At 53.1% G+C, this 57,671-nt stretch carries 47 protein-coding genes, 1 tRNA gene and 1 pseudogene (1 of these 49 running past the window's edge); 18 read left to right on the forward strand and 31 right to left on the reverse strand.

Going from position 1 to position 57,671, the window contains the following annotated elements; translation table 11 throughout:
* Together CFLAV_RS20845 and CFLAV_RS20850 are read right to left on the reverse strand one after the other, a co-directional pair.
* On the reverse strand, positions 1-247 hold a 247-nt coding region (locus tag CFLAV_RS20845; protein WP_007416809.1), incomplete at its 3' end, for a GH25 family lysozyme.
* Positions 248-758: 511 nt separating this feature from the next.
* Positions 759-1,832, reverse strand: coding sequence for a serine hydrolase (locus CFLAV_RS20850; protein WP_007416810.1), 1,074 nt, complete (start codon positions 1,830-1,832; stop codon positions 759-761).
* A gap of 31 nt (positions 1,833-1,863) precedes the next feature.
* On the opposite strand from CFLAV_RS20850, the gene CFLAV_RS20855 reads away from it, so the two are divergent.
* From CFLAV_RS20855 to CFLAV_RS20865, 3 genes are all read left to right on the forward strand, one after another.
* Positions 1,864-3,114, forward strand: coding sequence for an RCC1 domain-containing protein (locus tag CFLAV_RS20855; protein WP_007416811.1), 1,251 nt, complete (start codon positions 1,864-1,866; stop codon positions 3,112-3,114).
* Between the two features lie 108 nt (positions 3,115-3,222).
* The gene (locus CFLAV_RS20860) at positions 3,223-3,984 is read left to right on the forward strand and encodes a hypothetical protein (RefSeq protein WP_040549667.1); all 762 of its coding nucleotides are present in this window, start codon (positions 3,223-3,225) and stop codon (positions 3,982-3,984) included.
* A gap of 157 nt (positions 3,985-4,141) precedes the next feature.
* Complete coding sequence (locus CFLAV_RS20865; RefSeq protein ID WP_007416813.1) at positions 4,142-5,230, forward strand: pyridoxal-phosphate-dependent aminotransferase family protein; 1,089 nt, start codon at positions 4,142-4,144, stop codon at positions 5,228-5,230.
* Between the two features lie 52 nt (positions 5,231-5,282).
* On the opposite strand, the gene CFLAV_RS32805 is transcribed toward CFLAV_RS20865, so the two are convergent.
* A complete protein-coding gene (locus tag CFLAV_RS32805; RefSeq protein WP_007416814.1) occupies positions 5,283-5,747 on the reverse strand; it encodes a MauE/DoxX family redox-associated membrane protein in 465 nt (154 codons plus the stop codon).
* A 114-nt stretch (positions 5,748-5,861) separates the two neighbouring features.
* Between CFLAV_RS32805 and CFLAV_RS32810 the strand changes: the two genes are divergently transcribed.
* The 3 genes from CFLAV_RS32810 (at position 5,862) to CFLAV_RS20885 (ending at position 8,631) form a co-directional block, all read left to right on the forward strand.
* A complete protein-coding gene (locus CFLAV_RS32810; protein WP_160164629.1) occupies positions 5,862-6,731 on the forward strand; it encodes an MnmC family methyltransferase in 870 nt (289 codons plus the stop codon).
* Between the two features lie 6 nt (positions 6,732-6,737).
* Entirely contained in the window at positions 6,738-7,790 is a 1,053-nt protein-coding gene (locus tag CFLAV_RS20880) for a tRNA-dihydrouridine synthase family protein (RefSeq protein ID WP_237712433.1), read from the forward strand.
* Between the two features lie 253 nt (positions 7,791-8,043).
* Positions 8,044-8,631 (forward strand): hypothetical protein, encoded by a 588-nt coding sequence (locus tag CFLAV_RS20885; protein WP_007416817.1) that lies wholly within the window; start codon positions 8,044-8,046, stop codon positions 8,629-8,631.
* 19 nt (positions 8,632-8,650) lie between these two features.
* On the opposite strand, the gene CFLAV_RS20890 is transcribed toward CFLAV_RS20885, so the two are convergent.
* The 10 genes from CFLAV_RS20890 to CFLAV_RS20935 all read right to left on the reverse strand — a co-directional run bounded on the left by CFLAV_RS20890 (position 8,651) and on the right by CFLAV_RS20935 (position 15,812).
* A complete protein-coding gene (locus CFLAV_RS20890) occupies positions 8,651-9,070 on the reverse strand; it encodes a YraN family protein (protein ID WP_063816449.1) in 420 nt (139 codons plus the stop codon).
* 64 nt (positions 9,071-9,134) lie between these two features.
* Positions 9,135-10,628, reverse strand: coding sequence for an MFS transporter (locus CFLAV_RS20895; protein WP_007416819.1), 1,494 nt, complete (start codon positions 10,626-10,628; stop codon positions 9,135-9,137).
* Positions 10,629-10,934: a YraN family protein gene (locus CFLAV_RS20900; RefSeq protein WP_007416820.1), complete on the reverse strand. Its 306-nt coding sequence runs from the start codon at positions 10,932-10,934 to the stop codon at positions 10,629-10,631. It abuts the gene before it with no gap.
* Positions 10,935-10,946: 12 nt separating this feature from the next.
* On the reverse strand, positions 10,947-11,480 hold the full coding sequence (locus CFLAV_RS20905; protein WP_007416821.1) for a DUF4240 domain-containing protein: 534 nt from the start codon (positions 11,478-11,480) through the stop codon (positions 10,947-10,949).
* A 15-nt stretch (positions 11,481-11,495) separates the two neighbouring features.
* Entirely contained in the window at positions 11,496-12,233 is a 738-nt protein-coding gene (gene rnhB / locus CFLAV_RS20910; protein WP_007416822.1) for a ribonuclease HII, read from the reverse strand.
* Positions 12,234-12,291: 58 nt separating this feature from the next.
* A complete protein-coding gene (locus tag CFLAV_RS20915; protein WP_007416823.1) occupies positions 12,292-13,221 on the reverse strand; it encodes a sugar phosphate isomerase family in 930 nt (309 codons plus the stop codon).
* A gap of 54 nt (positions 13,222-13,275) precedes the next feature.
* A complete protein-coding gene (locus CFLAV_RS20920) occupies positions 13,276-13,755 on the reverse strand; it encodes a hypothetical protein (protein ID WP_007416824.1) in 480 nt (159 codons plus the stop codon).
* Entirely contained in the window at positions 13,742-13,954 is a 213-nt protein-coding gene (locus CFLAV_RS20925; protein ID WP_007416825.1) for a hypothetical protein, read from the reverse strand. The genes CFLAV_RS20920 and CFLAV_RS20925 overlap by 14 nt, the downstream gene beginning before the upstream one ends.
* Positions 13,951-14,760, reverse strand: coding sequence for a PIG-L deacetylase family protein (locus CFLAV_RS20930; protein WP_007416826.1), 810 nt, complete (start codon positions 14,758-14,760; stop codon positions 13,951-13,953). Before CFLAV_RS20930 ends, CFLAV_RS20925 begins: the two co-directional genes overlap by 4 nt.
* 26 nt (positions 14,761-14,786) lie before the next feature.
* The gene (locus CFLAV_RS20935) at positions 14,787-15,812 is read right to left on the reverse strand and encodes a Gfo/Idh/MocA family protein (RefSeq protein WP_007416827.1); all 1,026 of its coding nucleotides are present in this window, start codon (positions 15,810-15,812) and stop codon (positions 14,787-14,789) included.
* A 283-nt stretch (positions 15,813-16,095) separates the two neighbouring features.
* Here CFLAV_RS20935 and CFLAV_RS20940 point away from each other — a divergent pair, with 283 nt between their 5' ends.
* Both CFLAV_RS20940 and CFLAV_RS32815 read left to right on the forward strand, forming a co-directional pair.
* Positions 16,096-16,635 carry a DUF8685 domain-containing protein gene (locus tag CFLAV_RS20940; RefSeq protein ID WP_007416828.1) on the forward strand — a complete coding sequence of 180 codons (540 nt, stop codon included), beginning with the start codon at positions 16,096-16,098 and terminating at the stop codon, positions 16,633-16,635.
* A 248-nt stretch (positions 16,636-16,883) separates the two neighbouring features.
* Positions 16,884-18,635 carry a sensor histidine kinase gene (locus tag CFLAV_RS32815; protein WP_007416829.1) on the forward strand — a complete coding sequence of 584 codons (1,752 nt, stop codon included), beginning with the start codon at positions 16,884-16,886 and terminating at the stop codon, positions 18,633-18,635.
* Positions 18,636-18,667: 32 nt separating this feature from the next.
* On the opposite strand, the gene CFLAV_RS20950 is transcribed toward CFLAV_RS32815, so the two are convergent.
* The 11 genes from CFLAV_RS20950 to CFLAV_RS20995 form a co-directional block, all read right to left on the reverse strand.
* Entirely contained in the window at positions 18,668-20,683 is a 2,016-nt protein-coding gene (locus CFLAV_RS20950; protein ID WP_007416830.1) for a prolyl oligopeptidase family serine peptidase, read from the reverse strand.
* A 210-nt stretch (positions 20,684-20,893) separates the two neighbouring features.
* On the reverse strand, positions 20,894-21,190 hold the full coding sequence (locus CFLAV_RS35665; RefSeq protein ID WP_160164630.1) for a protease inhibitor I42 family protein: 297 nt from the start codon (positions 21,188-21,190) through the stop codon (positions 20,894-20,896).
* 151 nt (positions 21,191-21,341) lie between these two features.
* Complete coding sequence (locus CFLAV_RS35670) at positions 21,342-21,557, reverse strand: hypothetical protein (RefSeq protein ID WP_160164631.1); 216 nt, start codon at positions 21,555-21,557, stop codon at positions 21,342-21,344.
* Positions 21,558-21,641: 84 nt separating this feature from the next.
* Positions 21,642-22,190 (reverse strand): hypothetical protein, encoded by a 549-nt coding sequence (locus tag CFLAV_RS20960; RefSeq protein WP_007416832.1) that lies wholly within the window; start codon positions 22,188-22,190, stop codon positions 21,642-21,644.
* A gap of 374 nt (positions 22,191-22,564) precedes the next feature.
* Positions 22,565-23,071 (reverse strand): hypothetical protein, encoded by a 507-nt coding sequence (locus CFLAV_RS20965; RefSeq protein ID WP_007416833.1) that lies wholly within the window; start codon positions 23,069-23,071, stop codon positions 22,565-22,567.
* A gap of 158 nt (positions 23,072-23,229) precedes the next feature.
* On the reverse strand, positions 23,230-24,150 hold the full coding sequence (locus tag CFLAV_RS20970; protein ID WP_007416834.1) for a hypothetical protein: 921 nt from the start codon (positions 24,148-24,150) through the stop codon (positions 23,230-23,232).
* A 359-nt stretch (positions 24,151-24,509) separates the two neighbouring features.
* Positions 24,510-24,938: a hypothetical protein gene (locus CFLAV_RS20975; RefSeq protein ID WP_150107522.1), complete on the reverse strand. Its 429-nt coding sequence runs from the start codon at positions 24,936-24,938 to the stop codon at positions 24,510-24,512.
* Between the two features lie 68 nt (positions 24,939-25,006).
* Entirely contained in the window at positions 25,007-25,312 is a 306-nt protein-coding gene (locus CFLAV_RS20980; RefSeq protein WP_007416836.1) for a hypothetical protein, read from the reverse strand.
* A gap of 111 nt (positions 25,313-25,423) precedes the next feature.
* Complete coding sequence (locus CFLAV_RS20985) at positions 25,424-25,738, reverse strand: hypothetical protein (protein WP_150107523.1); 315 nt, start codon at positions 25,736-25,738, stop codon at positions 25,424-25,426.
* Positions 25,739-25,971: 233 nt separating this feature from the next.
* Entirely contained in the window at positions 25,972-28,275 is a 2,304-nt protein-coding gene (locus tag CFLAV_RS32820) for an outer membrane protein assembly factor BamB family protein (RefSeq protein ID WP_007416838.1), read from the reverse strand.
* A gap of 963 nt (positions 28,276-29,238) precedes the next feature.
* The gene (locus tag CFLAV_RS20995) at positions 29,239-33,105 is read right to left on the reverse strand and encodes a beta strand repeat-containing protein (RefSeq protein WP_007416840.1); all 3,867 of its coding nucleotides are present in this window, start codon (positions 33,103-33,105) and stop codon (positions 29,239-29,241) included.
* 845 nt (positions 33,106-33,950) lie between these two features.
* Here CFLAV_RS20995 and CFLAV_RS21000 point away from each other — a divergent pair.
* Positions 33,951-43,319, forward strand: a complete 9,369-nt coding sequence (locus CFLAV_RS21000) for a carboxypeptidase regulatory-like domain-containing protein (RefSeq protein WP_040549672.1) — start codon at positions 33,951-33,953, stop codon at positions 43,317-43,319.
* 15 nt (positions 43,320-43,334) lie between these two features.
* Entirely contained in the window at positions 43,335-44,393 is a 1,059-nt protein-coding gene (locus tag CFLAV_RS21005; protein WP_007416842.1) for a hypothetical protein, read from the forward strand.
* Positions 44,394-44,411: 18 nt separating this feature from the next.
* On the opposite strand, the gene CFLAV_RS21010 is transcribed toward CFLAV_RS21005, so the two are convergent.
* The 3 genes from CFLAV_RS21010 to panC all read right to left on the reverse strand — a co-directional run bounded on the left by CFLAV_RS21010 (position 44,412) and on the right by panC (position 46,983).
* Positions 44,412-44,486: transfer RNA gene (locus CFLAV_RS21010), tRNA-Val, on the reverse strand.
* A 33-nt stretch (positions 44,487-44,519) separates the two neighbouring features.
* A complete protein-coding gene (nadB, locus tag CFLAV_RS21015; protein ID WP_007416843.1) occupies positions 44,520-46,118 on the reverse strand; it encodes an L-aspartate oxidase in 1,599 nt (532 codons plus the stop codon).
* Position 46,119: 1 nt separating this feature from the next.
* Positions 46,120-46,983 (reverse strand): pantoate--beta-alanine ligase, encoded by an 864-nt coding sequence (gene panC / locus CFLAV_RS21020; protein WP_040549688.1) that lies wholly within the window; start codon positions 46,981-46,983, stop codon positions 46,120-46,122.
* Positions 46,984-47,074: 91 nt separating this feature from the next.
* Between panC and CFLAV_RS21025 the strand changes: the two genes are divergently transcribed.
* Positions 47,075-47,818: a 3-keto-disaccharide hydrolase gene (locus CFLAV_RS21025; RefSeq protein ID WP_007416845.1), complete on the forward strand. Its 744-nt coding sequence runs from the start codon at positions 47,075-47,077 to the stop codon at positions 47,816-47,818.
* Positions 47,819-47,892: 74 nt separating this feature from the next.
* On the opposite strand, the gene CFLAV_RS21030 is transcribed toward CFLAV_RS21025, so the two are convergent.
* Both CFLAV_RS21030 and CFLAV_RS21035 read right to left on the reverse strand, forming a co-directional pair.
* Entirely contained in the window at positions 47,893-48,231 is a 339-nt protein-coding gene (locus CFLAV_RS21030) for a glutaredoxin family protein (RefSeq protein WP_007416846.1), read from the reverse strand.
* Between the two features lie 67 nt (positions 48,232-48,298).
* Positions 48,299-49,801, reverse strand: coding sequence for a glycoside hydrolase family 10-like protein (locus CFLAV_RS21035; RefSeq protein WP_040549673.1), 1,503 nt, complete (start codon positions 49,799-49,801; stop codon positions 48,299-48,301).
* 150 nt (positions 49,802-49,951) lie between these two features.
* On the opposite strand from CFLAV_RS21035, the gene CFLAV_RS21040 reads away from it, so the two are divergent.
* Both CFLAV_RS21040 and CFLAV_RS21045 read left to right on the forward strand, forming a co-directional pair.
* On the forward strand, positions 49,952-51,067 hold the full coding sequence (locus tag CFLAV_RS21040; RefSeq protein WP_007416848.1) for a glycerate kinase: 1,116 nt from the start codon (positions 49,952-49,954) through the stop codon (positions 51,065-51,067).
* 55 nt (positions 51,068-51,122) lie between these two features.
* Positions 51,123-51,947 carry an MBL fold metallo-hydrolase gene (locus CFLAV_RS21045; RefSeq protein WP_007416849.1) on the forward strand — a complete coding sequence of 275 codons (825 nt, stop codon included), beginning with the start codon at positions 51,123-51,125 and terminating at the stop codon, positions 51,945-51,947.
* A 16-nt stretch (positions 51,948-51,963) separates the two neighbouring features.
* Here the strand turns inward: CFLAV_RS21045 and CFLAV_RS21050 are convergent, their stop codons facing one another.
* Positions 51,964-53,211 carry a WD40/YVTN/BNR-like repeat-containing protein gene (locus tag CFLAV_RS21050; RefSeq protein ID WP_007416850.1) on the reverse strand — a complete coding sequence of 416 codons (1,248 nt, stop codon included), beginning with the start codon at positions 53,209-53,211 and terminating at the stop codon, positions 51,964-51,966.
* Positions 53,212-53,409: 198 nt separating this feature from the next.
* On the opposite strand from CFLAV_RS21050, the gene ilvN reads away from it, so the two are divergent.
* The 5 genes and pseudogenes from ilvN (at position 53,410) to CFLAV_RS21070 (ending at position 56,825) form a co-directional block, all read left to right on the forward strand.
* On the forward strand, positions 53,410-53,883 hold the full coding sequence (gene ilvN / locus CFLAV_RS21055) for an acetolactate synthase small subunit (RefSeq protein WP_007416851.1): 474 nt from the start codon (positions 53,410-53,412) through the stop codon (positions 53,881-53,883).
* Positions 53,884-53,914: 31 nt separating this feature from the next.
* Positions 53,915-54,939 (forward strand): annotated as a pseudogene (gene ilvC, locus CFLAV_RS21060) (ketol-acid reductoisomerase).
* A gap of 95 nt (positions 54,940-55,034) precedes the next feature.
* Complete coding sequence (locus CFLAV_RS35675; protein WP_040549674.1) at positions 55,035-55,577, forward strand: hypothetical protein; 543 nt, start codon at positions 55,035-55,037, stop codon at positions 55,575-55,577.
* A 60-nt stretch (positions 55,578-55,637) separates the two neighbouring features.
* Complete coding sequence (locus CFLAV_RS36990; RefSeq protein WP_272941462.1) at positions 55,638-55,772, forward strand: hypothetical protein; 135 nt, start codon at positions 55,638-55,640, stop codon at positions 55,770-55,772.
* Between the two features lie 210 nt (positions 55,773-55,982).
* Entirely contained in the window at positions 55,983-56,825 is an 843-nt protein-coding gene (locus tag CFLAV_RS21070) for a hypothetical protein (protein WP_007416856.1), read from the forward strand.
* Between the two features lie 108 nt (positions 56,826-56,933).
* On the opposite strand, the gene CFLAV_RS32825 is transcribed toward CFLAV_RS21070, so the two are convergent.
* Positions 56,934-57,671, reverse strand: the 3' end of a protein-coding gene (locus tag CFLAV_RS32825; RefSeq protein ID WP_007416857.1) for a carboxypeptidase regulatory-like domain-containing protein. 1,746 nt of this gene lie beyond the right edge of the window; only the last 738 of its 2,484 coding nucleotides appear in the window; its start codon lies off the right edge, out of view; the stop codon is at positions 56,934-56,936.

Below are 57,671 nucleotides of genomic sequence, written 5' to 3' on the forward strand. Positions count from 1 at the left end.
AAGCGCCCATATAAACGCCGGCAGCTTTGCCATTGTTTATATTATAACGATAAGAACCATCAGTAATGGACACCCCTTCGGTCGCCTTTGCCCAGGCGAAAGTCCAGCCACAATTTTTGACACTCGTCCAGTTGGGTGTCCCTTGGTAGGATGAGACGTCAATGCCATGCGGACGTTGGGCCATCAGCGTCGAGGTCATGAGAAAGGCTGTTCCGATAACGCCACCAAATATTTTTAGTAGTTTCATGGCTTTTGGAATTCCTGATGAGGGCTGAATGGCCTTTCTTATAAATGATGAAATAGAATTGTGTCAATCGGATTCAAACGGCAAAAAGCTTTTGCCAGAGGACACTTGGTTGAGGCACTGTCTTGTCCGGAAACCGATTTTCTTCGCGCTGCGACTGGTTGGATTCGGTTTAAGGTTAACTTCGGATAACCTATGAAAAAACGACCTCCATCGGTAAAGAGGAACCAGGAAGAAAGGAAACCCCAGGATTCGATTCAGTTGAAGAATAGCCATCCTCACTTGCCCCTGTTAAGGCAAAGACCATCAGCTCCGCAATTGATTTTATTCTTGTCCTATTTCTCGAGCTGGAGTCCAAAATTTCCCGGAACATTCCTACGATTCACCGGAACGGGAAGTATGTAACTGGCATTTGTGCCTGCATGCATCATCGAACATTTGCCCCTATACCGAATGCCGAAAGAAATTTCCGGATGGCAGGAGGGATTTTGTTTTAAGGCAAGTGCTGGCTTTCCTATTTCCTCGCCCCTTCCAGCATCAACTCATCCACCGCCCGCGCCAGATCCACCAAATACGCATCCCCATTCTGATGCTTCGTCATCCCCACGATGATGTAATGCCGCCCCGGCCCCGTGACGTCCGCCGTGTCATGATACCAGTTCTCCCACGATCCCCATTTCCGCAAAATCTTCACATCCCGCCCGTGCAATCCCTTCACGAACTTGATGTCATCATGCGGAATGTCTGGCGATGCAAAAATCTCCATCATCACCTTCGATGCCTGTGGCGACACCAACTTCCCCTGCTCCAACATCACATAAAATCTCAACAACTGCCGCACCGTCGCCGCATGCGAATTATTCCCGATCGGATCACCAATCCGCTCACTGTCCTTGCCATAATGTTTTCCCACCCAGATGCCGCCGCCATGATTCGTATTATACAAATCATACGAGTTGATCACCTTCTGAATCTGCTTCAAACCCATCTGATGCGAAAACTTCGACGCCATCTCATTATTCGAAGCCTTCGCCATCAATCCCAGCTCGTGCTTCGTCGTCGGATCAAGATGGCTGGCCGCCTCCGGATGCAACTGAAAATACGCCAGTAAAATTCCAATCTTCGGCACGCTCGCTCCATAATCCTCCCTGTCCGGATGAATCATTGCCAACCGATGGTGGTTCAAATCCAACACTCCCACCGCTGTATCCGCTGGTCCCATCCCATGCCGCCTGCGCAAGGTGGCATCCACCGCCTCCACCTTTGATTGCAAAGTCGGATCAGTCGGCGTGTGATATCCTAAAGTGTAATTCTTCATCAAAGGTAAAGGAGTTGTTGCCGTCCGTGCCGTAGTGCTGGCGGAATGATCCCCCACCGATGCACACCCCGTCAACCAAACCATTCCCGGCAAAACTGTCAACACACAAACCCATCGCATCAAAACCAAAACATTCTGCTTCATAAAAACCCGCGTATATTGAACCACCGCACCCGCCTTGTCCATCCTCAGCTTCCCGTAGCCGCCGAGGAAAGGAGGCGGACTCTTTGCACTGGTTTGACACCCCGCCTGCTTCCTGCCAATCTGCATCCACCAAAGGTCCCAATCACAGAAATCTTAAATGAAGAAACCAGCCCTGATAATCGGCATCCTTTTTTTCCTCCTCGCCGGCTGGACTCTCTACAAAATCTTCTACGGCTCGCCGCTGCCGCAGGTCACCAAAGCCATGATTCCGCCGCCGGTCGTGGTCACTCTCACTTCCAGCAACGCTCCACTCCGCATCTTTCCAGGCGCTGGCAATACCACATTCCTTTTGCCCGACAATTCCCTGTGGCGCTGGGGAATGAGCCACGGCCAGGGAATCAGGCTCCTTGTTCCCACCCTCGTGGAAACAAACAGTAGTTGGCGTCAAATCTTAACTGCCAACAGCCGTACGGTCGCGCTTCACACCGACGGCACCCTGTGGGAATGGGGCTGGCGCGGCGGCCCACGCTATGTCACCACACCACAACAAGTGGACACCAATCATGACTGGGTATCTGTAACAGCGGGTGACCTCCACTCCGTCGCTCTGAAGCGCAACGGCACTCTCTGGGCTTGGGGCGATAATTCGCTCGGACAACTTGGTCCTTCTGCAAGCCAGTATCAAACCAACCTTATCCAGCTCGGCACCAATCGGGATTGGATGGCCATCGGCGGAAGAGGCCAGATTATTTTTGCCTTGCGGGAGGACCATACACTTTGGATCTGGGGGCAGGTGCCCAATGCCTCCGCTGGTCAATTCGCCGCGCTTCCCGCATTACTGCCATTCTCCAGTGATACCAACTGGATTGCGAACAATGCAGGAAACCTGTCCCACATCCGCAATAACAAGGGAGAAATCTATTCCCCATCCAGCGCTGCATCTAATCCCACCATGCCTGCCGCCCAGTTCGGCCAGCAAATCGCCACCAATATTTTCACAGATCAATTCGCGATGGTCGTCACAGATAAACCAAAATGTTTTGCTCTGCATACTGACGGAACGCTCTGGGAGATGAATATTCGCTATCGACCCGGAGTGCTCGAACCCACTCATAAATGGAGCCGGGTCGGCACCCGGTCGGATTGGGTCTCGCTTTGTGATGCTTCGGGGGCAGCCATTGCCATGACCAGTGACGGTACTGTCTGGATGTGGGGTGCAGATCTTGGCCAGGAGCCAGTTCCGGATACCAGGTCACGCATTCAATTACTGAAAAATCGTTTCTTGAGTTTCATTGGGAGTCCTCCTTTAGGCTCCACTACTTCAGCTTACTACCCTGTTCAACGCGAACCCCGCCCCCTCCTCCGCCTGGTCTACTCCAACACCAACCAAGTGGCCGATAAAAAGTAGCTATTCATCCCAAAAAGCTTACTTGATCCAAAGCAGGTCAACTTCTCCTTTATCTTCATAGGATTCCGCGCAATGGTATTCAAGGAAGCGTGCGCAACACATAATCGAATGACAACTCAACTACCTGATTGGAAACGGCCCAGCCATCAGCCCGGCGGCGGCAACGCCATGGTCTTCTACGCCCTCTATGGCCATTTCACGAAGCCCATTAATATCATGCCCGAAATTTATCGCACCACCGGCGTCCCTCCGGGCATCACCGTCAAGCTCACCAATCGCGAACAGCATCCCGTCCTCCCCTTTACCGAGGCCAGCTTCGCCCGCATCATGCAGACGAATAATCCCGAGCTTTTCAAACGCATCCAAACTGCCCCTGAATGCATCGTCATCCAGGGCGAGATCGCCGATCCATCCGACCTGAATTATCTCCGCGATACCATCGGCGTCGCCACCTACTTTCTCGATAACGGCGCCATCGGACTCATCGACCCCCAACAACTGAAACTCTACGACGGTGCCACCTGGCGAAAGGAAATCTTCCTCCCCAACCCGCCCAACTGGCTCGATCACGCCGTCATCCTCGTCTCCCGCGAAACGGAAAACATGCTTTGGATCCACACCCGCGGCACGCGCAAATTCGGCCGTCCCGACCTCAGTATCCGCAACGTTCCCTCCAGCTACCGACAGGCCGTCATCGACCTCTGCAACCGCTTCATCCGGCTCCAGGCCAACGGCGAACAAATCGCGGAAGGTCAGGAAATCGTCCTGCCCACTCTCCCCCCCGGCCTCGCCTGCCATCACGCCGGCAACCTCGAAGACCCCGATTTCAACAACGTCCACATTGAAATTCAGTTTCCCTTGGGAAATTGAAATCGCACGAGGCCAGTAGAATTTTAACCATGCAACCTTTTTCCCCAACGGACAACGGACATTCCATAGGCTTTTCCCCGATTAACTAATAATGCATACTCTCCTTCACTTCTCGCTTGCCATCCGCCCCCGCTCGTGAAAACTTTCACATACTTTTATGGCACATGTTAAACTGCACATTCCGGGACCCGTCGAAGTAAGCGAGAAAACCTTTCGCGCTTTCTCTTCCCCGATGGTTGGTCATCGCGGCCAGGGCTTCAAAGATCTTTACGCCAAAATGCAGCCCCAGTTGCAATCCCTGCTCTACACGAAGCAACTGGTCTATCTCAGCACCTCCTCTGCCTGGGGTGTGATGGAAGGCGCCATCCGCAACCTCGTCACGAAAAAGGTTCTCAACTGCATGTGCGGCGCTTTTTCTGACAAGTGGCTCGATGTCTCCCAACGCTGCGGCAAACAGGCTGAGGGCCTCAAGGTCGAATGGGGTTCACCCATCCGCGCCGAACAAATCGACGCCAAGCTCGCCACCGGCCAGTTTGATGCCCTCACGCTAATTCACAACGAAACTTCCACCGGCGTCATGAGCCCACTCGAGGAAATCGCCGCGCTTAAGAAGAAATATCCCGACGTCATGTTCATCGTCGACGCCGTCAGCTCCCTGACCGCGACGAAAATTGAATTCGACAAGCTCGGCATCGATGTCTTGCTCGCCGGCACGCAAAAAGCCTTCGCCATGCCTCCCGGCCTCGCCGTTTTCGCCGCCTCTCCTGCTGCGCTGGCCAAGGCCGCCACCGTCAAGGATCGCGGCTATTATTTCGACTTCGTTGAATTCCAGAAGAACGCTGAAGGTCACATGACCCCGAGCACCCCGAGCATCGGCCACGTCTACGCGTTGGCTTCAAAGCTCGAAGACTTCTTCGCCGAAGGCCTCGAAGCCCGTTACGCCCGCCACTCCAAGCTCGCCAAGATGACCCAGGACTGGGCCGCTCGCAACGGCTTCACCCTGTTCCCGGACAAAGGTTTTGAATCCGTCACCCTCACCTGCATCAGCAACGGTGCCCGCCCCGGCGGACGCGTTATCGATGTCGCCAAGCTGCAGAAGCTCGTTAAGGATCAAGGCATCCTGATCGATGGCGGTTACGGCAAAATCAAAGGCACCACCTTCCGCCTCTCCAACATGGGCGACGAAACCGAAGCCACCATGAACAAACTCTACACCGCTCTCGACAATGCTCTGAAGGCGTTGTAATCCAAAAATATATTTAGATCACAACAAAGCGGCGGCCCAAAACCGCCGCTTTTTAATTTCCTGTTTTCGTCTCCGCTCCATCCCCTCGCCACCGACAACATCCCGGCATCAACACCCATCGATCATACTTCGACGCAAACAACAACACCGCTGCTATCATCGTATACGCCGTATTAAAAAACACGACCTGCGGCTGCTGCAGCATCACCTGCCCAAAAGTCAGTGCAATTAACAACAACCCAGCAATAAACAAAACCACATCCCGCGCCAAACCCAGGATCAACAGAACACCCAGTCCCACCTCCAAAAACGGCAACGCGTAGCTGAAAGCCGTCACCAACCCCGGCGGCAACATTGTCTTTTCAAACTGCTTCACCATCCCTTGCGCAAAACCGTTCACCCCTCCCATGAACTTGCCCAAACCGTAGAAGAGAAAGACTATTCCCAGACACCAACGTCCCAACGCCACCGCCGCTGTCCTTGCATCGCAACATCTTGCTCCAGAATCCGTTTTCATAACATTCCTTTTGAAAGCTGGTAGGGTACCGCAACCTCTCCCAATTCTGCCCCTCTTGCAAGAAACGCGAATTCTTGTTCCGCACGACCCCATTTCTTTGTTATGCTAATCCAGATGCATTCGACTAAAGAAGGCTATCGGCTCGTAAAGCTCGCCAGCGGCGTGCATAGCGTCCATTCGCTGGCACATCGCGAGACCTTCCATCCCGTTATCGGCCCCGTTGCCGAAGCCGAAGCGCTTTACGTGAAGCAATTGCACTTGCCCGAGCGCATGGCCACCCACACCGGCGAATTCGTCATCTGGGACGTCGGTCTCGGCGCTGCCGCCAACGTGCTCACCGTCCTAAAGGCCACCCGCGCCGCCACCTGCCCATTGCGCATCATCAGCTTCGACCACACCATCGCCCCGCTCCAATTTGCCCTGGACCATGCCACCGACCTCGGCTATTTCACCGGCTACGAATCCGCCGTCGATGATTTCCTCAAGCACCAGCGCGCCACCTTCACCGACGGCTCCCGCACCGTAAACTGGGAACTCCACCTCGGCGACTTCCCAACTTTTGTCACGCAGACATTGGCTAACACCGCAGGGAAACCACCGGCCCCGCACGCCATCCTCTTCGACGCCTTTTCCCCCGCGAAGAATCCCGCCATGTGGACTCAACCGCTTTTTGCCAATCTGTTCCGCCTCCTCGACCCGCAACGCCCCTGCGCCTTGCCAACCTATTCCCGCAGCACCATGCTCCGCGTTTCCCTGTTGCTCGCGGACTTCTACGTCGGCGCCGGCCACGCCACCGGCGAAAAGGAAGAAACCACCATCGCCGCCAACTCACTGGACTTAATCTCCGAGCCCCTCGACAAAACCTGGCTTAAACGCGCCCAGAACTCCACCAGCGCCGAACCCATGTGGGAACCCTCTTACCGTCAAGCCCCGCTCGCCCCTGCCACTTGGGAAAAATTGCAGCAACACCCGCAATTCAAATAGATTTACGTGACCAACTACGCCGCACAATTCCAACAAATGCTCGACGGCAAGGAACCCATCCTTGCCCTGGCCCCCATGCAGGACGTCACCGACCTTCCCTTCATGAAGGTCATTTCGTCTTACGGCAGTGCTGACGTCTATTACACCGAATACTTTCGCGTCCACGGATCTTCAAACCTGGAAAAATGGATTCTCGAATCCATCACGAAGAATCCCACCGGCCAGCCCGTCATCGCTCAGATGATTGGCAACGATATTCCCTCTCTCGTCCGTTCTGCCAAGGAACTGCAGCAATATCCCATCGTCGCCGTCGACCTGAACCTCGGCTGCCCCGCCCCCATCGTCTATCGCAAATGCGCCGGCGGCGGTTTGTTGCGCGAACCCAAACGCGTCGATTCCATTCTCGGCGCTCTCCGCGACGCCATTTCCGTCAAGTTCACCGTCAAAACCCGCATCGGTTTTGACTCCACCGGCGTGTTCGATGAACTGCTCCCCATCTTCGCGAAACATTCCATCGACCTCCTCACCGTCCACGGTCGCACCGTTCAGGAAATGTATCGCTCCGAAGTCCACTACGATTTCATCGCCCGCGCTGCCCAAGCCGTCTCCTGCCCCGTTCTCGCCAATGGCAACGTCTATTCCGCCAAAAAAGCAGAGGAAGTTTTACAATTCACCGGCGCGCGTGGATTAATGATCGGCCGCGGCGTCATCCGCAATCCCTGGCTCTTCCATCAAATCCGCCACCACCGCCGCGGCGAACCCATCTTCATCCCCAAAGGCCACGACGTCCTGCAATACATCCGCACGCTTTATGATGCCGTCCGCCCACCCGACATCCGTGAACTGGCCCAGGTGCAAAAGATGAAGAAGTATTTGAACTACGTCGGCCTCGGCGTCGAACCCACCGGCCAATTCCTCCACCAAATCCGCCGCGCCACCAGCGAAGTTGAATTCTTCAAAATCTGCGAAGATTACCTAAACCACGACCGCCTCATGCCGCTGGAACCGTTCTCTCTCGGCCTAAAAGAAACCGACGTCATGGCCGGAGAACACCTGTAACAATTTTGGATTTCAAATTTTTGATTTACGATTTATTTGAAGCAGATTTGGACATAAGCTAGCGCGTCAAAGAAACCACATACCCTCGGGCAGCACCCTCCTTCCGTCATCGCGCACGCGACCAACAACTCAGCCCAACCCGCATCTATCGTTCAATAGGTAGCATCTCGGCGTGAGCCGGATCATATTTCTCCCATTGCTCACAGACAATCACTTGCTCTGAGTATTCGGATTAGTTAGAGTTAACTGCAAGATGGTCTCTGTAAATCAAGGAGTGGCGAAGAAGCGAAACAAAAAGCGACTTTTCTTAACCATTCTTTCATGCCTTTTCGTTTTCGGCGGCACCGTATATGGGTATTACCGCTACAAATTCCCTTACGGATCAAGTCACTGCTGCATCGTACAGTTTGGGCTCGCGCTGCGAATGTACGCGGCTGATAATCACGGCAAGTTCCCGGCCGGTGGCGCTACTCCAGAAGCATCTCTGGCGTTACTGGGAACTGGCGGTTACTTAGGCGGCGATAACGCAGGAGCCTACCTGCTCCGTGGAAAAACCGTTCCATTGGAAGTCACCCTGAAGGCCATACAACAAGGAACCTTAAATTCCAATTCCACAGGTTGGCACTACGTCGAAGGTCTTACGGAAGCGGACGATCAACGCATCGCAATCGTTTGGGACAAAGTCGGCTTGGGCCACAATGGACAGCGACTAAAAAATGGAGGCCACGAAGTCTTACTTTTAGACGGGAGCCACTCACTCGTAAATGGTTCAAAATGGACGGAATTTTTGGAACAACAGAAAGAGCTTTTAGCTCATGGAACTAAATCAGCCTCGAAATAAAGGTAATTCACTATCCACATCACAAATAACGATATGGTTTGGAAATTGGAAAAGTATTCGGCAAATGCCGAATCTCCTTCACTTCACCGTGAGTCAACAAGACTTCCACAATATCAAACCGGATTTTCACCTGAGGATTTCTTAGCAACTTCAAATAATCCAGTGCCGTTTGCGAAAGCAACCGGCGCTTCCTTGCATCCACCGCCGCCGCCGGCCGAGACCATTCTTCCGATGAACGCGTCTTTACCTCCACAAACACCAGACAATCACCATCACGGAATATCAAATCAATCTCGCCACGATCTGATTTGAAATTTGCCGTGAGGAATTTGAGCCCGCCCTTGCGAAGATGTTTTTTTGCCACGAGCTCGCCCAGGTCGCCACGGCGAAGATGTTCTGCCTGCTCCTTGCGAGCGAAGCACGTTTTAAGCTTTGCCAAGAGATTCACCTGACCACGATGAAACACGAACCGTGGGGCGAAACAATTCTTTTCCGAGCGCGGTTCAGGACTCAGTCTCGCGCCCGGCCTCGCGGACTTGGATGAAACGGCGCAACCCAATCAAACCGATGGGAGCCACCAAGCTGAACAAGGCTACAATCAACCAAAGCGTCTCCGAATGGCGCGGGCCGGTCTCGGGGCAGTAGCGCATCAGCCATTTGCCGGAAAACAACCCGATCAACAGCTTGGCCAGCAGGAAGGGCACGTAGGAGAGCGCACCATAGGAAGCCTCCTGTCCCTTGGGCGCAATGGCGGCGGCGTATTCATACACGCGCGGGGAATAAAACGCCTCGCCCACCGAGAGGACGAGCACAAACAAGGAGATCATCACATAATACGGATGCACCGCGCCGTGCAGACCGAGATACCAATGGCCGACGAAATTCCCCAGCACACCATCCGCCACCGGCACAAACAGGGCCGGCGGCAGCGCCATGATGAAAATGGAGGCCGACGAAATCAGCCCGCCCGTGATGACCATGGAATACGCCGAAAATCTTTGCGTCAGGGCACCGACGATGGGCGCCAGGATAATGATGAACAAGCTGTTCAATCCCCATAAGATCCCAATGGGCGCACCCGGGCCAAGTTCGCGAATGCCAAAGGTCGGATACACATAATCCATCTGTCGGTAAATGATCTTCACGAATGCGATCAAAATGAGGAAAATCAGGAGTCGGTGGAAGCCGGCCTGCCGTAACAGTGTGCCGAACAATTGAACGGTTTCGCGTGTGGCCTGTCGGGTGGTGAGGTTGACGGATTGGAGAAAGCTGCGGTTGGCCGGGGCCGGTTTTCGAGGAACCAACTTGAGCCCTTGATCGGTCGCCTCCGCGCCTTCACGCAATAGGAATATCAACGGCAGCACCAGCGCCTCCAGAATCAAGCTGACCAGAAAGAGGGTCTGGTACGTCGAGAAATGCAGGCCCGCCAGGTTCAATTGCCCATGTTCACCCAGTCCCTTGCGGAAGTGATCAAACAGCCACCCCGCCATCAGAAATCCAAGATTCATCATGGCGTAAATCATGGAGAAGGACATGGACCGTTGGCGCGTGTTGGAATAACACCGGGCCGCCGCGATCAGTACGGGACCACCCAACGCCTCGCCGATCGCCAATGGCAACAGGCCGCATGCCAGCGCCACCCACCTGACCGTCGTCAAGATCATCACCGCCCGTCCTAAAATGCACAATACTGTCCCGATAAACAGTGTCCGGCGCATCCCCAGCACATCGGTCAATGAGCCAACCAGGAGCGTCATCGCCGTCATTACCAATGACCAGGCAGCGACGATAGGCAATGCCTGATCATCGCGGTAACCCAGTTCGGAATGCATCCAAAGGACCAATGTTGAGTTGGTGAGCCCGTAGGCGGCGATGGAAATGGCTTTGATGGCGAACGAAATCCATAATTCTGGAATCGCGTCCCTAAGAACGCTGAATTTTCCAAAAAAACCGCTGACAGTGGATGCGTTTTCGACGCGTGAGCCAAGGGTTGTCATTCAGGCATCAACATTAAAAGATATTTGACCCTGTCGTAAAGAATGAATGCTGCCGCCCGTTTTATCAGGCGGAAGATTCCAGTCCACTGATGAACGCGTCTTCACCTCCACAAACACCAGACCATCACCATCGCGAAATATTAAATCGATTTCACCTCGATCTGATTTGAAGTTCGCTGTGAAAAACTTGAGTCCTTGCTTGCGAAGATACTTCTTCGCGGCCCGCTCCCCCAATTCCCCATGCTGCAAATGAAGCGGCTTAACCCCATTGCCAACCCATGCCCCGATTCTATCCCAAAGGTTCATTCCTTTTGCGAATTACCAGAACCTCCACCACCGTCTTCGCGGCGAAGTGCAATAATGGTGCTTGGCGGCTAGTCTGGGATAGAGCCTGGCGACCTCCTCATCCTCGTTACAACATGTTCCAGTTGGAGACTCGGGATGCGGTTTATCGCGATAAGGCAAACTCCCAGTCATCTCTTTGTAAACCGTAATCGGAGCATACTGGTAGCCCTCGTAAAAAGCATTGTCCTTGTCCACATCCATCTCAACGAGAGACTCAGATGAGGAAACAACTTTCTCAAAAGTAGAGTGTCCCATTGAAATAAGGGTAGAACGGAAATCTGAAAATTTGTCGTCCGAACAACCATGGCCAATGATGTACGCAGCAGCCCAAAGTTCATTCGTATAAGCCTTATCCTTGCAGTCATCAAAATGGTGAGAAAACGACTTCACCTCAGATGTGGGCAGTCTGCGTAGTTCTTCGGTCAGGAGCTTGCATTTCACATCCATGTCACCTTTGGATGCCAGATGCACCCTCTCCACAATCTCCCAGAACTCTTCGAGTTTCATTAGCAATCATCCCAATCAAGTTCCAGGCAATTGCTGAGCAGACGGAGAAACTTCCAGGTTAGTCGACGCAGGATTCGCATCTGGAGCTGGAAAAAGCTCCAGCGTTTCCATTATCGGCCGGAAGGGCGCAAAGCTTTTGCGATGAATCAAACATGGCCCCTGCGCATTGATTGCCGCCAAATGTTTGGGCGTCCCATATCCTTTGTGCTCGGCAAAACCATAACCGGGATATTGTTTGTCGTAGTCCTGCATCAACCGGTCCCGGGTCACCTTGGCCAGCACACTTGCTGCCGCAATGGAATAACTTTTCCCATCGCCTTGCACGAGCGCAGTCTGCGCGTACGGAAGCCATTTTATCTTCAACCCATCGACCAGCACATGCTGCGGCTTCGGGTTCAATTGGTCCAAGGCTTGATTCATTCCCCGCCAAGCCGCTTGCCGAATGTTGATGCGATCAATCATTTCAACATCGATCACCGCGATGGCATGACGAATCTCAGGATGATTCACAATAATATTGTAGAATTTCTCCCGCTGATCCTCATCCAGTTGTTTGGAATCATTCAAGCCGCGCAACTTGGAAAACAATCCCGCCTCCAACCAACTGCACGGAAACAAAACCGCCGCGGCCACCACCGGCCCGGCGAGCGGACCACAACCAGCCTCGTCCACTCCGGCCACCAGGGTTGTCCCCTGTTGCCAAAGCTCGCGCTCAAATCCGAGCCGATTCCAATATTTGGTAGCAGCAGCCATTTTCGCTCTGTACCAACGTATCTAGGTTGCGATTACAGGCAAACTAAATCTCTGTGAATCAATGCATCTCCACGTCGCAACTGCCAATACCCTTACGATAAAAGTTAAACTGCACGTTCGGATGGTCTGCCAGCAATGACATTGGCACTGAACTATCTGCGAGCTTTTTCGCAATCATGAACGTGGTCAAACGCTGGCCAAACGGATTGTCATGCATGCCCGCATGCCAGATCGACACCTTCTCCGCCTTCCACGTCTCAACCGGCCCAACACTAATGGCCTTGGTCGGCACCAGCGTCACATTTCCTCCACCAGATGTGCGTGCATTTTGTGCAATGGTAATCGGATGCAAGTCCACCACACGCGTCGCGAGCTTGCGATATTCTTCCGGCGGCGGCGGACTGTTCTTCCACTTGCCTTCACGCTTCGGTGGATCGTTGAAAGCCCAATGCTTGATGTCGCCCTGCCCGCCTTGCATCACCGCGCACCGCACTCCTTCCCAACTCTGACGATACCCCTTCGTGTCTGCTTTTGGAAAATGCAGGTTCTCCTTCGGCATTAACAATTCCTTGCGGATGCGATTAAAACAAAGTTCCTTGTCCGCCTTCTCGAACGAAAGCGGATGCGTTGCCGGGGCTTCCTTGCCATCAATATACCACTCGTCCATCCCCCAAAAATGACCGGATTTGATATTCAGCCCCAGATCATTCACAATCCGCGCCACCAGCGGCAATTGTTCCGTCGGCCCAATCGGCCCGCAAATCCCCACCGGATTATCCGCCGTCGATTGCTTCCACGCACTGATATATTCCAATGCTTCAGCGAGGTAGAAATCTTCCAGTGTCTCATAAAACACCACCTTGAATCCCGGACGCGAGAGCTTGAGCATCTTCTCCGGTGTCAGGCGCGCAACTTCCTTGATGATGTCAGTATCCAGCGTGGTGTAATCCCACCAATCTGGGGCAATCGAACTGAGTTTTCGTGGCATAAGTGGGGGAATCTTGAAATGCTTTGTGCGGATTTCAACAGAAAATTTCGGAACCTACCGTTTGAAACGTTCTTTGATCGCCCGGAGCTGAGCAACTGCGGCAATATCTCGTGGTCTGTTCATCGCTTCTTTCGCTTTGATGAGGGCGTCTATGCTTAACACTTGGCAAGGGCCGAATGCCAGGTTAAGGGCAACGGCGTGCTTAACTACCTCGCTGTAATCACCCACCCCGAGCACCTGTCCCAAACAGTCGAGTTGTCCAAGGTCGGTGTTCAAATACAAATTTTTAAAGTCATTGCAATTGACTCGTGTAATAGTTAAAGGGAGCTTGGCTGGAGTAAGACGATGAACTGTATGCAAGCCCTCAAGTGCAGATTGCAACCGAAGCAAATTTTCGCATTCGAAGTTGCAGCAAATATCCACATCCTGCGTCACCAGAGAGACTCCATAGGCAACCGCAGCAAAGCCACCCACAATTACAAAGTCCACCTTTCCTGCAGTAAGGCGCTGCAACAAAGATTCAATCTCGGCCATGCTGCGCCTCCATGGCTTCGCGCAGTGCAGTTGCCATCGCCAAGGCACGGCTGTGAGCCCGAATTCGCTCCTCCGGAGTCTTGCGCAGGTTTTCCTCGATCAAAGACATATCGTATCCCTCCGCCTCGGCCGCTTTCCAGGCCGGCCCCGGTTCTGCAAGTTCTCGCGGTTGAAATGTCTCTGGTTCGAAACCTTTCATTGTAGATTTTCCAAAGCCTGTTCGTAAGCCTTGTTAATCAAATAATTGCTTTTCAGCACTTCTGCAAGAGGATCGATATCTCGTGCCGCAAACCCCAGATGCAAATGCCGCCGCCAGCCTTCCGCATACTTGAACTTCTTCGACATCTTTCCAAGTTCCAGCGACATCTCCTCCATCGCGAGCAGATACGAATTCATTCCCTGACTCGCATCCAGCCAACCTTGCTGACTCTTATGTGCCGCAAGCGAATTCCGCTTGGTCTCCTGCACCGACGCGACATTTACGTAAGCCCCTGGCCAGACTCGCCGACGCAATCCGTCCCGCAACCCATGCGGCATGCAATGATAGAGGGTCACATCGCCATTATAAATCGGTCGGGAAGGAATCGTTTTGAAGTTCGGCATGCCGTGTGTGAACGCCGCCGTCACCGCAAGACGGCAGGTATTCATATGATCCTCCATGTAATCTTGCGGCGAGTGCGTCAATACAATCGATGGCTTCACCTCACGGATCACTGCGGCTAATCGCCTGAGCATTTTGAGATCGTAAAAGATCTCCAGATCATCTGTAAGACTCGGATGAAACTTCGCGCCTAGAATTTTTGCCGCCTGTTTCCCCTCGCCAGCACGAACCACTCTCGTCCTCTTGCTGTCGAACTCCAGACTGCCGCAGTTGCCGCTCGAAACGTTCATATAATGCGTCTCGTATCCAGCCTGCTTCAACAGCATTAGCGTCCCGGCCATCTGGAATTCGATATCATCCGGATGCGCCGCAATCGCGATGGCAACTTTATTTGATAGGCTCATCCGTGTTTAATCTCGGCTAACCAACATTAAAGCTTAACCGGCTTGCCTTCATTGGCCGAACGATCCGCCGCAAAAATCACTTCATGACTCTTCGCCGCTTCAGTCAGGCTCGTCAGAGGCATTTCTTTTCCCTGTTCCAATGCGTCAAAGAAAGCTTGGAACTGAGTCTGATACGGATGATCGGACACATCACCGGAATCCAGCATCTTCATCGAAAGCTCGCTCCACTTATTCTTGTTCAAACCGCCAAGGGTCGTGGAATGGAACTTGTTGTCGAGCAAACTGCCTTCGCTCCCCACAAGATGCGTGTGGAAATAATAAGGTTGCAGGCAGTCAATCACAGAAGCGCACTTGCCTATGCGTCCGTCCTTGAACTTCAGAATCGTTACACTGGTTGTCGGATATTCGTATTCGGCAAAAACCTTGTTCTTCGAGACCGTCGCGTAACTGGTCACGGTATCCACCTCGCCATCCATGCAAAGCAACAAGGCATCCAGCGCGTGGCAACCCGCTGACAACAAACTGCTGCCGCCGGCATTCTTCTTGGTGTTCCAGCGAAACTGTCCATACCACGGCCCGATACCATGATAATAATCCACTTCGCCGTAATGAACCTTGCCCAGCAGACCACGATCAATTGTCGCCTTGATGCTCAAAAACTGACTCGACCAACGGCATTCAAAGCAAACGCACGTCTTGACCTTTGCCAGCTTCACCGCCTCCTGCATCGCACGTAGGTCTTTGAGATTCAAAGCCAGTGGCTTCTCGATGATCAAATGCTTTCCCGCCTTCGCCGCCGCTATAACCTGCTTGGAATGATCGTAAGGATAGCTGCAGACCGAGACCACATGAATGTCCGGGTTGGCCAACATCTTCTTCAAGTCATTGTAAACCGTGATCGAACTGCCGTGTTGAGCGCTTACCTTGGCTGCATCCAGTTCGCGTGAAGAATAAACGGCTGTGACCTGCGCATTTGAAGTCGCGTTAATGGCAGCAATGTGCGCGCCCGCCACCCAACCATAACCGATGATGCCAACATTGTATTTCTTCATGATCTTGAAAGGTATTGTTATTCGATCGTTAACAATCAGCAAAGTGACACCGTGGACACTTGTCAAAGCAAAAGACGCATTTGTTCATTCTCCAATTCTGCTGTTATCCCTCTACAAATTGCGACTTCCGATTGAAAATAAATCCACCCGCGTTTAAGATTGGGTTTAAGCAAATGAAAATCAGCGGTGTGGGTGTCAGAAAGGAGCGGGACCGCAATAAGGAGCTGTCTCGCCCATTACGCGCACCGAAGAACTTACGCCGGGACATTAACTCAACTCGATTATGAAGATTGAAGCATTGCACATCGGTCAACAAGTCCGCCACCCGCAATACGGCGAGGGCACGGTCAAAAGCATTTCCGAGCAGACGGCAGACATCCTCTTCAACGAAGGCAAACGCACTGTCGCCCCGGATACCAGCGGCTTGGAACCTGCCGAAGCTCAAGCTTCTCTCACCGGCCTGGATCTTCCTCTCTCCCAACTCATCGATCAAACTATCAGCAGTGCCATTTCAAAGCTGGGCCTTGAAAAACCGGACACCGTTATCGATCAGCTCGGAATCCGTTGGAACAATGGCAAGTTGGTCATGCACCCCGCCGATCCCTCGCTCCAAACCAAGGAGGTGCCGCTGGAAGTTTTTTTCCACAAAATCGTCATGGTCCGCAACAACCTCAGAGTGTTGGAACAAAAAATTAACGCACACGAAAAACTCACCGACGCTGAGAAAGTCGAGATGCAACAATACATCACCCGCAGCTACGGCTCACTCACCACGTTCAACATTCTGTTCAAGAACAAGGAGGATCAATTCGGCGGAGCTTAGTTGAAAGCAATCTTGGCCAGGGCGTATGTCCTGGAATCGAGTGCTGCGATACACAAATCAATCAAATTTGTCCCTACAAATGGCTTCCCGACTTTATAGCCCACCTGCTTGTCCTTTGCTTGCAAATCGCTCTCAATCTTTACTTTCTAATCAGAACCAGTCAATATTCTGCATCAAGCAATTGTGGCAGACCTCCTATCGATTCGGAAGCGGTTTGCCAAGTGGCAATTCCAGGTTCTGCCACCCTGATGAAAAAACCAAATAATTCACTTTTTGGTTCACGATTGGAAACAATCGCGCGCATCGCGGCATTGGCCGTGATTTCCTTCGGAGCGATCGCTCTTTTGTCATGGTTTCTCCTTCCGCAGAATGCCAGCACAGGCACCCCTTTGCCACCCCAAATAAGGGCCAATACCGCATTGGCTTTTCTCTTGAGTGGTGCCTGCCTTTGGCTGACCGCGAATAAGAATAAGAATCAAATCCGGGCTTCACGTTATGCTTGCCACTTCCTGGCCACGGTGGTGACCCTCTTTGGCTCGGTTACACTGCTGGAGTTTTTCGGCCAGTGGGATTTTCGCATTGATCAGTTCCTGACACGGGACAATTTGGCTGGTTGGGCACCAGGTCGTCCGGCTTTTTTCACCGCGCTCCTGTTCCTGATATTCGGCATCTCATTCCTGCTGTTGGATCGAAGAGTCGGAAAACGGATATATCCCAGCGACACCTTGATCATCATCGGGATGCTTATCTCCATTTTGGCTTTGCTTGGACACCTCTGCAATTTCCCCGCGTACTACATGGCAACTTTCATCCACCCGGGTGGCCGACTCACGCTGCTGGTCGCGCTGGGATTCACCATTCTCGGAACCGGAATGCTCTGTGCACGGCCTCAGCGGGGTTTGATGGCAATCGTGACCAGCAAAACCGCAGGCGGCGTTCTCGCCCGCCGTCTCCTCCTGGCACCAATCCTTATCCCCGCAGTACTGGGCCTGCTTCCTTTGCTGGGCATTAACCGTCGCTTCCTTAACGGCGATGTTGTCTGGCTTTTTGCCTTTGCCGACCTGCTGGCCTTAACCCTCGCCATCTGGTGGAACGCCAGCATCGTGTTTCACATCGATCTTAAACGCCTCGCCGCCGAGCAAAAAATGCTCGCACTCAACGATGATTTGGAAAAACGAGTGACTGAACGCACCCTTCAACTCGAAGCCGCCAACCGCGACTTGCAACAGGAGATCACCGAACGTCGGCAGGCGGAATTGGAAATCCAACGCCTCAATGCCGAATTGGAAAAACGCGTCAGTGAACGCACCGCACAATTGGAAGCTTCCAACAAGGAACTCGAGTCCTTTTGCTACTCCGTCTCCCACGATTTGCGTGCTCCCCTGCGAAGCATCGACGGCTTTGCGCACGCCCTCCAGGAAGAGGCCGGCCCCACCTTGAATGCCACTTCCAGAGACCACCTGCACATCGTTCGCAGCGCCACGAAACACATGGGACGCTTGATCGATGATCTCCTGCAACTCTCCCGTCTCAACACCAGTCAGATGCGCTTGCAACCCGTCGATCTCAGCCAGGTGGCTCAACGCATCGTTTCAGATCTCCAGCGCAGTCAGCCCGGACGAAGTGTCGAATTCATCAAACCCTCGAACTTGATCGTGCAGGGCGATGAACGCCTCCTCTCCATCGCCCTGCAAAACCTCTTAAGCAACGCCTGGAAGTTCACCGCCAAAGCCTCCGCTCCACGCATCGAACTTGGCATGGAACACAACAATGGCGAAACTCTCTGTTTCGTCCGCGACAACGGTGCCGGATTTGAAATGGCCTTCGCCGGCAAACTCTTCCGCGCCTTTCAACGCCTTCATTCAACCCAGGAATTTCCCGGTCACGGAATCGGTCTCGCCACCGTACAACGCATTTTGAATCGTCATGGTGGCCGGGTCTGGGCACAAAGCGCTCCCAATCAGGGTGCAACCTTCTATTTCATCCTGCCCAACTCTTAGCCCGAATCACTCTGGCTTCGAGTTTGCCTTCGCTACTGCTTCTTTGATTTCAAGGACCAATGCTCGTCAAAAAAACCAGCTTCCTCCACCCCGGCTGGAACACGCGCATAAGCCGGCACATCCAGGGACACCACCGCATAATCCGGCAACTCCGGCACTTGCAGCGCATTGCTGATGTGCGCCACTTTCGGAAAGGTGAACCCGCTGTTCAAAACCACATAATGTTTCGGGTTCAGCGGATTTGGAAAAATCAAAATCGGCGCGTAACCATCCGCCGCATACCGCTTTCCCTCGATGCTCACGCCCTCGGCGTTCCATCGCACCGGCAGGTGTTTCAACATTTTTCCGAGCAACCGGTTGCTCTGCGGATCTCCCCAAAGTATCAGATTGTTGGAGGCAATATCCTCGTCCGAAATCGCACTGTCATCCTTCACCCGCGCCTTGCCACGGAATTGCAGATGCCATTGTTCCACCGCGTAATCCATCTCTCTGCCCGCCCACGCCCCCACCTTCTCGTTTAGCGGCTTTTCGGTCGGCCGAACCATTATAAACGAATCCATGAACGCATCATCAATCGGCCCTTGCAATCCATGCCTTTTCACCTCCCCATTAAGACGCCCCGGCTTGATCACCGTCCATTTATCCCCCTTCTTCCTGAAGTGCGCCGTCCACGATCTATTAGGTGCCACCAGCGGCGCTTTCAATTCCTGTTCATCAATAATCACCTTGGGATGCAGTGAAAGTGTGTCCGGACAAAGTCCAATCGGCATCGTCAACGTGAATGCGCTCACGTTCGTTGTCTCCACTTTGATCTGATTACCCTCCAATATGTCCGCATTTACCCGCGCCCGATTCCAATGCCGCTCCAATCCGTCCACCACCACCCAATCCTGCTGGTTATATCGTAGCGTCCACGTCGTAAATCTTACTGTCTTGGGCAACAGATTCCGTCCTTTAGCCGCCAATGCATCCACCCGCTTTGCCACCTCCTCCTTCGCCTTCGGCTCATATTTGTGCGCCGTGTTCGGACCGATGATATGCTCCAGCTTCATCCCCTCCGCCGCCATCGCCTGGCTCATCAAATCCGCTGCCTGCTTCTGCTTATCAATCTCCCCGCTATACGCCACCACCGGGCAATTGTTCAAATTCGCTGCATAATCCATCGCATTGTACAAATGCCACATCTCCTGCTCATACCAGGTCGGCTTCGGTTCCTTCGTAAAAATATTTTGGAAAATCGCCGTATCCACAAACCCCGCGCCCGGTGCCGCCGCCGCCCACAAGCCCGCATAATGCGTCGCCATATGCCATGTCGCCGCACCACCCATGGAGAATCCCCGCACCAAAATTCTATTCTCATCAATCGCATAATGCTTCCGCACATCCTCCAATGCCTCAAATGAATCCACCTCACCTGCTAATTTGTTCGCATTGCAATAACGCCCATACGGATGCAGCACAATCGTATCCTCCGGCGTAAATTCACCAAAACTGTTCTCCCGCTCGGTCACAAAACTCAGCTCGCTCAACTTGTCGTTCCTCCCGTGGTACCAGAAATCCAAACGCCGCAGGTGCGTATCCCCGGCCTTATACGACTTCGGCACCACCAATCCATAAGGCTGCACCGATCCATCAATCTTCGACACATACCCCCGCACCACCAATCCCGTCGCCGCGTTCCAGGGAACCTGTCCACTCCGTAGCGCCTTCACTCGCTCACTTCCCTCCCTCAATAGCTTATAAGCATTCGCGAAATCATTCGTCTTATAGAAAATGTCATCCACCAGCGCGTAATGCACCGCGTTGTAATAAATCTGCACATCAGGCAACGACTCCAACAACGTCGGCTTCTTCGCCAGCGTTCTTCGCAACTCCTCAATTTCCCGCCCCAACTCCGCCGTCCCCTTCTCCAAATCCGCTTTAACTTGCGCCGGCACCTCAATCCCACGCGGCGGCTGCCTCGGCGGCTCCTCCGCAACAACCCTCGCCGCGCTGCCAACCAAACTCCCGACAACAAATCCCGCTAAAATAAACCGGTGAATGTGCATAGTTATTTGTCTAATACTGACGCTCCCCCGAAAAGAAAATTCGCCCTAACCGCATGTAATCAAAACTCTCTACTTCCATTTTTCCCATTAAAGCCACCTTCCCAGAACTTTTTTAACCGACCGATACCATCCGAACATGCAACCCGCCACACGCAACACAGTTTCCCCATCTGCGTTCATTCGCGTCCATCTGCGGTTGAATTTCCTTTTTCACTTCTCCACCCTCACCACAAAATTCGTCACCTGCCCCGGCACCGCATTCGTCTCCCACGGCCGCACATACTTGAATCCCAGCGGCGTCTCCCCCGCCTTCAATGCCTTGAACTGCCACGACTCCCCACCACCCGCCCCGACTTGTCCCTTCACCTTGCTCGAGTACGACTCCGACACCACTTTGAAATCCTCCCCCACCTTCGCCTGAATCACATTCGGCCCGCCCTCTCCGCAACACACCACTACCCCAGCCACCAAGACCAAACCCATACATCCCAGCATCAATCGCTTCATATTCTCTCCTTTCCTTAAGAACGCTGAAAAAACCCATAGTTCATGATGCAACTGCGTAATATTTTTGCAGGTAACTAACTTTGTCAACTTTGGTTTGAAATTAATTAAGTCCGCGTACGCGACCAAGGACACTTGAACCCCGCGCAAGCAATCAATGAATCGGTGGCCTGAGAGTCCCTCGAACGCTAACATCGTCGGCAATTCCGCCCAGCCAATTGAGCCAATCCGCGTATGCGCCCCACGATTCAACCACATCCCACAATCCCGTAGCGCGGGCTTTTAGCCTGCCGTATCGCCGATTTGCAATCGGCTTGCCGTCAAACTGCTCATGACATTCCGACCAAACCAACGATGAAATTCCTAACACTGATCAGGTTGGAGCAGTTGTTCCGCCATTACAAAACCTGGAATGACTTGAGGCACCTAGTTTTCCTCTCAGCAACCCACATTCTTAATGCTTCAGTTCGATTTTCTTGAAATTATCCGTTGTTACCTGCCCTGCTTGCGGCGGACTGGTATAAACCCTTGGAACTTCCACACGATTGGTAAGCTCGACCACTCCGCTGGAACCCAACCAATCACCATAAAACGACACCCGCTTTTCCCTGAACCTATCTTCTGAACCTCGAACCAAATCCCGCACCATATACTGAACCCAAGGAGGTTTCATCGCCAGATCATGCCGCCAGTCATCAGGGGAAAAATCGACGACAATTCTCCACGGTTGATCACTAACCGGTTGAGTTGGCACGAGTATGATATCGCTCTGGCCAGGAGATAACATCATCCCACCAACCCTCTCCCCTGAATACCGAAGGCCCGCGAACCCACACGCCTCATAATCACACTGCGCCGCAAACACTCTGCACCGTCCCTCATTGGAAACCACAAAAGCAGCCGCATTATTCGTAAAACCAACAAATTTGATTCTTATCTTAATCTCAGAAGCACCGCGCACATAAAACCACAATCCCACGCAGGCCAACAAAAAAATAGCCATGACTGCAACCAGCCTAAAGGGTTTTCTCCTCGAATTAATTTGCGTCTCTGTCACCGGATTGAGCCTATTCCTCTTCCCAAGCCCCGTCCATAAAGAAGCACACTTGTCGCCCGCCCAAAACTCATTCGACCGCGCCAGCAATCAATCAAATGGTGGAATGAGACTCCCGTCGAATTCTGACATGGTCTGCGACTCTATCTCCCAGTTGACTCCACTCGCGCGCACGCGACCCTCGATTCTAGGTGCTTGAAACTAATACCCTTCACAAAATAGCCGGATAAACTTCACTGCCTCTCGGAAAATCTTTATGTGTAACAGTCAAACGCATCGCCCCTGCGGACCGACTGTTGCCTGCAACGCATCGTTAAACCTCCTCATGGTGAAACAACCCTTATCGGCTCAGGCTTGGTCGTAAAAAGAGCCATGATCTCTCTCGCATCCTTCTCGGTAAGAATTTTCAGCTTCAAGTGCTTCAGCACCTCGTCCTCGGCAGCGCCTGATCGAAGCAGCACCACTTGAAACACCTCCTGCTTCCCTGCCAAAGCCAGATTCCTGGAAGTGGTGAATGTCTCGTACGCTCTGGCCATACCCTCCCAGATACTCAGTTCCCTCTCAGGATTCTGGTCTCTCTTGAAATCATCCACCCACTGCTCGATGGGGCTGGGCTCAACTTCGCTGAACACCTTCTGAACTCGCTTGACTCGTTCCATTTGCGCCTCGGTAAGACTGGCATGACGAACCGGTCCTGCCTCCAACTTGTTCGGATCAATCCACTGGGTCTTCGAGTCAGTCGATGAGCTGGCGTGATCACAGCCGCCAACAAGGAAAGTGACAGAAATAAGCCCGACAGCGAGGTAGATTTCAAACTTGCTCTTCATCATGCGCAGGAGGTCTAACCTCCAATATAGCTATCCGAAACTATTTATCGGCCACAAGCGAAACTTGTAGAACACGAACCGGACCGCAAGACGCGTGTGGGCCAACTGGTGAGTGTGCACAAGCCCCACGATATCCGCGTTCGTCGCAACGCATAGTTTATTTAACCTCCTACCTCCAACCTCTCCACAAACTCAACCGCTTCACTCAGAGTGGAACCATAAACCTGCCGCGTCAATTTCACCGCGCCCAGTTTGTCACCGCTCTTCGCCAGCTTGAGAATATTGGCGTCCGCTTCTTCGGGCGTCAGATTTTTCCGGTAGGTCAGATCCACCTTCGAGGACTCCGCAACGCCTGTTTTCACATACCGGCCGATATATTCAATGGCCGTGTCGAGCGAAGGATGGATCGTGTATCCGGCACTGAAACTCCACCGCACTTGGACTATCCCGCCGGGCAACACTTCAACCGGATAATCCCAAAACTTCCACCTCCCGTTTGGGGGCTCGGCCTTTTGTTCCGCCTGCAAATGCGCTTCAAGAGCGGAAGTGTCGGTATTGACCAGGTGAAAAACCAAAAAGGTCAACTCCTCTTGAGTCTGATTGCGTCGGCTACCACCCAGGCTCGGAGCGTCGCGCCGTTCCCTGCTCTTCCTGATCTCCGCGACCTCGGAATAGTCAAACCCCACCGCCTGCACATCCTCCGCTGGAAAACGCCAGTTCTCGTAGGATCGATATTTGATGATGACGCCGCTGCCATTGCAGCGCAGCAACCAGTTCGTTGGTTTCAAGCGGGCGCGCCAATTCCACCAAGCCGCCCGTCCGAGCAATCCGCAAATTGCGGCTCCCCCATAGAAAAAAAGACCTCGCGGTATCTTCAGGCCATAAATCTTCGCACCGCTGATTCCAAACCAAAGAAGCGCCATTCCAATCCCAAAATACAAGCTCACCCAGATAAAGCCGCCTCTCGACGGAACTTTGAACACCTGGTCATCGCTCCCGATCGGAATTTCACTAAGCTTGTAAAATCTCATCCGCAAAACCGACTCTACGCAACCGACCAGCCATGTCAATCTGACTGACATGGCTTTCCAAAATCAACAGCACGGCCTCTTCAGGGTGCCCGGTCACCAAAGCACATTGCAATTCATTCGCGTACGCGGCCAACGCCCCTAATCCAACCGCCAGGCTCGTTCTTTTCGGTAGGGAATTCGCTGCGCCGATTCCGTGACCTCTCTCGGGATCCAATCCAATTCGTCGTGCTGATCGCGCAGGCGAACTGCGATTCAACCAACTCGCGCCAGCGCCCAATTAACGGTGGTGTGAGACTTCGTCGAACACGAACCTCGTCGGCGGCCCACCCCAACCCATCGCCCCAACCCGCGAACGCAGCCAACAATTCCAACGCAACCCGTATAGCCTGCAAGATTCGCTGGAGCTCATATTAGTTCTCGGTCCTGGGTCCAGGATCATAACGATGACTCTCTCTCGCCAAAAAATTCCGCAATTCACGGAATTGCTCCTCGGACAAATGATACTGGAAAACGCTCGGCTCGCCAGCCAGGTCTTCGGCCCGCCACCACCGCGGCATATCCTCACGAGCAGCCGAATGAAGCGGAATATGCTCGTAGAAGCAAACCGCTACACATGTGAGCAAATCATCCTCCGCTGTCTCGCCGCGTGGCTGATCGGCACACCAGTCCGAATACTGGTAAATCCGCTTGATCAGTGACTCATCACGAGGCGTCTGCTCGTATGCCTTCTCGAAAGCCTCGCGCAATTCGAACCAAAGAAGGTATGGCGTGTCCGCCCATTCGAATTGGCAAGCCAACTCAGGGAACATTTCATCTGCTTTTTGACGCCAGGGAGGCACACGTTGTATCTGGGACTAAAATCCTGGATCATAAGCGGACGCACTCGCCGAGCGCCCGATCATCTGTTTTATTTTCCATTCACCGGCTGATTTTTCCTCTGGAACTCAAGAATCTCCGGCCCAACCACGCTGACAGTATCGACGAAAACCGGTCGCGGTGGATGTGTGCTCTCCATAAACTTCCGCAGTTGCGCAAGTTCCTCGTCGGTCGCCACAGTTCCGTTGGCTCCAAACATGCCATCGCCTCCGGTGTAAGCGAATAGCTTCACATCCTGAAGCCCCGCATGTTTTACCCGGAAAGACTCCCACTCGGGCGTAATCTTACTGATGTGCTCCTCCACCGCAATGAGATGCCTCCGCTGCGAGTTCAACATCGGCGCACCCTAATAAACGATCAGGAACAGCCATGGTGTAACCATGGCAATTATCAACAATCGCTTCGCTCGTGGTGTGAATCGGTCAGCCATGTAATGATTTTGCAACGATTAGTTACCATCTATAGGAATGAAATGCCATACCAGCGCCTCAGTCCAGCGCAAAGGCGTAAACGTCCGGTAACACACCTCGACAAACGCGTGCTGACGATCCGCAACGTCCGGCTTCTGCAAAATAACGATCGGTCCCAAGTCGCCCCCTCTGACGCCGTGGTAGTAATGCTTGCTGCCACCGCCACCCGTCTCGACGGAGACACGGTGAATGAGAATGCAGTGCGACCGAGTCCACCCGTACGTAAGACAGTAAAGAACACAGATAACACCCGCGAACATTATTCCCTTTTTTGTAAGTCCTGGAAATTTCATGGTGAGCAAAACCGCCTAACGCCCCAGCGACCCAGCCCGCGGCACGCGTGGATTGCAACTGGAGTGCAACAACCGGTTCGTATATTGGAGCACAAAAGTTCCCTCTGCCCTCTAAGCCCGCACCCACAATCACACCCCAAAAATCAGCCTTCAACCGGCCAAAGCCAAAAAAGCCCCGGCACAATTTGCACCGGGGCTCAAACAACATGCCAAAAGGCATTGAACTTTGTTACTTAAGGCCGCTTTGCAATCTGCATGCCATTGATCATGGCAATGGGACCATAGGATGAGCTATCAGGCAGCACGTTGAGTATGACCGGCTGGCCGCTAGCCACTGGAACACCACCGAAGAGCACATACTGCTGGCCATCGATCCAGGTGGTCGTATTCCACGAAGCAGAACCCACCACTGTCGTGGCCTGCGTGCCGTAATCAATTGAGTTGCTGACCAGGTTGAAGATGGCATTCTGATCATCCGCCGCACCGTGGCCATAGACGTAAAAGTCATAGGTGCCCGCCGGCAGATTGGTGACGGTCACAGTGAGTGTGCCCCAGTTCTGGGGATAGATGTAGCCGTCATACATGCCGTCGCTCACCGGATTGCCCCACTGCCCGGGCGCGTTGTTAACCGTGACGCCAACCGTGGAACTGCTGGAGTCCGACCACTTGAGGTTGCTCACCGCCGCGGAGGCAACATTTGGAAACCGATAACCGTTCCAAAAGTCGCTCGTGGTCAGGCCCATGGCGGCAAATCCAACCTTGTCGGCGTCCGCCGCCGCAAAGTTGATGTTCATCAGGTTGGTAGTGGGCATGGTTACAGGGGGCAACAAACCGGCGGGTACAATCTGCACGCCGTTGATCATAGCAAGGGGTCCGTAGGCCGAGGCATCCGGCAGGACTTTGATCGTGACCGGCTGATTGCTTGCTACCGAAACCCCTCGCATGACCTCATACTGCAGGCCCTCCTGCCAGGCCGTGCTGTTCCAGGAAGTAGAACCCACCTTGGTGGTGGCCTTGGTGCCGTAGTCGATCGAGCCGCTCACAAGGCTGAAGATGGCGTTTTGGTCGTTCGCCGCACCGTGGCCATAAAGGTAGAAGTCATAGATGCCTGCGGGCAGGTTAGTGACAGTCACAGTGAGAGTGCCCCAGTTCTGGGGATAAATGTAGCCATCATACATGCCATCGCTCACCGGATTGCCCCACTGCCCGGGCGCGTTGTTAACCGTGACGCCAACCGTGGAACTGCTGGAGTCCGACCACTTGAGGTTGCTCACCGCTGCGGAGGCAACATTTGGAAACCGATAACCGTTCCAAAAGTCGCTCGTGGTCAGGCCCACGGCCGCAAATCCAACCTTGTCGACGTCCGCCGCCGCAAAATTGATGTTTATGATGGGCGGGTAGATCGGACTCGCCGCATTCGCATTCCGCACCGGATCTCTCTGTCCCATGGGCCATGCGGAATTTGCCAGACTGCTGGTGCCGTACAAGGCATAAAGATACCCGTCATCTGCCGTTACATACAAAGTGCCGTCGTTGCCTATCGCCAGAAACGAGTAAATACCGCCGATAGACGTGTACGACCATTTCAAACCTCCTCCACTGTTGAGAGCGCCGATTTTTCCAGTTGGCTCGGAGGCCCCGTAATAAATAGTACCATCTTGAGCAACCGCCGGTGCAGACTGGTCGAAGTAAGATCCATTGTAGTGCGACCACTTCAACGTGCCGTTTGGATTGATGGCCAACAAGTTTCCTGTTAGCTCCCCAACATAAACAGTCCCATCCACACCAATCACTGGCGAAGTCTCTATGGATGCCGCAGCTGAGTAGGACCATTTTTGAGTGCCGTCTGGATTGATAGCATACAACATATTGGCTAACGAGCCAATGTAAACCGTGCCATCCGAGGCAATGGCAGGGGATGATAGGCCGGTGTCAGTGGCAAAGTTCCATTTTTCTGTTCCGGCTGGAGTAACGGCATGAAGTAAGATGTCAGTACCCGCAACGCTGACTTCTGCTATATAAATGGTGCCATCGGACGCAACCGCTGGCGAATTGTAAGCCTGGCCGACAATTGGAAACTGCCACTTGAGAGTTCCATCAGGCTTAACAGCATATAGGTACGAGTTATAAGTTATCGTTCCAAAGTATATGGTACCATCCGAACCAATAGCCAGATTACCAGTCGTATCATCAGCCAGATATGTCCACTTCAATGTGCCGTCAGGGTTTATGGCATACAGTTTTTTATCCGCACTCGAGACATAGACGGATCCATCGGGGCCAATGCTCGGTACGCAGGCAATATAACCACCAGTGGTGTAGGTCCATTTGAGTGTCCCATCCGGATTTAAGGCGTAGAGTTTGTTATCCCAGGAACCGATGTAAATCGTGCCTGTAACGGGGGAGATTGCTGGTGCGTTATGATAACCCGAAATCGGATACTTCCACTTCAATGTTCCTGGTGTTTGCGCAGACACGGAAGCTGACACCACCATCCCAAGGATGGCACAAAGGCACTTCAGATAATTTGCTTTCATTTATATATATGATTGATTTTTTATTTCTCTCGTTGCCGACTCGACCATTTTCGGCCGTTCGGCGTGACAAACCGGACACAGGCAACCTTGAAGGGCGCGTGGTTCAGTTTCTTTTTGTACGACTTTGTTCAAATGTCGGCCACGTTACGGGATTCAATTTTCCCCGCAGTGAATGACATCTCTTTCAACTCCTTTTTGAACAGACCTCGTTATGATAACCAAGTCAGAAGTCCCGCCACTCTAAAACGATTTTGCGCTATAGCAAACTGCAATGGGTCAATTCTGAAAAGTAGAAGCCCCGCTAATAAACCTACTCCTGACGAACATCTGCTCCTTTAAAGTGCAATGGCACTGTATAAAGGCCGACGAATAATTATCTCTTTGGCGTTGGCATGATGAGAACACGCTTCCTGGAATCGCGCGCGGTTTGCGCGAGCTTAAAAAGTGCTCGGCACTTTCCGTGCGATCATTTGAATTGGGTCAACGATAGTGTATGCCCGTCCGGATCTGAAACCAGGCCACCAAAGCGCCGCTGGGCGCATGCCATATACCATCCTCAACTGCGTCATACCTTCATAACGTTGAAAAGCTACTCCGCCTGCACGCAATCGGTGCGCGCCCGGCTTTCAGAAGTCCAGAAAAACTAAATCAACGATCTTGGAAATTTCCGAACGTGGAAATTTTCTCCCGCTACTTCCTCAACCCATTCCAAATCTCCCACAGCTTCTTCGTCGTATCGATATATGATTCATCGGCTGCCTGCTCTGATTCCTCCGGTATCGGTTTGATCACATCAATCATTCACCAAAATCCATTCAAATGCACCCGCACTTCGGTTTATCTCGGAGCCGGATAATCATCCCCAAAAAGCCAAAAGGAGAACCCGTTAAGGTTCTCCTCTCTGAAGCTGATGCGTTTAACCTGTGTTACCTGCCCAGGCAGTCAACACGGTTTATGCGCACTCTAAGGCTGGGCCGTACGGTAATAACGAGCGGCGAAATTGGTTGAATCCAAATCAATATAAAAGAACAGTCCATTCGTACCGGCTGTATTGGTGCCAATGGTTGTCCAGTTAATGCTGGGAGTCAAATTCGTCGCCGCCTGGATCAAATAATTCCGTCCGGGAATACCGGCAAAATTGATCTGCATGTTTCCATCACCAGTGGTGTTGATGCCGGTGATATTGGAAGGTTGCGTATTGTCTGGCGGAGCAATCGTCACGGTAACCGTGGCCGTGGCACTGCCGCCAAAACCATCGCCCACGGTATAAGTAAACGTATCGCTTGTAACATTGGTGCCTGGTGGCGTGTAAAATACTTCGGTCGCCGTCATGCTGATCGTTCCACCCTGAGTGCTGTTCGTGCTAATGCCAGTAACCACGAGCGCATCCGAATCTGCATCCGTGTCATTGCTTAACAAGGTGGCGATGGAAACCTTGGTGCCAGCACCATCCGGACGCTGAATCGCATCGTCCCCAGCCGAAGGTGCAATGTTCACCACGAGGCTTGAACTCAAACTGTTCGTGCTCCCCAACACATTGGTGCTTCCAGAATATTCGGCAACCAGTGTATGAGTGCCATGGGCAATGACTGCGGTATTCGTGTTGGCGACGCCGTTCGTCAGGGTCACCGGATCACCAAACGGGGTGCCATCCAGCACGAATTGAACCGCGCCGTCTGGTACCGCCAAACTGGGCGACACCGCGCTCAAAGTTGCAGTGAGAGTCACCGCGCTGCCGGTGGCCACCGGGTTCGCCGAAACCGAGACCACGTTTGTAGAGGCGGCATTGGTCACTGTCACTATGCCATCAACCAAAGCCAAAGCGTAGTTGGTCGAGGTGAGCGTGCCCAGATTGTTGGTGATAACGTAGGCACCAACGGGGCTGTTGGTATCCGCATCAGTCCCCAAAACTGGAGCTCCGGCAACGTCACTGGTTCCCAAGTTTTGACCATTGGCAAAACCGGTGTACGCGACGGTGAAGATGGGATTAGTCGCGCCGTACGGCCGCGAAAGGTTGTTTGCAGTAACAGTTAACGGTGCCGGGTTCACCGTCAACGTACCGGCCGCATAGGTGATGGAATAATTGTTGGCACTGAAGGTCCCACCCGTCGCCGCACTGGGCGTGATGGTATAGCTGCCACCCGCGGCCGAGGTAGCCGCACTGCCGGTGCTGGCCAAAGTGACCGTGCCGATGGTCTGTCCATTCAGCAATCCGCTGCTGGTAAAGAGCGTTTTGCCCGTGCCGACCGACAGAGTTTGACCATAAGTTTTCGTCTGGTCATTGGCAGTAACGGTCAACGGGGCTTTCGTGACGGTCAGAGTTTTTGTAGCGTCAGATGACCTGCCCAAGGTGGCGTTTCCTGCATACGAATAGGTGACTGCATAGGCAGTGGCTGAAAACGGTATGGTAGCGGGATTGTAGTTGATGGAAAAGTCACCGGTCGCATCATTAATGGTGGTGGTCTGAGCATTGCCATTGATGGTGACGGTGACCGTTTCGCCGATGTCAGGATAGACTGGCCCAGTGGCGCTGAGAGTGCCGCTCAGGGTCAGAGGTGTCGTGCCGTAAACGATGCTCTGATTGACAGTCAAACCGGAAAAAGTCGGTGCTGTCTGCACAATTAGGTTTACGTTGCCGCCACTGACCACGATCGATCCACTGGTGCCTGCAGCCAAACCTGTCCCCTGTATCGTAGGAACAGAGTTCGGGGTGCCGCTGATGACGCCCGTGGTTCCATCACCCACTTGAATCAACCGGTAGGTTCCAACATTCAAGGGAGTAGCAGCAGAATTTGTGACCGTAATCACATTGTTGTTCAGAGTCAAAGAGCCTTGGGAAATTACCAAAGCTGGATGCGCGGTATCCCCGGTGAAGGCTGTCGGAACGATGGCCAGCGCGACGGGCCGCGAGGCCAGACTCACACTGGTTCCGCCTTTGATGGTAGCCGGGACAGTCGTACTAATGGCTTGGAGCGTTGTGCTGCTGCTGAGAGTGTAGGAGCTAATGGCAGATACATCAAAGGTTGCACCCGCAGCAATATTAATAATCGGTGTGCTATTAATGGTTCCAGAACTGCCCAAGACAAGTGTACCGCTGCTAACGATCGTATTACCACTATAGGTGTTCACCGCGTTAAGGGTCATGGTGCCCGCTCCAACCTTGGTGAAGGTGGCGGCAGCGGCCCCACTGATGATGGTATTGATGGTAGTATCCCCGGGGCCACCCGCGCTGGTCGCGCTGGCCAGATTTACGGAGGAGAGTTTCGCGGCGGCAGTACCCGTTCCGCTGCTGAGTGTCAGAGTTGGCGCGGATGTGTAACCGCTGCCTGGGGCAGTGATGGAAACACTTCTCAACGTAAAGTGGGTTGCGTTGCCGGTGCCGGTCGGAGCCGTGCCAGCTGTCCCGATTGTGCCGCCGCTAAATGTGATTGTTGGTGTGCCGGTAAACCAATCGCCCGCGCCAGTCACGGTGATGGTGGTGCTGATCACACTGGGAGATGCACCAGCCAGGGCGCACGTGGCTGTAGCGCCGAATCCGCCGCCGCCGCTAATCGTGACCGTCGGTACCGCTGTGTACTTTTGGGTGCCAGCCGTAATGGTGAAGCTTGCGGCAGTCACGCCGAGATCCGCCGCCGCAGTGGCCCCGCTCCCGCCGCCGCCAGTAACCGTTACAGTGGCTGGCGCGGTAATGCCACTACCTGCGGCAGTGAGTGTTGCCCCCGCCACGGAATCCCCCTGAATGAGGACTGCTGACGAGGATAAATTGCTGTTAACCAGCGCGCCAGCACTGCTGATTCCGGTGCCGTTCAGCAGGAGGGCTGCATTGATATTCGCTACACCATTCAGATCAATTACGGCACCACTGGCAACGGTGGTGGCCGAATAACCCAGCGCTGCACCGTTGCCGATCTGAAGAGTACCTGAGCTAATGGTTGAGGGGCCACCGTAGGTGTTGGCACCGGAAAGCTTCAAAGTGCCGGCGGTTGTCTGTGACTGTTTAGATAGGCCACCCGTCCCACTGATGGTGCCAGTGAGATTTGCAGTATTGTCGGCGCCACCGCCAACCCCGAGGGACAGGGTAAACTGGCCCAAATTCCAGTTTCCACTATAGGTGGTGGTGAACGGGTGACCGGTTGTGGATAAATTTAAGCCACCTGTCACACCAGCGGAGAAATCATTGGTAATAGTAATGCCATCCGCTTCAGCAATCAGCGCACTTCCCCCGGTGCCCACGGTAATCAGACCGGTTCCAAAGGAGCCAGTGCTGTTAAAGTTTATAAGCCCGGAATTTATCGTTGTGCCACCGGTGTAATCATTGCCGGCGTTATCCAGGAAGATTTGTCCAGATTGGGATTGGACTCCACCGGTGCCCGTTAATTTGCTCTGGATTTTCAGAAAACCAATGCCGGTTCCGGTTCCGCCAAAAAAGCCCTGCTGATTCAGACCTGGCCCGGCACCGCCAGTAGGATCGATGGTAAAAACGCCTGTGCCAGTAATGGTAACGGTTCCAGCAACGTTGCCGTGAAGCATGCCGACAACGGTGTGATTAGCATTGGCGGTGACGGTATAAGGGCTGGTGGTATCAGTGGCAGCAGCAAACCTTGGAAAGTTGTCCTCCATCCAATTGCCCGTGGCAGCGGTGCCGCCGGAAACAGTGGCCCAATTTGCGCCTTCCCATAAACCAGACGGCGCTACCCCACCCGACCCAGCGGCAGTGCCATTAATGTCCCAATAGTAATTTGCCGCCTTGGTAGGACTGGCTAGAATACAAGCGAAGAGGCATATACCAGTCGGAATGAATCCTAATGAATTGTGGGTAGGTTTTTTCACGGCATTTTGTTCTGAAGATTGTTAACCAAAAGTAAACAACAAACGTCCCAAAGTTATGAGCATTCGCTCACAACCCAAGTATTGCGTTGGCTTTCAGTAGATACGGCATCCTCCCAAATAAAACCCATACGTCAAATCATTTTTGAAATATTATATGCTGATAAGATTACTCAGCTAAACGCCCTGCAACTCGATTACGATCAGCCTGAACTTTGGGCTCAAATGCGGTGGGCTGAAGAGGCAAAACAGCGAATGCCAAAGAGGAACCACCAATTGTCGCAAACATGCAACTCGCATCCAGAGCATTGATGCCCTAAAAGCTGCCAACTTCCCGCGTTCTTTAGCGCCTTCAAACGGACGGAAATGACCACCGCACTGTGAGCCGCAACCATCCCCGCCCTAGTGGTTTTGGCGTGCAGAAAGATCACGGATATCGGTCGGATTTGCCATCTCCTGGAGCCCGTAGATTTGATGAATTAACACGCCTTTGAGCCTCGGATTCCTCCTTTGCAGTGTCAATTTACAGGACACTGCCCAACATTGTAGGACATTGCCCGACATAATAAGCCATTTTCATACTCCGTACCCAAGCCCTTATTAGACTTGCTAAAAAAAATCCCCCATGCGTTTCATTTTCCACACGCAACATCATAACATGCTGAATATAAAGTTGTTATCTGTTTCATAAAGATTATTTAAAAATCTAATTTTGCGGGTATTTCGATTCACATGGCAAATCTCCTGCTGTGCGGCGGGAGGCATCACAAGTCACGCGACGCCATTTCTGTAAGGCCGGTTTCAACAATCCTTGATCAATCACTATGACTTTTAGTCATCGGTATAAAATGAAACATTTTATTTGCAGTCTGTCACGAGCCAGACAGGCTCTCTCAATATCGGCATGCCTCTTCACATTTGCGTTTCAAGGCACGGCCACTGCCCAGGCGCTGCAACAGGTGGTCCAGCAGTTTTTTGTGCCGTTCCCTGAAACAGACTTCCAGAACTCGGTCAAGGGCATCGACACCACCGGCACACCAGCCAGCACAGATCTCAATAGTATCATCTCCATCGCGGTTGGGACGACTAATACCGTCATCATTTACGACCATTGGGAGGACGGTTATGAAAACGACATTAATAATCCCATCCAGCTAACCACTCAAATCTGGGGTGATGGCAATACCAACAACGGCGTGGCTCCTGGACATCCTAACGACATCCTGCAGCCTGGCGATGTCATCGTCCTTACGAATATAGTTTCCCTTCCTCGCAATCCTTCAGTCCTTAAATACGATGGTCGCGATCGCATCGCCGCCACCAAGGCCGTGACGGTCACACGTGCCGCCTGGGCGCTGTCTCCCGGCACACTTCTGATGAGTGGCACTGAGGTTTATGATACCACGCGCTGGGGTACTTTCTTCAAAATCCCCGTTGGCACGAACGTCAATCCCGCCATCCAAAGCTTCTCCTACTCATCGCTTCACATAATCGCGTCACAGAACGGCACCACCTTGCAGGTGGACACCAATGGAGATGGCGTCCCTGACCGCACAACCACCTTGAATATCGGCGATTCCTATTTTGTGAACGGTGGGGTTGCCGCGGGCGCAACGGTTACTGCCAGCAAGCCGGTACAAGTCCACCAAATGACCGGGCGCATAGGTTCAACTTATCAATCGCGCACCTTCGCGATTCGCCCCTTCAATCAGTGGGATACCAGTTATTACGCGCCGGTTGGCACCAGCCTCTCGTCCGAAGTTCACGATGTCTTCGTCTTCAATCCTTACAGCACAAACATCAACGTTCTTTATGCCACCAAGGTTGGCACCGGTGCCCTCTCAGTGCCAGCGGGCAATAATTATAAGTTCCCCATGCCGTTGAATTCCGGCGCCCACTTCTACACCACCAATGGTCTGCCCTTCTATGCTGTTGGTGCCAACGACGCCGGCGGAACGAACACTGCCAATAACACTCATGATTGGGGTTACGCTCTTCTGCCGGAAGCCGCGTTAACACCTCTGATTGTCGTCGGTTGGGCGCCTGGATCAGATGATCTTGCTTCTCCTGCCGGCCCCGATGCAAATGGCAGCCCGGTATGGATCACCCCAACCAAACCCACAACCATCTACGTAAATTACAGCGGCAATTATACCGTCGGCCCTAACATCGCGCCGAATGGACAACACTACAACGTCGCCTATTCCCTCGCCGCTTATCAATTTCAGACAGTTTATAATCCGACCACCAAAAACATGACTGGAGCCCGCATTTTTACAGCGGATGGCACCACCTTCGCCGCAGCTTGGGGTGAAGACGCTTCCAAAGCCGGATGTTGTGCTCCCTACTTTGATGCTGGCAATACGATCATCCCTTTCCCGGTCCCAAAAATTTTGAAAACTTCCCGCCTGGCTGTCGATCTGAATGGCGACGGCTTGTCCGGTTGGGGTGATACTTTGGAATATACGGTTCACGTGCAGAACGAAGGCATGCTGGCTCTCGGCAACGTACTCGTGCTCGACGGCTTGCCCAGCACAATTAACTATGTGCCGAACTCCACCACAGTGAATGGCGTTCCAGTAGCCGATAATCTGGTGCCACCTGCAAATACTGCTTTCCCGCTGGACGAGAATGGATTGGTCCTGCCGCAGATCCTTGTGGGCGGTTACTCGGACATCAAATTTCGGACAATAATCAATAGCGGCATCACCAGCATCACGAACACGGTCTCAGCCGAAGGAGCCGGACAGCCGGTGATAAGCACTGACACCGTTGTCGTATCGCCCTCCACCAATCAGTATCCAACTGTTACCATCGCGTTTACCGATGCCTCCGGTACGCCCGTATCATCCTACCTCATCAACAACAGCATTTACGTTAAATTGACCGACACTGCGCAGAACACCAATGCCAGCACCGCTCAAACCTTGGTTGTAGCAGTAACCAATCTCTCCAATGGTGACGTGGAGTCAGTGACTCTCGCTGAAACTGGCGTCAACACGGGCATCTTTCAAAGCACCGCGCCGCTTGCTTCATCCACCACCTCGGGCGCTGGGGCTCATGATGGTACTCTACTGGCCTTGAGCGGGAATGCTCTCCAGGTTGGTTACACAGATCCGATCACCGCCAATTCCGATTCAGCGCACGCAACCGTCTCAGCTGCTGCATTGCCGGCGGTTACCAAACGTTCTCAGTTGGTCACCGACCTGAATAATGATGGCAGAATCGGTTGGGGCGACACTGTGGAGTACACCATCGCTCTCACTAACAGCAGCGCGATTATAATTACCAACCCCGTCGTGAGTGATACGTTGCCTGCCAATGTCACCTATGTGACAGGCACCAGCACCACCAACGGAGTTGCCATCGGGGACAGCGGCGTCACTCCATTCCCGCTCGACGAGTCAGGCTTTCAGTTGCAGAACATCCCTGCAAACGGCGCTGTCAGTGTGAAATTCCGAGTCACCGTGAATTCCGCCACCAGCATTTCAAATTCCGTTCTGGTCACTACGGCCAATGGCTCTGTTCAAGCCCAGGATGTTGCTGCTGTATTGCCCCCACCACCGTCATGTAACTTGAGCTTCAGCGATGCCCTCGGCAATTCAGTAATCGCCTACGCTCAAAACAGCAGCTTGTATGTTACTCTCTCTGACACTTCCCTCAATATTGATTCTACGACCGCTCAAACGTTGACCTTGTTGGTAAAGAATATATCCAACGGTGACGTGGAATTTGTCACTCTGACTGAAACCGGCACCAACACCGGCGTTTTCCGTAACACTACTCCGCTCCCTTCTTCCACCACCACCGGCAGCGGCACGCAGGATGGCACCCTTTACGCCCAACCAGGTCAGAACCTGCAAGTCGACCACAACGGCGCGCTGGGTGAAAATTGCTCGGCCACAGCCTCCATCGTCCGCCCGGTTGAAATCAAAAAACTTTACTTAAGCGATCCCGGCCAAAGCCTCGACCGTATCGACCCCGTGGCAACAGCTGACACCACGACAGCCAACAGCTCCACCTTGGTAGGCGCCAGCAGCAGCTTTGCAACGATTACCCTGAACGCCTCCTCTTCCACGAATGGGAACGGCTCCAGCTTGACCTTTGCCCATACCACGGGCGCTGGAACAAACGGTCTTCTGTTGGTAGGCGTGTCCACTGACAACTCCACAACAGTAAGCTCAGTTACCTATGGCGGAATCAATCTCACCAATGTGGGAGGAGCGACCGCACCGGGCAATCCCAAACCGCGCGCTGAAATCTGGAGTTTGCCAAATCCGCCTGTCGGTTCCAATAACGTGGTGGTCACCTTAAGCGGAAGCGCAAACATTGTTGCTGGTGCAGCAACCTTCACCGGCGTCAGTCAGACTGCGCCACTTGGCAATTTCACAGGCACTTCTTCCAGCTCAGGTTCACCGTCCGTGTCGGTAAGTTCTGCTTCGGGCGAATTGGTTTTCGACACAGTCTCCGCTGGCGCCTCTGTTACCCCGGGCGCAGGTCAAACCCAGCGATGGAATCAAACACAAGCAGCCATTTCTGGTGGTTCAAGCACGCAACCAGGTGCTGCCAGCACTACGATGGCTTGGACTGTAAACGACAAGTGGGCAATTGGAGTAGTGCCCATCAAGCCCGCATCAATCAGCAGCGGAGGTGGCAGTGGTACGAATAACACTCTCTTCACCCAGTCTCCGGCAATGTGCAAGAGTTTCATCCTCCCTGCCGGCCAAACCATCGCAGTTACCAATTACGTGCAGGTCACCAGCGGTTCCCTATCCGCCACTCCGAATGTCACTGCGGTGTTGCAATATGGCGGTACCACTTTCGCGACTCTGATCAACCCTATTTACAACAGCGGTTCCGGAACGCTCGCCTGGATGGGCACTCTCACCACGAATGTCACCGTCCCTCCGGGTCAGGCGATCACTCTTTGGGTCACCAATAACGAAGCTGCGGCCAGCTTCTCCATACAGTACGACAGCACGACAAAACCGTCCGCAATCAATCTGCCAACCACCACCATCATCAATATTGATGCTCTAGATCTCTATGATGCCCCATACCCGGCGGGCAATCCAATCAACAGCGCCTTCAATGGCCAGACTGTTTATGTGCGTTCCAGCGTCAGTGATCCATTCGGCTCATATGACGTCACCCATGCTCATCTTTCCATCACTGATCCGGGCTTGAATACCTTGAATGTCTCCCTCACTAATTCGTCGGTCGTGGCCGATGATGGCTGCGTCAAGACGTATGAATACGCCTGGGACGCCGATAGTTTCCAGGGAGTGCATAACATCCAAGCCATCGCTTATGAAGGCACGGAAGGAATCACCAACTCAGCTGGCATCTCCATTGTTGTGGCATTCCCCGATGGTGGCACGCCCAGCGTCACCACGTTCATTGATGCCCTCGATAACCCGACCTATAGCTACAACGCAAACCAAACGATCTGCGTTGAGGTGGTGGATGCGAACATGAACCAGAATCCAACCGCGGTCGAAACCGTGACAGCGGTCATCACCACCAGCAGCGGTGATAGTGAAACAATTATTCTCAGCGAAACGGACGCGAATTCAGGTGTCTTCAAGGCCTGCATCCCAGCCAACACCAGTGCCACAGTTCAAAATGACGGCACCTTAAACGCACCTGCTGGCAGCGGCCTGACTGTTACTTATACCGATCCAACCAACCCTCTCGACACCAGCAGCGACAGTGCGATCATCAAGACGGTAGCGAGTCCAAACCCCGTTATCAGTCTATTCAAAACACTTGTTGACCCAGCAAACGGGAATGTGCTGCTCGGTCAAAACGTGCAGTTCAATATTCAGGTGGTGAATCCCGGCTCGGTTACTGTCACCAATGTGAAACTCACGGACACCTTCCCGTCAGCTCGACTTCAGTTCGTCAGCGCCACCCTTTCGCCCGATGGCACCACGCTTCCTGGCACTCTGACCTGGACAAATCTCGGCCCGCTAAACCCGGGCCAGAGCGTCACCATCAGCACGTTCTTCACTGCCTCGAGCGCCGGTCCTGTGACCAATTCCGTGTCTGTATCCGGCACCACCAACGTCGGTCCAGTTCTAGTGGCCGCAACCAACATCAGTCCCGCGATTTCCCTCACAAAGACATTGGTTTCACCTCTCTCTGGCCCGGCTTATATTAACGACACCCTTGTCTACCAAATCGCCGTCACAAATATCGGTAATACCACGATCACCAGCTGGCCGTTGCAGGATCAGTTTAGTGCGAGCTGCTTCCAATTTGTTGGAGCCAGCGTGCCCCCCACCGGTTCCGGTGGCGGCATCCTGCTCTGGACTGGCTTCCCGTCGCTGGTCGCAGGTGCCAGCACCAACATTTACGTCACCAACAAGGTCACCGGGTCATGCGAGCCAGCGCTGAATACAGCAGATATCAGCTTCGGCGTGGATCAGTTTGGCAACCCGGTTCCACCCGTCCAGAGTATCGCCAGCATCACGAACATAGGTGCTAACATCAGCGGCACCATCTACTATGATGCGAACTCAAACGGCACTAATGATTTCGAGGACAGTCCGCTTTATAATGTAATTGCCTACGTGGATCTGAACAACGATGGCGTGCGGCAGCCAATCGAACCTTTCACCCTCACCGCCACCAATGGGCAATATCAAATCACGAGCCTCGCTGCCACCAACTATGTGGTGCGCGTGGATACGAATACCCTGCCAGCAGGTGTCCGGCCAACTTACGACCTGGATGGCACGAATACCGCCAACGCCATCAGTCTCACCGTGACCAATGGACAAAATATCACCAACGTTGATTTTGGTTACATCGGCAGCGGTTCCATCAGTGGTTACTTGTGGAACGATATAAACGGCGACGGCATCCTGCAGTCGGGTGAACCGCTCCTGTCCGGTGTAAAGGTCTTTGTGGATGTTAACGGCAACGGTGTGCGTGAAGCTGGCGAACAGTTTGTTGTTACCGCCGCGGATGGCTCCTACCTCATCAGTAACCTGGTATCGAACACTTACCGGATCACGGTGGATCTCTCCACGCTGCCAACCGGCGTGAATCCAACCTTCGATGCCGATGGTATCGGCACGCCAGACGTTGTGAATGTGGTTCTCGACGCAGGACAGGACGCGGCGAACGTGAACTTCGGCTACATGGGAAGTGCGAATCTGAACGGGTTGGTAACCGATATTTTGACAGGTCAGCCAGTTACTGCTGCGACGCTTTCAGTAGTGGATGGTTTGGTAGTGACGCAGACCGCGACCAGCGATCTTACAGGTTTCTACACCATTCCACACCTTTGGGTTGGTGCCGCTACTGAGACAGTGAGCAGAACCGGCTACGTTTCAACAAACTTGAGTCCAACGATTGTCTCCGGCCCCAACACAGTCAACGTACAGTTAACACCTAATACTCTGACGGGGCTCGTTACGGATGCCATGACAGCTCAACCGATTGTTGGTGTGACTGTGCAGTTAATTGATAATCTTGGCATGACGAACACTGCCACGACAGATGGCACGGGACATTACAGCATCGCAGTGATTGCAGTGGGTTCCGCCAATGTTACCGCCAGCAAAGTCGGTTATGCCTCAGCAACCGCGACTCCATCAATTGCGCCAGGAGCCAACACGCTTGACTTGCAACTGTCCGCGAACACTCTCACCGGCTTGGTGACGGACGCATTCACCAGCCAGCCTATTGCAGGAGCAAAGGTCCAGGTGATTGATGCAATCGGTCAAACGAACACAATCATCACGGATGCGACCGGACAGTATGGCGTGACCAACATCGCGGTGGGTTCTGCCAGCATTACAGCGAGCAAGACCGGTTACCTCACGTCCATTACTACTCCGACGATTGTAGTGGGAACCAACACGCAGAATTTGACACTGACTCCCAACACCCTAACCGGCGTAGTTACGGATGCAGCCACGAGCCAGCCGATCGTGGGCGCAAGTGTCCAGGTGGTTGATGCGGCGGGAGCGACGAATGTTCTATCCTCCGGTCCGACGGGTCAATTCGGCCTGACGAATATTGCGGCTGGCGCGGCGACTGTGACCGTGACTAAAGCTGCCTACTACCCCACAAACGCGACCCCAACCTTTGTTTCTGGACCGAACACGTTGAACCTGCAATTGACGCTGATCCCACAGGCAGACGTGGTCACGACCAGCACCGGGCCGGCCAGCGTGGTTTCTGGAGCAAACTTTACCTACACCATCACCCTCACCAATTTGGGACCAGCCACGGCGAGTAACGTGGTGGCATCCGACGCTCTGCCTCTAACTGGCACATTCGTGAGCGCCTCCGATGGCGGCACAAATAATGGTGGCGTAGTCACCTGGCCAGTTATTGCTGCGTTGGCAAGTGGCGGCACAACCAACTTCACTGTGACATTCGCCGCACCGGTCAGTGGCACTTTGACCAATATTGCCTCTTCAGCTGCTGCCACAGGCGATCCTGATCTGACGAATAACAACGGCACCGCTCCGGCTGCAACAGTCATCACAACTGTGACGCCGCAGGCCGACATTGCAGTGCTCAAGACCGGCAATGTCACCGTCCTGGCTGGTGGCAATCTGACCTACACCATCACCATCACCAACCTCGGTCCTTCGACGGCGAGCAACGTGGTGGTGAGTGACACTCTACCTTTGAGTGTGACCTTCGTGAGCGCATCCGACGGTGGCATCCCCACCGGCAACGTGGTCAACTGGCCTGCCATCGATTCGTTGGCCAATGGCGCAGTGACCAACTTCACCGTGACCGTTCAAGCGCCAGTCAGCGGATCATTCACCAACACAGCTTCAGCCACTTCGAGCACGGGTGATCCAGTGCCTTCCAACAACGACGGAAGCAGCATTGGTTCGACCGTGACAACGACTGTGACACCTCAGGCCGACATTGCAGTTCTCAAGACCGGCAATGCCACCGTCCTGGCTGGTGGCAATCTGACCTACACCATCACCGTCACCAACCTCGGTCCTTCGACGGCGAGCAACGTGGTCGTGAGTGACACCCTGCCCTTGAGTGTGACCTTCGTGAATGCTTCCAATGGTGGCATCCCCACCGGCAACGTGGTCAACTGGCCTGCCATCGATTCGTTGGCCAATGGTGCAGTGACCAACTTCACCGTGACTGTCCAAGCGCCAGCAAGTGGATCGTTTACCAACACAGCTTCCGCTACTTCAAGCACGGGTGACCCGGTGCCTTCCAACAATGATGGAAGCAGCTCAAACTCGATTGTCACAACTACCGTGACACCACAGGCTGACGTTGCTGTAAGCAAGTCAGGACCGGCCACGGTAACGCCTGGCACCAACCTGACCTATACCATCACAGTGACGAACATGGGACCATCGACAGCCAGCAATGTCGTGGTCAGCGATATGTTGCCGCTGAATGTGACCTTTGTAAGTGCGACTGGTGGAGGTCTGCTCTCCAGCAACGTAGTCAACTGGCCGACGATTGCCAGCTTGACTAACGGTGCCGCCACCAATTTCACGGTTACTGTAAAAGCTCCGGCAAGTGGATCATTCACCAACCGTGCGCACGCAGTCTCAAGCACCGTTGATCCTAATATGGCCAACAATGACGGCACAGGAGCCGGCTCCCAGGTGATTACAGCGGTCACAGGACCGCAGTTCGGCATTCTCGGTGGTGCGATTGCGCTCAATCCGCAGACCGGGCTTTATGAGCAGCGGGTCACCATAACCAACAGTAGTGCCAGCACCGTGGCTGCCGTGCGTCTGAACGTGGGCGGCCTTCGCACTGGGGTTCGACTTTACAATGCGAGCGGCACGAATGGCGTCAAACCGTTTGTGCAATACAACGCGCCGCTGAATCCGGGCCAAACCGTTGTTTTCACCCTCGAATATTATGTGCCGGACCGCAAACCATTTACCAGCGTGCTGGATGTGGAAGCCGTCCTGCCCGCACAGTCCGCTCCTGCTCAAGGCAACGGTCTCTCGATTACCCGTTCCTTTATTGATACGCGTATCGCGGGCAACCCTCGCCTGGTGATCGAATTCGCCACGGTACCAGGAAAGACTTACACCATCATCTATAGCGACGACAACCTACAAACATGGAAGGTCGCCACGCCTTCAGTCACTGCGACCGCCAACGTCACTCAATGGTATGATGACGGCCCACCCAAGACCGACAGCAGCCCGTCACAAGGCGGCAACCGGTTCTATCGTGTGATTGTGGCCAACTAATCCTTGATTACGAATATGAATCACCATCATCGCACCTCATTCATCCTGGCCGCCTGCACCCTGGCTGTTCCAACAGCCGCCATGGCCGAACAGTCCGACACGAACACGAACAGCCCGAACCATTTCAGTTTCGCAGCACGTGCCGGATTCAACATCTCTGCCAAATTCAAGAATCTGGGCAATCTGACGCTGCATCCGAACCAGCGCACCACCCCGAATGGCAAACCATATAATTATGACAACGGTTATGTGTATAAGGATGTCAGCGGCAGTGTTGACGGCCAAACCTGGAACTGGGGTTATGATAACAGCGCCAGCCAGATTTCCGGTAATACCATTCTGATGAACCGTTCCAGTGTGGGCGCGAATGTCTCATCCCCGAACGGTGTTGATCGTAGCGATGCGAACTACGGCGCAGAGTTTGTCTACAATCGGGAACTCGGGAAGCACGGCAAGATGACCTACGGCCTCGAAGTCGCTGCCAATTACTTGAGGGTGGATCTGAATGATCACAGCAGTTTCTTCGGCAGTGCCACCCGCACCACCGATGCCTACGCATTCACTCCGGGGACAACGCCTCCGCAAGCACCACCTGCATACCAGGGCAGCTTTGACGGCCCGGGATTTGTCATCGGTTCCACCCCCGTCAGTTCGACAGCCGCAGCCCTGCCAGGCGGTGCAGCCATCGTGGGCAACCGGGAGTTCAATGCAAATATTTGGGGCTTGCGCCTCGGACCGTATGTCGAATTTCCCCTCTGCAATACTGTGAATTTGTCTTTGTCCGCCGGTCTCGCGGCAGCGCTGGTAAATGGCTCGGCGTCCTGGTCCGAAACCGCTTTCATTACCGGCGGGGGCACCGCCACCGGTTCGGGAAGCGGTCATGACTTAAGCATGCTCTACGGCGGTTACGTGAACGCAAAAGTGGAATGGCAACTGTCCGAACGCTGGAGTGCCGAAGGCGGTGTGCAATTCCAAACCTTGAGCTCTTACGAGCATAACTTCAGCGGCCGCACAGTGGAGTTGGATCTCAGCCAATCAATTTTTATAACTCTTGGTGCCGGTTACAAATTTTGAATAATTATAGAAGAGAGATGGTGCGCGGTGCAGGTTTCGAACCTGCGACCCCTACCGTGTGAAGGTAATGCTCTACCACTGAGCTAACCGCGCAGCCTGTCAAAACTACCCTGAACGCAGAACTTTTCAAGACTTTCTTAACACTGTATCACGTTGTGCCCAGGCAGGGTCCGCATTCGGATAATCCAAATTGTAATTCAATCCCCTGCTCTCCGGTCTTTGCAAGGCGCTATCGATAATCAATTCCGCTACGGTCGCGATATTCCGCAACTCCAGCAAATCGCTGGTCACGATAAAATCCCAGTAATACTCCTGAATTTCCTCCTGCAAATTGGCAATCCGCTTCTTGGCGCGTTGCAACCTCTTGTTGGTCCGCACAATTCCCACGTAATCCCACATGATTCTGCGAATTTCATCCCAGTTATGCGTCACCACCACCAGTTCGTCTGGATTCGATGCTTTGCCGGATTGCCAGGAAGGTAAATCCACATCGACGGGCGCTACAGGCTTCGACAAAATCTTCAGCGCCGCTCGATGCGAACAGATTAATGCTTCCAAAAGAGAATTGCTCGCCAGCCGATTCGCTCCGTGCAACCCGGTGCAGGCAACTTCTCCCACGGCGTATAAACCGGCTATGCCCGTCTCCCCATCCACATTGGTCACGACCCCGCCGCACTGATAATGTGCCGCCGGAACCACCGGAATCGGTTCCTTGGTGATATCTATTCCATACTTCAAACACGTGGAATAAATATTGGGAAACCGGTCGATGATGAACGGCGCCGGCTTATGTGTAATATCCAGATGCACGTACGGGGCGCCACTCCGTTTCATCTCGCTGTCAATCGCTCGTGCCACAATATCCCTCGGGGCCAGGGATTTCAGTGGATGATACTTATCCATGAATTCCACACCTTCAATCGTTTTGAGCACTCCGCCTTCCCCGCGCACCGCTTCACTGATTAAAAAGGATTTGGCCTTGGGCTGAAACAGGCAGGTGGGATGGAACTGGATGAACTCCATGTTGGCCACCGCCGCGCCAGCACGATACGCCATTGCCACGCCATCACCCGTCGCTATATCCGGATTGGTCGTGTAAAGATAAACCTTTCCACATCCCCCCGTCGCCAGCAAAACCGTGGGTGCAACGAACGTCTCCACCTTGCCACTCGCCTTATCCAACACGTAAACACCCAGGCAACGATTCGGTCCGGGCTTCCCCAGCTTTTGACTGGTGATCAAATCGATTGCGAAGTGATTTTCAAAAATGGCGATATTCGGCTGCGCTGCAACATTCGCCAGCAACGCCCGCTCGATCTCCCGACCGGTGACATCCTTGGCGTGCAGAATACGTCGCTTGGAATGCCCGCCTTCCCTGCCAAGATCCAGTTCCTTCATGCCATGCGATTCCGGAACTTCACGCTCGGAAAACTTCATCCCCAGTTCAATCAGTTCGTGAACGCGCGCCGGACCTTCCTCAACAATCGTTCGCACAACGCTCTCCTTGCACAAACCAGCCCCGGCCTCCAGCGTGTCGCGCACATGGCTTTCAAAAGTATCCTCCTTGCTGATAACGGCAGCTATTCCACCCTGGGCGTAATTCGTGTTCGACTCGGCACGATTCTTTTTAGTAATGATGGCCACCTTGCCGCGCTGCGCCACCTTCAAGGCAAAGGTCAGCCCCGCAATGCCGCTGCCCAATACCAGGAAATCGTATTGTTTCATATCAAAGTTTCGCGTTGTCGATTAACCGCGTTTTTCCGATGAACACCGCCAATGCCATTTGCACTCCACGGCTCACTTTCTCCAACGGCCGCAGTGTTTGCGGGTCAAAGAATGCGATATAGTCAATCCGTGCTGCCGGATGTTCAGAAATGAGTTTGGCGAGTGTCGTTTGCAATTTTTCAGCGGCGATGGGCCGCTTGGAATGGTGAACGAGTCTCTGCGCTTGCTGAATCGCCCGTGATAACGCCAGCGCCTGCGGCCGCTCTTCCAAGGAAAGATACTTGTTCCTTGAACTCATCGCCAATCCATCCGGTTCCCGATGTGTCGGAACCACGACAATCTTCAAAGGAAAATTCAAATCATGCACCATTTGTTGCACCACAGCCGCTTGCTGAAAATCCTTGGCTCCAAATACGGCCACTTCGGGCAGCACAATATTAAACAGTTTCGCCACCACCGTGGTAACTCCTCTAAAATGCGTCGGTCGCGATTCCCCTTCCATGCTCTTCGATAGGTTCTCCTCAACCACGTAGGTGCTAAATCCCCCACCTTCCGGCGGATACATCTCCTTGCTGGCGGGCACGAAAATAATGTCCACCCCCGCTTCACGACACAATTTTTTATCGCCATCCAAATCGCGTGGATAGCGGGACAAATCTTCTGTCGGTGCAAATTGGGTCGGGTTTACATAGATGCTTACCACTACCACCCCCTGTTTACCCACAATCTGACGCGCACGTTTCACCAAACTCAGATGCCCTGCATGCAGATATCCCATCGTCGGCACAAAACCGACTCTCACGCCTTTACGCTGCCAACTCTTCGCCAATCTCTGCATGGCGGAAACGGATGTCACCATTCGCATGGCAGAAAGTTGGTGTACAAGTGCGTAACTATCAATATTATTGTCATCCGTTACCACTTCGGCTAATAATTCGCCTCACACTTTTAATAATATGAAACGCACCACTCTTGGTCTTTCCTTCGCACTCACATTGCTGGCCTCAGCCACGCTCACGCATGCTCAAGACGCCAATAGTCCTCGCATCAGCCAGGATCTGGTTTCAGCTGCAGCAGGATCGAGAGATCCCGGAAATCCTCTCCCCGAAAAGCCCGATCAAGATGGTTGGATCAAACTTTTTGACGGCAAAACCCTCAGCGGCTTCACCGCTCCTGATCCCGGCCAATGGGAAATCAAGGATGGCATTCTCGTCGGTCAGGGACCTGTCAGCCACTTGTTCAGCCCCAACACCTACACCAATCTGGAATTCAAATCCGAAGTAAAGCTTAACCATAGCGGCAACAGTGGCATGTACTTCCGGGCCGCACTTGGCAAAGGCTGGCCGAAAGGTTACGAATCCCAGGTGGAGAACACCAGCCCCGATCCTCAGAAAACCGGCAGCCTCTACAATTTCCACAAAATCACCGAACAACTCGTCCAGGACGATACCTGGTGGACTCAGCATGTCATCGCCATCGGCAATCACATCATCATCAAGATCAACGACAAGATCGTGACCGACTTCATCGACGAAAAAGGCACCTATATGTCCGGCCACGTCGCGTTCCAGCAACACAACCAAGGCAGCGTCGTCATGTTCCGCAATCCTGAGGTAAAACGCCTGCCTGCTGATGAAACAAAGGCCTGGGCTGTTGCAAAAAAGGATATGCCCGACATCAAAGTTGCGGATGCGAAGTAAACCGGACTCATTCCTTAAAACAAAAAACGCGAAGGCTCACACCTTCGCGTTTTTTTTGTAAATTGAACTTTAGCTTACCGCTTAAATTGGAGCGGAGAATTCTGCGGCATCTCGTGGGCGCAGGGCTGATTCGTCGGTGCATCCGGTGCCACGTTGTTCTGAGCCACCAATTTGTTGGCCAACAAATAGGCTTCCACTTCTTCGCCACTGATGTCAGGCAGCATCTTGCCATTGATTTCAACACAAGGGCTGAGCATTTGGCCGCTCTTCTCAATCATTTCCTGGCGTTGAACCGGGTCGTTGATGATATCACGGTCTTCGTAAGGCAGGTCATACTTGCGCATGATGGCACGCACACCCATGCTCCAGCCGCAGGAGGGTTTCAAATAAGCAACAATCTTTGGTTTATTCATAGTCAAATCTGCCTTTAAAGTGCCACACCCTCGCCATTTGGCAATAGTTTCCTTTGCCCTTCTTCAGCTACTTCGATGGATGCTCCTCGCGCTGCAAAACCGTAGGCAAACCAGCCATTCCAGAGCGGTTAACAGCTGTAACGGCTACAATTTCGGGCGTTCCAGCAAGCGAATGGTTTCTAACCTTTTCCGGAAGAATGATGGTCTGCCATTGGCCTTTGGTCTTCATTTGAACCACCCACAAAAAGGGTGCTTCGTTTCCCACCGCTTCCCACTTGAGTTTGCCGCCAACCGCCACGGTTAACCTAGGCTGTGCTGGATTTGTGGAATTCAACCAGGGCGAACCAGGAACAAGTGCCTGACGGCTGTACACACCCTGAGCTAACGCACTGGCCAACCCGCCACGATTTTGAACCAGCCCCTCGGCACTGTAAAGTGCCTCACCAGCCCGGTCTCCTGCCTGTTCGCGGATGATTTGAATTTGCCGGATAATTTCGTTGGCCTTCCATGTTCTGCCAACCTTCTCGGAAGCAATGCCAGGCCAAACGTTCCGATTCTTTGAATTCTGCTCCAACCACCACTTCAGCAGGACGGGAAAGCTTTGTCCCGGCGACTCAACTGCCCAGTAGAGTTGTGGTGACAGGTAGTCCACCCAGCCGTTCATTAGCCATTTGCGAGAGTCTGCATAAATGCTGTCATACGCATTTAGCCCCTTTACCTGCGGCGGATAACCGGGTTGCCAAATGCCAAATGGCGAGATGCCGAATTTCACCCATGGCTTCGCAGCATGGATCGAATCGTGAACGCGGTGCACAAAGGAGTTAATATTCTCGCGACGCCAATCATCACGACTCAGCTTTCCGCCCCCGGCAACAAAACGCTTCCAGGTCTTGGAGTCTGGAAAATCGATATCCCTGTTCCGCGCATCCTGCTGCTTGTACGGATAAAAATAATCGTCGAAGTGAACGGCATCAATGTCATAGCGATTCACCACATCCATCACGACTTTCAACACATGGTCCTGAGCCTCCCTTTCGCCAGGATCCAGCCAAAGCAAATTTCCATATTGTCGAACCAGATCCGGCCGTGTCCTGCTGATATGATTGCTGGAGAACTGCCATTTTTTGGAAGGCTGAGCCGCCCGAAACGGATTGAAATAGGCATGAAGCTCCAATCCTCGCTTATGGGCCTCTTCTACTGCGAACGCGAGGGGATCATAAAACGGTGCCGGAGCCTTGCCCATTGCACCAGTCAGATAATACGACCACGGCTCGATGCTTGAGGCATACATGGCATCACTGCCTGGCCGCACCTGGAAAATGACCGCGTTTAGATTCAGTTTCACTGCACAGTCCAAAATCGCGAGCAGTTCCGCCTTCTGCTGAGGTACTGGCAAACCGGGCTTGGAAGGCCAATCGATATTCACCATGGTGGCGATCCACATGGCGCGGAATTCTCTATTGGATGCTGGTGGTTGGGCTGTGGATGGAATGTAAACGACTGCCGCCGGCAAGGGAAATGCCACAAGCAATGCCAACAACCACGCAAGAACCTGCTTTTTAAAGTTCATCCCGTTTGCTGTAAAACTGGTTGCCACTCTACCCGGAATGCAGGACGGCTTCAACCTTTGTACCCACATCGTTGAATTTGTGAATCGTACACCAACATGCCACGCAGTATTCACTCGCGAGATAACCCCACAATTCTCTAAACTTGGGCCATGTCACTGAAGGTCCTGATCGTTCCGGATAAATTTAAAGGCACGCTTACTGCACATCGTGCCGCGGAAGCCATTGCTCGCGGCTGGCGCAAGGCACGGCCCCAGGACATGTTGGAACTCCTGCCCATGAGCGACGGCGGCGATGGTTTTGGGGCTGTCATGGGTGAAGCTCTTTCCGCGAAATTGCAAACCATCAAAACAGTCGATGCCGCCGACCGCCCCTGCACCGCCAAGTGGTGGTGGGATGCAAAAACCAAAACCGCCATCATCGAAGCCGCTCGCATCAACGGCCTCGCCCAATTGCCCCCCGGAAAATATCACCCGTTCAACCTGCACACTTTTGGAATCGGCAAGGCAATTCTTGCAACTGCAAACAAAGGTGCCAAACGTTGCCTGGTCGGTATCGGCGGCAGCGCCACGAACGACGCTGGATTCGGATTGGCCCGCGCCTTGGGCTGGGAGTTTATTGATCGCAGCGGAAAACCCATCGTTGAATGGACAGAACTGCACTCGCTCAAAACCCTGCGGGCACCAAAAGAACCATACTTGTTCGAGGAGTTGCTCGTGGCTGTGGATGTGCAAAACACACTCTTGGGCAGGCACGGCTGCACCCGCATTTACGGCCCCCAAAAAGGTCTTATCAAAAAGGATTTCCCACTCGCCGAAAAAGCGTTGCGCCGTCTGGCCACGGTGGTGAAAAACGAATTGGGACGCGACTTTGCCTGCGAGCCAGGTGCAGGTGCAGCGGGTGGTCTGGGCTTTGGATTTTGCGCATTTCTGGGCGGTTGCATGGAACCGGGTTTCGAACTTTTCGCTGAATACGCTCAATTAAAGAAACATTTAAAATCCGCCGACCTCGTCATCACCGGCGAAGGAGCCATTGATCAATCCACGCTCATGGGCAAAGGCGTTGGACAAATGGCACGCTGGGCGCACAAATTGAAGATTCCCTGCATTGGACTGGCCGGAAACGTCGCCGTCCCCAAAAACAGCAAGAGTTTCTTTGCTCAGGCGCGTGGCTTGACGGAGCTCACCACGATTAAAAGTGCAAAAGGAAAACCAGCCTATTGGCTTGAAAGACTTGCCGCAGAAACCGCACGTGACTGGGCTGAGTAAAGGAAGCCAAACCTTAGACTTGCGATTCCAACGTCTCACTGGCTAACTCTTGTCCATGAATTTGGAAGATCATTTGGGCGATATTATCCGCAAGGGCCGCAAAGCCGCCAACGTCTCGGCAGATGTTGCCGCCAAAGTTGCCGGTTTGACCGAGGCAGAACTCACCTCTCTGGAAGAATCCGGCAAGAGCGCTAAAAAACCGAACCTTGCCGCTCTCGCCAACGCCATCGGCTTGGCACCGTCCAAACTGGAATCCATCGCCAAAGGCTGGCTCCCCTCAGAAAAAGATCTCAGCATCTGGCGCGAATTGCGCCGCATCACCACTGAAGAAAAGGGCATGGCCGTTAATTCCTACGTAGTCTGGGACGAAGTTTCCCGCGATGCCGCCATTTTTGATACCGGCTGGAACGCCGAGCAGATCATCCAACTCGTGGAAGAAAACAAACTTCAAGTCCGTCACATCTTTCTTACCCACTCGCACGAAGACCACATCGCCGCACTCGCGCCATTGCGCGAAAAGTTCCCCAAGGCGCATCTGCATACCAGTTCCAAAACCGCGCCTCCGCAACACCGCAACAAACCCAATGATTTTCTCCAGCTTGGCAGTTTGCGCATCACCAATCGCGATACGCCGGGTCATGCCGAAGATGGTGTGACTTATATCGTCGGCACCTGGCCCGAGGACGCCCCTCACGTCGCCATTGTAGGCGATGCCATTTTCGCCGGCTCCATTGGCAGCGGATTGATTTCCTGGGATCAGGCAAAACAGAAAGTCCGCGAGCAAATCTTCAGCCTCCCACCCGATACCTTGATCTGCCCCGGCCACGGCCCCTTCACCACGGTTGCTGAAGAGAAGGCGAATAATCCGTTCTTCATTTAAAGCTCTCGTCCATCAATCAAGGCAACAACGCCGCGCGGTAAAACCGTTGCGGTGAATTCATTGCATTTGTGTCGGTCCAGACATAAGGACTGCTGGGCAGCGTGAAGTTAGTGAGCACTTGCCAACTATTGGAGCCATTCACCAGGCCTGCATCTAGACACTGGATTTGATAAGACCGTCCCACGATGCCGGAAAGATTAATCTGCGGAGAGGGAGCAGGCTGGAGAGCCAAATTGACGACAGGATCAGACAGATAGATGCCCGTCAGGCTGGAAGACAAATAAATGTAACCAACCGACGCAAGACGATTGCCCGTGAAAGTCATCCCACGCATCCTGTCCTGGCTATGGAAATTACTTTTGGTCCAGTTGAGGCCATCACGGGAGAAAATAATGGAATTTGTTCCGAGACTTAAATCATAACCGCCTATAAGAAAAGTTCCGTTCACATAGGCAAGTGACGGATTCTGCATGGCAGTACCGGTATTAAGACTGACCAGGCCTGAAAGAGGAACGGATGGGGGAGTAAAAAGATTACCCGAGCTATCTGCAATTATGGTCAACCCGTTTCCATAGACAATTTTCGTCAGATCGCTGGATGAAACCGAGCTACGACTCCAGGAAACACCGTCCGCTGAGGTATAAAGATAACTTCCTTGGCCAACGGCTTTGAAACTGCCACCCCCAAAGGTTATGGCATAAATGTTGTTTGCGGCAGAGGCAATCAGTACCGAGTGCTGCGCTGTCCAGGTAATCCCATCAGGTGAAGTGTAGACGTTGCTACTCGTAACCCCACCGGCGATTAAACTGCAATCCCCCACCGCGACAAACTTGCCGTTTCCATAGGCAACGCCATTGAAGTTCCAAATCGGTCCAAGTTGCGTATTCTGCCAATCAATTCCATTGGTGGAACTATATATTGACCCATTGTAGCCAACTGCCACGAAAGTCCCGCTAGCATAGATCACGCGTGCGAGTGCGTAGGTAAAGTTGGTCTGATTGTTGATGCTCCGTTGTGTCCAATTCACGCCGTCGCTGGAGGATAAAATAATGCCGAAGTCACTAGACGGAGGTGCCATCCCAACTGCAACATAGGTATTGTTGCCATAGGTGATGTCACTCAATTCAAAGGTATTTGTGAGCCATAAAGTTCTGCTCCAATTGTCCAAAGCATCAGCCTGAACTCGAGTAGCAATTAGCGGGAATGCCAGAATCAGGGAGACAAACGTCTTTAAGAGAAAGGAAGCGATACGTAAGTTTTTCATAAAATATCCTTGGTCACGTTCGTAGTTAATCAAAAGGATGGCGTGTGTCAATGCGCTACTTCAAAGTTCCAAATTCGGTTGACCAAAGGAGAACCAGGCAAAACGAACAGAAGGTTTGGGTTCACCCCCCCGAAAAACCAGATTGACCCCTTTCCCGCTGGTTGTTAGCTTTCGCGTCCCCATATAATATGGGGATTTATGCGACATACGATATCTGTTCTCGTGGAAAACAAATTCGGCGTGCTCACCCGCGTGGCCGGCCTCTTCAGCGGCCGTGGCTACAACATTGACACTTTGAACGTAGGACCGACCGAAGATCCCAAAACTTCCCGCATGACCATCGTCACCCGCGGTGATGATGCCACGCTTGATCAAATCGTAAAACAGCTCGAAAAACTCGTCGACGTCCTCGAAGTCCAGGATTTTCGCGCCGACGAATACGTGGATCGCGAACTCGTGCTGGTGAAGGTCTCCGTCGATTCCAAGTCGCGCGCTGAAGTGATGCAAATCACTGATATTTTCCGCGCCAAGATTGTCGATGTGCAGCCGAACACGCTCACCATCGAGATCACCGGTGACGAAAGCAAAACTGATAAGTTCCTGACTCTGATGAAATCCTTCGGAGTTCTGGACCTGACCCGTACGGGCAAGATTGCCCTGCCCCGCAAATAACTTTAACTCCCAACCTCAACCTGAATCAAAAATGCCTGCTAAAGTATATACAGATAAAGATGCTGATCTCAGCGTCCTGAAGAATAAAACCCTCGCCGTCCTCGGTTTCGGCTCGCAAGGCCATGCCCATGCGCTGAACCTGAAGGAAAGCGGTCTGAACGTCATCATCGGTCTCTACGAGGGAAGCAAATCGATCCCTGTCGCCAAGGACCGCGGGTTTGAGGTCGTTACCACTGCGGAAGCTGTCCGCCGCGCTGATGTTATTTTCGTCGCCCTGCCTGACACCAAGCAGCCTGCCGCCTACGAGAAGGACATCGCTCCAAATTTGACCAAGGGCAAAACCCTGCTCTTTTCCCATGGCTTTGCCATCCATTTCAAGACCATCGTTCCGCCGAAGGACGTGGATGTAATCCTTGTCGCTCCAAAGGGCCCCGGTCACATCGTGCGCCGTCAGTTCACTGAAGGCAAAGGTGTTCCCGCGCTGATCGCCATTTATCAAAACCCAAGCAAGCAGGCCAAGAAGGTCGCGCTCGCCTGGGCCAAGGGCGTTGGTGGCACTCGTGCCGGGGTCATTGAAACCACCTTCAAGGAAGAAACTGAAACCGACTTGTTCGGCGAACAAACCGTTCTCTGCGGCGGTGCCAGTGCGCTCGTCCAGGCCGGTTATGAAGTCCTCGTCGAAGCCGGTTACCAGCCTGAAATGGCCTATTTTGAATGCCTGCACGAATTGAAGCTCATCGTCGATTTGATGAACGAAGCCGGCATCAGCGGCATGCGCTTTTCGATCTCCGAAACTGCTAAGTGGGGTGACGTCAGCGTACCCCCAAGATCATCGATGCCAGCGTTAAGAAGCGCATGAAACAGGCGCTCAAAGACATCCAGACTGGCAAGTTTGCCAAAGGCTGGGTTGCGGAATACAAAGGCGGCTACAAGAAGTACAATGCCTTGCTCAAAAAGGGCGAACAGCATCCGATCGAAAAGACCGGTGCCCGCCTCCGCAGCATGATGCCTTGGATGCAGAAACGCTCCGTTAAAGGCGTCCAAGCCTCTTATTAGTCGAATCAACAGCGATCATCCGAAGAGCCGGAAGTTTAACCACTTTCGGCTCTTTTTATTTAGAACCAAAACCCCTCCTTGGTGTTCTAATAGAAATGAGATTCGCTGTCACATCTCTCCTAATTTTAACGCTTGGAACAGGCTTGATCACCTTTGAAGCGCAAGGCTTTGTGAACGAAAATGATCGGTCTGGGTATGATGCTATTCCCCATCGCAACATCTTTGATCTGCATGGTCCTCCGCCACAGGCTGAACCCGCACCGATCATCCCGCCCACTGCTCAAATCCGCCTGACTGGCATTACCACGATACTCGGAGGCAAACGGGCGTTGTTCATGGTCCAGGAGCCAACAACCCCCGGGAAGCCACCAATTAAGGAAGAATCCTACATTTTGGCTGAAGGGCAGCGAGAGGGTCCGGTCCACTTGCTGGAAGTCGACGAACATTCTGGCACTGTCAAATTAGAGCGGGAAGGTAAAACCTCGGTTATTGCTTTGGAGATTCCCAAATCAGCAAATCCATCCGCTCCGCCAACTTTCGCAACCTCCCCAACAGCTCCGCCATTTGCCCATTCTCGAACTCCCATGCCTCAAGCACCCCAAATTCCAGCTCCCTTGCCTTTATCGAACTACAAATAATGCATCTGCCCTTCCGACTCTTTAAGGCCTGACTGCCTCGACCCAAGTCAGTTATACCGAATGCCGAAAGAAATTTCCGAATGGCAGGAGGGATTTTGGTTTGAGGCAAGGCGGAGCCCGCAGGCGCTATCAGTAGATAGCGACCAGGGCGACAACGCCGCCTCAAATCAAAAGCACCCTGCAGCCAACGACTAATGAATTCTCTTGTCCCCAAAGCCATGACTTTTCAGTCTCCATTTTCCTCAAATTTATTTCCTTCATTCATTCTGTTTCTTTTCCCCATTTCGGAAATTAATTTTGGCATTCGGTATAACCCGTTATGGAGGGCATTCCCCAGGCAATCTCTCTCCGCAACCAAAACTTAGTAGTGGTGTTTAAGAGTTCGATCCGTATATTATACAAACCATGAAACGCGTTGGAAAGACGGTGATCTGTGTGCTTGGAGGCCTTGCCTTGACCACGGCAGTTCACGCCGTTGCAAATGAAGAAAATGCCAACGACTCCGCGCCCGAAGGTTCTCATCCTTATGGGGTTATCGTAGAGCGGAATATTTTTGACTTAAAGGCACCGCCACCCCCTCCGTCAACACAGCCCACCAACACTCCGCCTCCCAATATCAAACTGACGGGGATTACCACGATTTTAGGTAAAAAGCAGGCGCTGTTTATGGTTCAGGAGCCTACGACTCCCGGCAAGCCCGCGAACAAGGAGGAATCCTATATTCTCGCTGAAGGCCAGCGTCAGGGTTTGATTGAGGTGGTGGAAATCAATACCAAGGCTGCCAATGTTAAGATCAAAAACGATGGAGTTATTTCAGTGCTGGCTTTCGAGAAAGTAACCCTTCCTCAAGCACCCGTATCCGCTCCGCCGAACCTGGCTGGCTCGCCAAATGTTCATATGCCCAACATGATTCCACCTCCAGGTGGAGGCTACCCGGGTGGAGGCTATAATCCTCAGAACCGTTTCAATAACGGGCAACCTGCGGGATACAACAACGGAGTAAACGCAGGCAATCCAAATGTTGCCCCCGGTCTCACCTCGATTCCTACGCGCACACTTCGGTCTGGCAGTGACCAGCAACAGCCCCAGCTTTCAGCAGAAGAGCAGATGATCATGGTGGAGTTGCAACGGGAACAAAATAAGAATAACCCTAACATCCCGCCTCTGCCCCCCACTCCCTTAACGCCGGGAATGAATAATTCAGGCGGAAATGGCGCCCACGGATTTCCTGCGCCTCCTAGTCCTTAAGATAGCTTTCGACTAATCTCGATGATCGTGAGCGGATCGTCTTGTGCCTTTCCTGCTCTCCCATCAGCAGAGATTCAAATCTGTTCCAAGCCAAAGCACACTTGCCAGCTATGGGGTCGTCGCCCGGAAGAAACGGTTGGTGATATCCGCTTCAGGAATGTCAAATATCAACAGTCCATTCGTTCCCGAGTTCGTTGTGCCAATCGTGACCCAGTTCGTCCGGCTGGAAAGATTTGTGGAGGCCTGTATCCGATAGTTCTGGTTGGGAATTGCCGGCAGGGAGAAAGATACCGCAGAGTTGGAACTAACGGTGAGCTGCACGCTACCGGCATTCGTTGAAGTAAAGTTAATCTTATTGGTTGATGGCCCCAAGGTAACGATGGAGTTTGTGGGGCGAAAAAGTCCGGATGGTGGCGTTACTGTGTATGAACCCGCAAGCAGGTTGGTGAACAAGTAATTGCCATTGGCATCACTGGTGGTTGAAAAATCGTTTGCAGTTACTGGAACATTGGCCCCGCCGTTGGTTCCAATAAAAATTTTGCCTGAGATCGAGTACACACTTGCCGCCGCAAAATTAACATTGCTGCTCGATGGTCCTAGGGTAATGGTTGAATTTGTTGGCTGGAAATATGCAGAGGGTTGCGCCGCCACGGTGTAGGAACCTGCCGGTATAAACGGGAATGTGTAATTACCATTTGTATCGGTCGTGGTGGACAAGTTGTTCGCGGTCACTGTGATATGGGGATCTCCATTCGTTCCAGAAGTGACTCTGCCGCTGATCGAATATATGTTTGTGGCCACAAAGTTGATGCCATTGGTCGTTGGGCCCAGAGTAAAAAAGTAATT

The organism is Pedosphaera parvula Ellin514, from assembly GCF_000172555.1.
Classification (GTDB): domain Bacteria; phylum Verrucomicrobiota; class Verrucomicrobiia; order Limisphaerales; family Pedosphaeraceae; genus Pedosphaera.

What these genes read in the sequence shown, in the direction of transcription:
- CFLAV_RS20865 (WP_007416813.1), top strand. Translation starts at nt 4,142, where the DNA reads ATGGCACATGTTAAACTGCACATTCCGGGACCCGTCGAAGTAAGCGAG.
- panC (WP_040549688.1), bottom strand. Translation starts at nt 46,983, where the DNA reads ATGCGAATGGTGACATCCGTTTCCGCCATGCAGAGATTGGCGAAGAGT.
- nadB (WP_007416843.1), bottom strand. Translation starts at nt 46,118, where the DNA reads ATGAAACAATACGATTTCCTGGTATTGGGCAGCGGCATTGCGGGGCTG.
- CFLAV_RS20915 (WP_007416823.1), bottom strand. Translation starts at nt 13,221, where the DNA reads ATGCCACGAAAACTCAGTTCGATTGCCCCAGATTGGTGGGATTACACC.
- CFLAV_RS21045 (WP_007416849.1), top strand. Translation starts at nt 51,123, where the DNA reads ATGAATTTGGAAGATCATTTGGGCGATATTATCCGCAAGGGCCGCAAA.
- CFLAV_RS20920 (WP_007416824.1), bottom strand. Translation starts at nt 13,755, where the DNA reads ATGGCCGAGATTGAATCTTTGTTGCAGCGCCTTACTGCAGGAAAGGTG.
- CFLAV_RS21000 (WP_040549672.1), top strand. Translation starts at nt 33,951, where the DNA reads ATGAAACATTTTATTTGCAGTCTGTCACGAGCCAGACAGGCTCTCTCA.
- CFLAV_RS20895 (WP_007416819.1), bottom strand. Translation starts at nt 10,628, where the DNA reads ATGACAACCCTTGGCTCACGCGTCGAAAACGCATCCACTGTCAGCGGT.
- CFLAV_RS21035 (WP_040549673.1), bottom strand. Translation starts at nt 49,801, where the DNA reads ATGAACTTTAAAAAGCAGGTTCTTGCGTGGTTGTTGGCATTGCTTGTG.
- CFLAV_RS21030 (WP_007416846.1), bottom strand. Translation starts at nt 48,231, where the DNA reads ATGAATAAACCAAAGATTGTTGCTTATTTGAAACCCTCCTGCGGCTGG.
- CFLAV_RS20980 (WP_007416836.1), bottom strand. Translation starts at nt 25,312, where the DNA reads ATGTTGAACTCGCAGCGGAGGCATCTCATTGCGGTGGAGGAGCACATC.
- CFLAV_RS21050 (WP_007416850.1), bottom strand. Translation starts at nt 53,211, where the DNA reads ATGAAAAACTTACGTATCGCTTCCTTTCTCTTAAAGACGTTTGTCTCC.
- CFLAV_RS21025 (WP_007416845.1), top strand. Translation starts at nt 47,075, where the DNA reads ATGAAACGCACCACTCTTGGTCTTTCCTTCGCACTCACATTGCTGGCC.
- CFLAV_RS20930 (WP_007416826.1), bottom strand. Translation starts at nt 14,760, where the DNA reads ATGAGCCTATCAAATAAAGTTGCCATCGCGATTGCGGCGCATCCGGAT.
- CFLAV_RS20935 (WP_007416827.1), bottom strand. Translation starts at nt 15,812, where the DNA reads ATGAAGAAATACAATGTTGGCATCATCGGTTATGGTTGGGTGGCGGGC.
- CFLAV_RS20950 (WP_007416830.1), bottom strand. Translation starts at nt 20,683, where the DNA reads ATGCACATTCACCGGTTTATTTTAGCGGGATTTGTTGTCGGGAGTTTG.
- CFLAV_RS32815 (WP_007416829.1), top strand. Translation starts at nt 16,884, where the DNA reads ATGAAAAAACCAAATAATTCACTTTTTGGTTCACGATTGGAAACAATC.
- CFLAV_RS20900 (WP_007416820.1), bottom strand. Translation starts at nt 10,934, where the DNA reads ATGAACCTTTGGGATAGAATCGGGGCATGGGTTGGCAATGGGGTTAAG.
- CFLAV_RS20985 (WP_150107523.1), bottom strand. Translation starts at nt 25,738, where the DNA reads ATGAAATTTCCAGGACTTACAAAAAAGGGAATAATGTTCGCGGGTGTT.
- CFLAV_RS20860 (WP_040549667.1), top strand. Translation starts at nt 3,223, where the DNA reads ATGACAACTCAACTACCTGATTGGAAACGGCCCAGCCATCAGCCCGGC.
- CFLAV_RS20885 (WP_007416817.1), top strand. Translation starts at nt 8,044, where the DNA reads ATGGTCTCTGTAAATCAAGGAGTGGCGAAGAAGCGAAACAAAAAGCGA.
- CFLAV_RS20855 (WP_007416811.1), top strand. Translation starts at nt 1,864, where the DNA reads ATGAAGAAACCAGCCCTGATAATCGGCATCCTTTTTTTCCTCCTCGCC.
- CFLAV_RS32805 (WP_007416814.1), bottom strand. Translation starts at nt 5,747, where the DNA reads ATGAAAACGGATTCTGGAGCAAGATGTTGCGATGCAAGGACAGCGGCG.
- CFLAV_RS35665 (WP_160164630.1), bottom strand. Translation starts at nt 21,190, where the DNA reads ATGAAGCGATTGATGCTGGGATGTATGGGTTTGGTCTTGGTGGCTGGG.
- CFLAV_RS21070 (WP_007416856.1), top strand. Translation starts at nt 55,983, where the DNA reads ATGAAACGCGTTGGAAAGACGGTGATCTGTGTGCTTGGAGGCCTTGCC.
- CFLAV_RS20905 (WP_007416821.1), bottom strand. Translation starts at nt 11,480, where the DNA reads ATGAAACTCGAAGAGTTCTGGGAGATTGTGGAGAGGGTGCATCTGGCA.
- CFLAV_RS21040 (WP_007416848.1), top strand. Translation starts at nt 49,952, where the DNA reads ATGTCACTGAAGGTCCTGATCGTTCCGGATAAATTTAAAGGCACGCTT.
- CFLAV_RS20965 (WP_007416833.1), bottom strand. Translation starts at nt 23,071, where the DNA reads ATGATGAAGAGCAAGTTTGAAATCTACCTCGCTGTCGGGCTTATTTCT.
- CFLAV_RS20940 (WP_007416828.1), top strand. Translation starts at nt 16,096, where the DNA reads ATGAAGATTGAAGCATTGCACATCGGTCAACAAGTCCGCCACCCGCAA.
- CFLAV_RS36990 (WP_272941462.1), top strand. Translation starts at nt 55,638, where the DNA reads ATGCCGAAAGAAATTTCCGAATGGCAGGAGGGATTTTGGTTTGAGGCA.
- ilvN (WP_007416851.1), top strand. Translation starts at nt 53,410, where the DNA reads ATGCGACATACGATATCTGTTCTCGTGGAAAACAAATTCGGCGTGCTC.
- rnhB (WP_007416822.1), bottom strand. Translation starts at nt 12,233, where the DNA reads ATGGCTGCTGCTACCAAATATTGGAATCGGCTCGGATTTGAGCGCGAG.
- CFLAV_RS32820 (WP_007416838.1), bottom strand. Translation starts at nt 28,275, where the DNA reads ATGAAAGCAAATTATCTGAAGTGCCTTTGTGCCATCCTTGGGATGGTG.
- CFLAV_RS20850 (WP_007416810.1), bottom strand. Translation starts at nt 1,832, where the DNA reads ATGCAGATTGGCAGGAAGCAGGCGGGGTGTCAAACCAGTGCAAAGAGT.
- CFLAV_RS21005 (WP_007416842.1), top strand. Translation starts at nt 43,335, where the DNA reads ATGAATCACCATCATCGCACCTCATTCATCCTGGCCGCCTGCACCCTG.
- CFLAV_RS20925 (WP_007416825.1), bottom strand. Translation starts at nt 13,954, where the DNA reads ATGAAAGGTTTCGAACCAGAGACATTTCAACCGCGAGAACTTGCAGAA.
- CFLAV_RS20960 (WP_007416832.1), bottom strand. Translation starts at nt 22,190, where the DNA reads ATGGCTATTTTTTTGTTGGCCTGCGTGGGATTGTGGTTTTATGTGCGC.
- CFLAV_RS32810 (WP_160164629.1), top strand. Translation starts at nt 5,862, where the DNA reads ATGCATTCGACTAAAGAAGGCTATCGGCTCGTAAAGCTCGCCAGCGGC.
- CFLAV_RS35675 (WP_040549674.1), top strand. Translation starts at nt 55,035, where the DNA reads ATGAGATTCGCTGTCACATCTCTCCTAATTTTAACGCTTGGAACAGGC.
- CFLAV_RS20970 (WP_007416834.1), bottom strand. Translation starts at nt 24,150, where the DNA reads ATGTCAGTCAGATTGACATGGCTGGTCGGTTGCGTAGAGTCGGTTTTG.